The organism is Pelomonas aquatica (genome assembly GCF_026712205.1).
Taxonomy (GTDB): domain Bacteria; phylum Pseudomonadota; class Gammaproteobacteria; order Burkholderiales; family Burkholderiaceae_C; genus Pelomonas; species Pelomonas aquatica.
In genome coordinates, this window is the sequence record NZ_JAPPUW010000024.1 from 1 (window position 1) to 57,671 (window position 57,671).

Here is a 57,671-nt window from a genome sequence, read left to right on the forward strand (position 1 = left end):
CGCCCACACCGGCCCCCACGGCCGCACCGACCCCGGCTCCCACACCGGCACCGACCGCAGCCCCGACGCCTGCGCCCACACCGGCCCCCACGGCCGCACCGACCCCGGCGCCCACGCCGGCACCGACCGCAGCCCCGACGCCTGCGCCCACGCCGGCACCGACCGCAGCCCCGACGCCTGCGCCCACGCCCGCTCCCACCGCACCATCGGCCGGAAACGGCAACGACACCACCCGCACGACGCTGCCCCCCCCTCCGCCCGTCGCCGCGCCGGCGCCCACGCAGGCACCGACCGCAGCCCCGACACCCGCGCCAACGCCAGCGCCAACCGCACCGTCTGCCGGCAACGGCAACAGCACCACTCGCACGACCCTCCCCCCCCCTTCGCCCGCCGCGCCCCCGACTGCGGGGCCGGCCGGCACCGGCGCCTTAGCAAAGGCGGCCGACGCTTCCGCGCCGAGCACCCCGTCCGCGGGAAACGGCAACGACACGACGCGCACGACCTTGCCGCCGGCCCCTCCGCTCGGATCGACCGGGACCGCGCCATCGCCGAGCCCGGCACCCACTCCGATGCCAGCGCCGACGCCTGCGCCCACACCCGCACCGACGCCAGCGCCCACACCGGCGCCCCTCAGCGACCCGCTGCCGGCGCAGCAGCTGGGCATCACGCTGAGCGCACTCAACGCGAACCTGCAGGTCGCTGGGCGCAGCCCCTTCCTGCAGGCGGGCGGCCGGGTCGAGGTGAGCGCCGGGCGCGACCTGCGCGGTGCCGCACTCGGCACGACGCAGCGCGACGTCACGCAATGGTGGTGGCGCGCCGGCGTTCAGGGGAAGGTTCCTGTCGCCTGGTGGTCACGCTACGACCTCTTCAGCCAGGGCATCGCCACCTTCGGCGGTGGTGACATCACGCTCAATGCAGGCCGCGACGCGATCCAGGTGCACGCGTCGGCCGCGAGCAATGGCTGGCGAGGCGTGCCCATCTTGCCCGACGGGTCGACCGTCACGGCCACCACCCGCCCCTTCTCACTTGGCGGCGGCAGCGTCAGCCTGCAGGCCGGCCGCGACGTGCTGGCCGGGCGCCTGTTCGCCAGTCAAGGTGAGCTGGATGTGAGCTCGGGACGTCGCATCGGCAGCGACACGACAGCCAGCGTCACCCCGGAAGATGCACGACTGCAATTGCTGTACGGCAGCACCCAGGTGCAGGTCCGGGCGGCAGCGGACATCGACATCGGCGCGGTGCGCAGCGCGGCGCTGGCGACATCGTCGACGGGGACCGGCTCGAACACGATGGGCCGCCTGGTGCTCGGTGGCCTGGATACCAACGCCTCGCTGCATATGCTCAGCGCGGCTGGCGACGTGCGACTGCGCCCCGAGGCCGGCAGGCGCGACGGGAGTGCTGACGCGCTCGATCTGCAAATGCCCGGCATGGTGCAGATCACTGCAGCAGACGGCAGCATCAATGTCGAACAGCCGCTGACGCAGAACCCCACCAGCGGCGCACGCACGGTACTGCTGGCTCAATACAACATCACCCTCGCCAACGTCTCGGTGGGCTCGCTGGGACCTGCGTTCGACACAGGCGCCTACGCACGCGCGGCCTATCTCCAGGCGATCAGCAATGCCTACCAAGGCTATAGCGCGCCGAGCCGCCTGTCCGATGTCGTGAGTACCGGCCTCCAACCCGGCCCCACTGCGCCAGTGCTCGACGCCAGCGACCGCAATCCGGTGCGCGTGATCGCACTGCAGGGCGATGTTGTCCTGAAGAGCAACTTCTTGTCAGCGCGCCCGGTCGACATCGAGGCTGGCCGGGACATCAATTTCAGCGGCAGTTCGGCCACGATGAATGTGCAGCACCAGGACCGCAGGCTCGACAACCCCGCCGCGCCGACCCCGGTGAGCGAGTTGTCGCTGCTCAAGGCCGGCCGCGACATCAGGGATCTGAGCATCGACGTGGCCGGCCCCGGCGACCTCGTGCTGATGGCGGGCCGCGACGTCGTGCTCGACGCCGGCACGAAGTCCGGCGTGGTCGCCTCGGGCAGCGTCAACAACAGCACCCTGCTGCCCAGCCAGGGCGCCAACATCACCGTGGTGGCCGGGCTGCGGGCCGACGACGCCGACTACCGCAACGCGGAACTGCAGGGCTTCCAGCTGCTGGGCGTGAGCGGCTGGCAAGGCCGGCTCGGCTCGCTCTACCGGGCCGTGGGTGGTTCGGGCGACGCGGCAGGCTTCACGGCGCTGCCGGTGGCGGGCCAGCTCGACGCGGTGCGCAACCTGCTCGGCAGCGCGGCCTACGAGGCCGGCATCGGCAACTATGTCCGCGCCCTGCCCGCACGCGCCGACGCCGTCGACCAGGGCCTGCGCATCGCCGCCCTGCTGGGCAAGCCGGCGGGCGACCCGGCGGTTGCGGCCTATGCCAAGGCGGTCGGCAAGCTCACGCTGCCGGCCTGGAGCGACCTCAGCGTCGCGCAGGCCGCGCAGGCTTTCGCCAACCTGCCCGCGGGGCAGCGGGCCGGCGCCGTCACGGCCCTGCTGCTGCCGCGCCTGGCCGCACTGCCCGCGGCGACCCGCCGGCAGGTGCTGCTCGATGCGGCCCAGCCGCAGCAGCTCAAGGCCTTGGGCGACTACGTCCGCCAGGTGACGTCGCAGCCGCAGCTTTCCGACGCCGATGCGCTGGCGGCCTTCGATGGCCTGCCGCTCGCGCGCCAGGCGCCCTGGCTGAACCGCCAGTTGGTGAACGAGCTGCGCACCGCGGGCCGTGCCGCTGCCGCCCTCGATGGCGACGCGCGCTGGCTGGCCTATGCCAACGGCTATCTGGCGGTGAACACCGTCTTCCCGCTGGACGGCCTGCCGCAGCGCCCGGGCGGCGACCTGCTGCTGCCGGCCAGCCAGATCAAGACCGTGCAGCAGGCCGACATCACGCTGGTCGCCCCGGGCGGCGGCGCCAACGCCGGCGAAGTGGTGGCGAGCGGCATCATGAGGTCTCCGAGCCAGCTGGGCATCGTCACGGTCAACGGCGGCAACATCTCGGCGCTGGTGCGCGACGACTTCGCGGTCAACCAGTCGCGCGTCTTCACGCTGGCCAAGGGCGACCTGCTGCTGTTCTCCGAGGCCGGCAGCATCGACGCCGGCCGCGGCGCCAAGACCGTCGTGGGCGCGCCCGCACCGGTCCTGCGCCTGGACAACCAGGGCCGGCTCGTCTTCGACACGTCGGGCTCGTTCAGCGGGTCCGGCATCGCGGTCCTCAACGCCGCCAGCGACCTCGACCTCTACGCACCGGCCGGCGACATCAATGCCGGCGAGGCGGGCATCCGCTCCAAGGGCAATGCCTTCCTGGCGGCCGAGCGGGTGGTCAACGCCATCGACATCCAGGTCGGCGGCAAGGTGACGGGCGGGGGCAAGGTCGATGCCGCGCCGGCCGCCATCTCGGTACCACCCAATATCCCTCAGGCGCAGACCAGTGCCGGCCCCGGCAGCGGCGATGCCGCCGACGACGACAGGAAGAAGCGCCGCCGTCGCCGCAACCTGCTGCTGGAGTTCCTCGGCTTCGGCAGCTCCTGATTTCTCGAAAGACCACACCATGCGCAAAGCATTCACCGCACTCGTCCTCAGCGGCGCCGCCGCCCTGCTGCCTACCAGCGCCCATGCCTGGTGGAACGCCGACTGGAGCGAGCGCGCGAAGATCACGTTGAACACCTCGGCCCAGGGGCTGGAGACCAGGGAGGCCGTCGGCGGCGTGGCCGTGGCCGTGCGCCTGCACAGCGGCAACTTCGACTTCACGGCCGCCAAGGAGGACGGCAGCGACCTGCGCGTCGTCGCCGGCGACGACAAGACGCCGCTGAAGTTCAGCATCGAGCGCTTCGACGCGGTCAACGAGCTGGCCGTGCTGTGGGTGCAGCTGCCCAGCGTGCTGCCGGGCACGGACAAGAACCAGTTCTACGTCTACGGCGGCAATGCCAAGGCGGCGGCGGAGGGCGATGCGAGCGGCTTCGATGCGGCAACGGTCATCGCGCTGCACTTCAGCGACAAGCCGGCCGGCGGCGACCAGCTCGGCGCCGTGAAGCCGCAGGGCACGCTGGTGACCGAGCCCAACGGCCTGTTGGCCGCGAGCGCCAGGCTGACCGGCGAGCCCGTCGTCTACGCGCTGTCCGACAAGCCCGTGGTGGACGCCGGCAACCAGCTGACGGCGAGCCTGTGGGTCAAGCTCGACGACGTGCAGCGCGCGACGCTGCTGAACTGGGGCGGGCTGACGCTGAGTCTGAACGGCGGCAAGCTCGTCGCCCGCGCGGACAAGGCCGAGGTGTCGGGTGGCGATGTGGCCGTGGCACGCTGGACGCAGGTCGCGCTGCGGCTGGGCCTGGGCAAGGCCACGCTGTTCGTCAACGGCGCCCAGGTGGCGCAGGGCGACCTGGCCACGCCGGCGCTCGGCAGCAGCCTGCGCCTGGGCGAAGGCGCGCGCGGCCTGATGGACGAGGTGCAGGTGGCCGCCGCGCTGCGCAGCGCCGACTGGATCGCGGTGGCCGCCGGCGCCCAGGGCGCCGAGAGCAAGCTGGTGGCCTCCGTGCGCGAGGCCAGGGACAGCGCCGAGGCCGAGGGCGAAAGCCACGGCTATATGGGCATCCTCATCAAGAACCTGACGCCCGATGCCTGGGCCGTGATCCTGGTCCTGGCCGTGATGTTCGCCATCGCGGCCTGGGTGATGGTGGCCAAGGGCCTGCTGGTCAACAAGGTGGCCAAGGCCAACCGCAGCTTCGTGCAGCGCTTCCGCGAGGCCAGCGACGAGCTGCTGAAGCTGGAGCAGCACGCGCCCCACCCCGCGTCGCCGATCTACCGCCTCTACCAGGCCGGCGTGCGCGAGCTGGCCAAGCGCAAGGTCGGCGAGGCCGGCAGCGCGCCGCTGTCCGGCGCGTCGCTGGACGCCGTGAAGGCCTCGGTCGACGCCGACTATGTGCGCGAGAACGCGCAACTCAATTCCGGCATGGTGCTGCTGACCATCGCGATCTCGGGCGGCCCCTTCCTCGGGCTGCTGGGCACGGTGGTGGGCGTGATGATCACCTTCGCGGCCATCGCGGCGGCGGGCGACGTGAACGTCAACGCCATCGCGCCGGGCATCGCGGCGGCGCTGCTCGCGACGGTGGCGGGCCTGGGCGTCGCGATCCCCGCGCTGTTTGGCTACAACTACCTGGCCTCGCAGATCAAGAACGCGACGTCGGACATGCAGATCTTCATCGACGAGTTCATCACTCGCGTTGCAGAGCTGTACGGAGCCCGGTGAGGTAGAGCATGGCCGCCGACATCAAGGGCGAGAACCAGCCCTATGACGACATCAACATCACGCCGATGCTGGACCTCGCCTATGTGCTGCTGGTGACCTTCATCATCCTGACGACCGCGTCGGTGCAGGGCGTGAAGGTGAAGTCGCCCGAGACCCAGGCGGCCAACAACCTCGCCAGGCCGCAGACCCGCGCGATCACGATCACCGCGGATGGCGGCGTCTACCTGGACGCCTATCCGGTGGACATGGACCAGCTGCGCAACTCGCTGGCCCAGTACAAGTCGGCCAACCCGGCCTTGCCCGTCGTGCTGAAGGCGGACGCAAGTGCGCAGTACGAGAAGGTGATGCAGGTGCTGGAGGTGGCGAAGAAGCTGGACATCACCGAGATTGGGTTGGTGACGAAGAGGGCGGTGGCGGAATGAGTTGTTGTGCTCGTCGCTGCTTTGTCTTTCTGGCAAGGCCCAGCGGGGATTTCGCCCCCGCGGGCGACCTACTTTCTGGCCCGCCAGAAAGTAGGCAAAGAGCGGCCCCTGCAAAACCGCCCCTGCGGGGTTCCCTGCGATGCTCGGAACCCGGGGCCGCGCCCAACTCACTTCGCTACGCTCCGTTCAAACAAAGGGGCGCGAAGTCAGGTGTTGAAGCGTGCTGCGCACGCGCCCCGGGTTCCTGCGCTTCTCGGCGGTTTAGAAGGGGAGCCCCCGAACAGCCGAACAACCAACAGCCAAACCCGAAAGCCGGCTGGCGCCGGCTGTTCCTTCACTCCCCCTTTGAGCCCGCCGAGGAACGGAAAGCCTTGAGGCCGCGCGCGCAGCGCGCTTCAACATCTGACTTCGCGCAGTTGTCTGAGCGCAGCGTAGCGAAGCGAGTTCTGCGCGAGGCCTCAAGGCTTGAGTACCGCAGGGCAGCCCGCTGCGAAGCAAAGGGCCGGGCGGTTCGGGGGCGACTTTTTGCCTTCTTTCTGGTCGCTCAAAAAGAAGGTCGCCCGCCGGGGCGACGTCCCGGCATGGGCCTGGCCACCAAGCCAAAGCAGCCCAAGCAACCCAAGCGGAGCGCCTGAACCATGCAAGTCAACCAGGACGCCAAACCCTACGACACCATCAACGTGACGCCGATGCTCGACCTCGCCTACGTGCTGCTCGTCGTCTTCATCCTGATGACCACCGCCTCCGTCCAGGGCCTCAACATCACGATGCCCAAGCCGAGCAACAAGCCCAGCACCGAGAAGCACGATCTGAAGATCGTGCAGGTCATGCCCGACGGCGGCGTGCTGCTCAATGGCGTGGGCGTCAGCCTCCCAGAGCTGGAAACGCAACTGAACGCAGCCAAGCAACGCGACGCGCAGATGTCCGTCGCCATCAAGGGCGATGCGCGCACGCAGTACGCCAGCGTCGTCGCCGTCATCGACCTGTGCAACCGGCTACAGGTCAATATGGGCCTCGTGACGAGCCGGATCGGCAACTGACGATGAAGCCGCTGCACCTCAAGCTCCTCGCCACCGTCGGCTTCGTGCTGCTGGCCCTGGCCGCGTGGTGGGGCGTCACCCACATGAAGGCCACGGCGCCCAAGCGCCAGGTCGCCAAGATTTCCATCCTGCCCGACACGCCGCCCCCGCCCCCTCCGCCCAAGGAGGAGAAGAAGCCCGAACCGCCCAAGGAAGAGCCCAAGCAGGTCATCCGCGAGGAACAGCTCAAGCAGGTCGAGGCGCCCAAGGTCACCGAGGCGCTCAAGATGGAAGGCGCGGCCGGCGACGGCCCGAGCGCCTTCGCCGCGGGCAGCGTGAGCAAGGACTACGCCGGCGGCACGCCCGGTACCGGCGGCCCGGCCGGCACGGCCTCCGACCGTGCGCAGGAGCGCTTCTATGCCAACACGGCCCGCCAGCTGCTGCAGAGCGAGATCGAAAAGCATCTGCGCTCCGATGCCGAGCAGCTGACCGCGACCTTCGCGATCTGGCTGGACCGCGACGGCGTCATCCAGCGCTTCGAACTCAGCCCCAGCGGCAACGACGGCAACGACAGCGCGCTGCGCGCCGCCCTCGACGAAACCCGTCGCCAGCTCAAGCTGCCGCCGCCGCCGGCGCTGGCCCTCTCCCAACCCCTGCGCTTCCGCCTCAGCGTGCGGCCCCAAGCCTGACTTTCTCCCACCCCATGAAACCCATCCTCACGCTGCTGCTCGCCAGCCTCATCGCGACCTCCGCCCAGGCCCAGAACGCGCCGGCCTCGGACAGGGAGGAACTCGCCCGCCTGCGCGCGACGACCCAGGCCCTGATCGACGCCCTGGTCTCCCAGGGCCTGCTGACGCGCGACAAGGCCGAAGCCATCCTGAAGCAGGCCCAGGCCAGTGCCGCGGCGCCGGCCCCTCAGCCGCAGGCGGATGCCGCGGCGCCCAAGGTGCTGCGCATTCCCTATGTGCCCGAGACCGTGCGCCAGCAGATGCGCGACGAGATCAAGGCCGAGGTGCTGGCCCAGGCCAAGGGCGAGCGCTGGGGCCAGCCCGATGCGCTGCCCGAGTGGATAGACCGCGTCAAGGTCGGCGGCGACCTGCGCGTGCGCGCCCAGAGCGAGTTCTTCGACAAGGCCAATGTGCTGGCCGAGGTCTATCGCGCGCAGACGGCCTCGCCGGCCTGGTCGCCCGACCTGGTGAACACGACGACCGACCGCCAGCGCCTGACGCTGCGCGGCCGGCTGGAGGTCGACGCCAAACTCAGCGACCAGGTGCAGGCCGGGCTGCGCATCGCGACCGGCAGCACGGGCAGCAGCGCCACGTCCACGTCGCAGACGCTGGGCAACGACTTCAACCGCTACACGCTGGGCCTGGACCGGGCCTACATCCGCTGGCAGCCCGACGTGCTCGGCAAGGGCCTGTCCGCCGACTTCGGCCGCATGCCCAACCCCTTCCACGGCACCGACCTGGCCTGGCCCGAGGACCTCGCCTTCGACGGCGTGGCCGCCAGGCTCAGCCACCAGTTCAAGCCCGAGCGCTCGCTGTTCGCGACGGCCGGCATCTTCCCGCTGGAGGAACTGCAGCTGAGCACCAAGGACAAGTGGCTGATCGGCGCCCAGGTCGGCGGCGAGATCGACCTCGCCCGCGGCGTGCAGTTCAAGCTGGGCCTGGCGGCCTACGACTTCCGCCACATGGAAGGCCGGCGCGAGACCGACCCGCCGCCCAGCGGCCCGCGTGCCGGCGCGACGAACTACTTCGCGTCGCAGTATTCGAGCGGCCTGCGGCTGAAGGGCAACACGCTGATCAACATCAACGACCCCACCAGCGCGGCCGCGCCGACCTGGGGCCTGGCGTCCAAGTTCCGTCCCATCAACCTGACGCTGGGCCTGCAGCTCGACGGCGTGCTGCCCGTGCCCGTCGGCATGACGCTGGACCTCATCAAGAACACCGGCTTCGACATCGCCGACATCGAAAAGCGCGCCGGCATCTCCTTCAGGGATCCCAGCCATCCCGAGCAGGCAATTGCCGAGAAGACCAACGCGGTGCAGGGCCGTCTGCAGATCGGCAGCCCGAAGCTGACCCGCCACGGCGAGTGGCAGGCCTTCGCCGCCTTCCGCCTGGTGCAGCGCGACGCCTGGATCGACGGCTTCACCGACACGACCTGGCATCTGGGCGGCACCAACTACAAGGGCTGGAGCCTGGGCGGCAGCTACGGCCTGGATCGCAACTTCTGGGTCAGCGGCCGCTGGACCAGTACCCGCAACCTCGACGACGGCGTGCGCTTCCTGGCTGCGCCTGGCGACCCGACCTCGGTCAGCGGCAACCTCAGCAGCGCGCCGCTGAAGATCGAGGTCTTCCAGCTCGACCTGAACGCGAGGTTCTGACGATGAAGCGCCTCGCCCTAGCCCTGCTCGTCGTCGCGAGCCTCACGGCCCATGCCGAAGACGCCAAGCCCTCCAAGGAGCGCGAGGCGCTGCGCCGCGCCCAGGCCGCGCTGCGCGCCGCGCAGGAGCAGCAGTCCACGCTGCAGGCCGACAAGGCCAAGGCCGAGGCCGATGCGGCCACGGCGCACAAGGACGCCGCCGCCGCCAAGGCCCAGACCGCCGGCAGCGCGGCCCGCCTCAAGGCCCGCGAGGCCGAGGTGGATGCGCTGCGCGCCCAGCTGCAGGCCGCCAGGGAGGCCCAGCAACAGGGCGAGGCCCAGGCCGCCGAGCGCGAACAGGCGCTGCAGCGGCAACTGCTCGCCGCCCACCAGGAAAGCGCCTCGCGCCAGCAGGCCAACCAGGCCCTGTCCCAGCTGCTGGAACGCAGCACCCAGGCCCTGTCCGACGCCGAGGCCAAGAACCACAAGCTCTACGCGCTGGGCCAGGAGCTGACGCAGCTCTACATCGGCCGCTCCCGACTGGACACGGCCCTGCAGCAGGACCCCGTGCTCGGCCTGACCGCCGTGCGCTTCGAAGACCAGGCCGAGAAGCTGCGCGCGGAACTCGCGGCGCAGCGGGTTGCCAACCGCTGAGCGGCCGCAATACCCAGAGCGGTGACGCACCGCCGAAATGACAAAACCCGCCGAGTAGCAGCTACTCGGCGGGTTTCTGGATTTGGTTGCGGGGGCGCGCAATTTCTCCCGGAAACGCATCGTGTTGACACTCGGCGAACGCGTCTAGCCGCCGTGATGATTCAGAGCATCGGCCCACGGCCTCGAAGGTGCTCTATGCAGCTCGGCAAGTGGAATATCTGATCGCCTCGATTGGCGTGGCGCCCTTCCAAATCCTGAAGAGTGACAACCTGACCTGAGTTCAGTAAGACGAATTCAGCAAGATCCTCCGATAGGCCGTCCGAGTCGGTCACGACAGTCTGCAAATCACCATAGGCAATCGAACCAACCATGAACCCATGGATGGCCTGGATGCGTGCCTTGTTGAACCTAGCGAGGCGGTCGTAAAGCGCCTTATGCAGCCCTTGCTCGAAGCACTGGCGCAGCAGGCGGCCGAACTCGCGCTGACGCTCTTCCTTGGGGCCACTGTTCTCGAAGTAGGTCCGGAGCCACATGTCCTGGTATTGCAGGCGAAGCGATATCGCCTCGATCCAGCAACCGGCCTTTCGCGCGTGCTCCATTCTTGACGCCAACTCCGACAAATTGCGCATCGCGCCTTCCACGTCAGGGTTCTGTGATGTGGCGACGAAGAGCTTCACTGAGCCCGGGGCTACAGAGAGCGCTTCGACCAAGTCGGCAGGCAAAGACATTAGCGGGCGGGCGCGTTGTAGATGCAACGTCGAATTGTAGAAACCCCGAGCAGACCGATTCAGGGTGCATGTGTAGGCGCGCACGTGCGGCGCGCAGCGGACGGGAGACGGCGCCGCGCACCAATCCCTCAAGACTCGCATTGGGGGCTGGGGGCTTGCCCCCAGGAGAGGCCGAAGGCCGGGCGCTTCGATAGCCACCAGGGTGCGACCTGTCGGTGGGGCAGCAAACCTAGAATCGCTGGAACCCTTCAGGCTATCCATGATCGATACCCCTCAGCCGCAAGGCGGTGATGCCACCTCGGCCGCGCCGGAGAACACCAAGTTCAACCCGCCATCGATGCCCGCCTCGTCGGGGATGCCTCCTGAGTCCATGCTAGGCAGGCGCCTTCACACGGCGAGGAATCACTACAAGCTCAGCGCCGAGGCCCTGTCTCGTCTCTCGAAGCTCGTAGATGTGCCGGAGGGACGCGGAGTGTCACCACCTTCAATTTCGAGATATGAGTCCGGCGAGGCGTTACCAGGCGCTCGGGAACTACGCCTGCTCTGCGAGAGCTTGGAGGTTTCCCCGCACTGGTTGATCTACGGCGAGGTCATGAGCGGTGGGGTCTCGGCTGTTGAGCAGGCCTTGCTCGACGCCCTACGCGTTTTCGTCGCATCCACGAAGGACGACGCCAACGTGGGAGGCGCCCCGCTTTCCACCACCCTCGCGTTCTTTGCCCAGCAAGAACGCGAGCAGCGACTCAAGGAAGCGCGAAGGCCTACGTAGCACATCCCATTTCGCAAGATTCCACCCAATTCGGTTGACACACAGATCAACCGGTGACACAATTACCCCTGAATCGGTTCTTTCTTCCGATTTTGAAAGGCAAATGTGGTCAACAAACCTTCGCTCACCTCTGAGCTTTCCAAACAGGCCCGGCGCCAGCTCGGCCTCTCTCAACGCGATGTCATCGACGGCACCGGCCTCCCGAGCTACAAGCTCAAGCAGTGGGAGGCCCGCGGCCTGGACATCAACGTCGCCGACGTGCAGGCGCTGCGAGCGTTCTACGTCGAGCGGGCCGAAGCCCTCGGCCTGAACTTCGACGACATCGAAGCCCGTTTCAACGCGGGAACCGAGCAGCCCACCGCCGAGGCGACCGCCGCGCGCGGCCTGGAGCGCATGGGCTTCCTGATCTCGGCCAAGACCTCGCCCGAGGTCATCGACCAGCTCATGGCCGACATGGAAGCCTCTGACGACCGCATCGGCGAGATCGTGAAGGCGACGATCCAAACGAGTGTCTTCGGCGACCTGTCGGGCGACACCGAAACCCAGGTGCGCGAGCTGTTCGGCCACCTGGCGGCCAACTACCTGCGCTTCCGCTGCCTGCAGGGCCGCAATCTCGTCGCGCCGACTCGCGACGAAGCGCAGACCGTCGGTGACTACCTGGCGTCCTGGGTGAAGACCACGGGCGTTGCGCACGTCATCGACGAAGAGCCGGCCCTGGCCGACGTGGAGTGAGCGCCATGCAAACACCCGTCTCGATGCTCGCCGGCTTCGCCAGCAAGGGAAACACCGCGCTCGTTCTCGGCCTACTGGCCGGCCTCGTCGTGATCGCCGCGATCAAGGCGACGCCCGCGCCCCAGCCGAGCCAACAGCGCCGGCCGTAGCCAACCTCAATCGGCAGGGGCTGGCGCACCGCAATCGCCGCCCTCGCCGCAACGCCATTGGAAAAGCACATGAACACGATCCACGGTCGCGCCGCCGCATGGGCTGCGCCCCTCCTCGCCCACCTCCACACCGCGCCCATCAGCGGCAAGCAGACCCACAAGCTCCCGCCGATGCTCTGTGTGCTGTGGCTGCCCGACTACCGGGCCTACCTGCTCACCCTGGACCTACTGCGGGCGGCCTTCAAGACCTGCCCCAACGTCGAGGGCGCGATGCGCCTGGAAGAAGACCAGGCAACTGCCCTCGCGCAAGACCTGATCGACGTCACAGGCGTGCGTGTCGAGGTGCGCGCCTTCCACTACGCCAGCGCGCTGGGAGGTCGCCATGTCACCCACTGAAGCCGCGCGCGTGCAACCACTCTTCGGCGCAGCCGAGCTGCGGGTTTACCGCTTCGAGGCCGATCAGCCAGGCGAGACACCCGAGCCCGCCGTGTGGGTCAACCTGTCAGCCGAGTGCGTCTCCGCACGTTGCCAGCTCACGACGGCAGCGGCCCGGCAGGTAGCGGCCGGCCTGCTGAGCGCCGCCGATGCTGCCGACCTCGCCGGAGCCGCAGCATGAGCGCGCCCGCCACAACCCCGCCCAACCTCTGGCGCTTGGCCGAACGCTTCGACCTCGCGGACGCCGACATTCGCGACCAGGCCGAGAAGGCCGCCACCGCCGTGCGGCGCCTGGCCGATCTGTGGGAGCGCAACGGCACCGCCGATGCGGCCGTGCTGCGCAGCCTGCGCGCCATCGCCAAGCGCCACGCCATCCGTATGCCCGACAAGCGCGGCCTGGCCGAGCGCGTCAACCGCATGTGCGATGCCGGCTTCTGGCGCCGCGCGCTGCGCTATCGCTTCAAGGCGGTAGAGCTGACCGCCATCCAGCGCGGCGCCGTGCACGCCCACGCCTCGCCCTACGTGTCCGACAAGGCCCTGCGCCGCCACCAGCGCCACGCCGTGCGCCTGGCCGAGCAGATGGCCGCGCTGGAAGCCGTCAACCAGACCACCGGCGAGGCAGTGCCCATGCCCGAGCTGGTGGAAGCCAGCCTTGCCAACCCGGCCCACCGCCGCAGCGCCCTCATGGCGCGGATCAAGGGCATCGAGACCAGCGCCACCGCCCGCGGCCACGTCGGCCTGTTCCTCACCCTCACCTGTCCGAGCCGCATGCACCCGCGGCTGCGGAAGACGGGCGCGCCGAACCCCGTCTATGACGGTCGCTGGTTCCCGACCCGCGCTCATCGCTACCTGTGCCGCGTGTGGGGCCGTGCACTGCGCGCCGCGGCCCACCAGGGCCTGCACGCCTACGGGCTGCGCGTGGTGGAGCCTCATCACGACGCCTGCCCCCCACTGGCACATGCTGGCCTTCATCGCAGCCGACCAGGCCGAAGCGTTCATCGCGCTCGTGCGGGACTACGCGCTGCGAGACAGCCCGAACGAGAGCGGCGCCCAGCAACGGCGCTTCACCGTCGAGCGCATCGACCCGGCCAAGGGCAGCGCGGCGGGCTACGTCGCAAAGTACGTCTCCAAGAGCATCGACGGCCACGGCGTGGACCGCGACACCGAGACCAACGAAGGCGGCAAGAGCGCCGCAGTCCGGCAGGTCGCCTGGGCGCGCGTCTGGAACATCCGGCAGTTCCAGTTCTTCGGCGTGCCGCCCATCACGCCCGTGCGCGAGTTCTTCCGCGTGGCCGGCGAGACGCTGCCGGGCGAGGCGCTGCCCGTGCTGCACGCGGCCTGCAAAGCCAACGACTACGCCGCCTGGCTGGCAACCACCGAAGCCCACGGCCTGCGCCTGGCCTTGGAGTACAGCCAGCGCCCCAGCACCCGCTATCGCGGCGAGACCACCGAGACCACCAAGGCGGTGCAGGGCCTGCGCATCGACGGCGGCGACCTCGGCGGGTCGCTGCAGATCACGACGCGCTGCGACACCTGGCGCATCGAGCCGCGCCCCAAAACCAGTGCCACGAGCGCGGCCGGGGTGAGCGCAAGCGAGGGGCTTTGCCCCTCTTGGACTCGAATCAATAACTCCGCAGGCCTTGATTTCAAAGGCCTTTTCCCGGACGCACTGCCCGAGGGGATGGATGTGTGGGGGGATGCCGGCGAGGCAGAAGAAGTGTCCCGCACCGGGCACCGCTACCCGGTGCAGGACGTGGCCATTGGAGATCAGCCGGCGCGCAGCGTAGCGCGGCGAGCAGATCACGCAAGAACCGCGACTGCAGCGGAGGCGCCGCGATGAGCTATCTGCACTTCTTGCCGCGTAGTACGCCGGCCATGGCCGTCATGCTGGAAGACCTCGGAAACCCGTCGGCGCGGGCAATCGCCAGGGCGATGGGCGTGCATGAGCGCACCGTCGAGCGCTGGCGCAGCTTGGGCCGAGCACCCAAGCCCGTGATGCTGGCCCTGTTCTTTGCCACCCGCTGGGGCCGGAGCGCCGTGAACTGCCAGGCTGTGAACGACGCCAGGCTGTATTTCGGGTACGCATCGGCGCTGCGGACGGAACTCGACGCGGCTAACGCCAAGCTCGCCCGACTCGGGCAGATCGGCGAATTCGGCTCGGCCAATGACCCTGCCCCCGGAGCGCCTGCCGGCGCACCTCAATCAACCGTCGTCGCCCACGCGGGGCAACCGCTGGCGACCACGGAAGAACCAGTCAAACCGGCCCGGTTGACCCGGGCCAACTGAGCGGAGCAACCATGCACATCCCGTACGTACGGAAAACCAAGGAAAACCGGCGCAGCCGCTGGGTCACAGAGGACGGTTTCAGGCTGATGCGCTGGGCGACGCCCGACGACAACCTGCGCCGCTTCAAGCGCCATGTCGAACGGGCGGTGAAGCTGGACCGGCGCACGGCCAGCGGCCGGCGCTTCGAGATGAAGCTGCGCCGCATCCGCCGGCAGGCCGAAGCCACCTGAGCACCACCACCATGAACCCAACGCCGACCACAGGCAATCAGGCCCACGCTCGCAACCAGTTCATCAAGCTGTTGGCTCAGCGGCTGGTGCAGGATGCGTTGGCCGAGCAGCCCAAACCCGAACGCCATGACCCAGCGCGCCACGCTCTACGCCCGCTACAGCACCGACAAGCAGCGCGAAACGTCGATCACTGACCAGCTCCGCGAGGCCCGTGCACGGGCCGAACGCGAGGGCTGGCCAGTGGTGGCGACACACGCTGACGAAGGCGTCAGCGGTTCCACGCCACTGGCGATGCGCGCCGGCGGCAAGGCGCTGATGGCCGACGCCCTCGCAAAGCGCTTCGAGGTGCTGATCGTCGAAGGCCTGGACCGGCTGAGCCGCGAACTCGGCGAGGCAGAAACCATCGTCAAGCGACTGGAGCACCGTGGCGTGCGCATCATCGGCACGGCCGACGGCTACGACACCGAGGCCCGGGGCCGCAAGGTCATGCGCATCGCCCGCGGCCTGGTCAACGAGCTGTACCTCGATGACCTGCGCGAGAAGACGCACCGCGGCCTGGCCGGCCAGGTCGAACGAGGCTTCCATGCAGGCGGCCGAAGCTACGGCTGCACCAGCGCCATCGCCGAGGATGGCCGGGGCCGGCGCATGGTGATCGACGAGAAAGAAGCTGCGGTCGTCCGCTGGGTCTTCGAGCAGTTCGCCGATGGGCACAGCACGCGCCACATTGCCCACCAGCTCAACGCACGCGGCACGCCCAGCGCTCGCGGCGGCACCTGGGCCGTGAGCGCGCTGCAGGGCAGCAGCGGCAAGGGCCTGGGCATGCTGAACAACGAGCTGTACATCGGCCGCGTGATCTGGAACCGCCGCCAGTGGCTGAAAGACCCCGAGACGGGCGCGAGGCGTTATGTCGAACGCCCGCAGAGCGAGTGGCAGACCCGTGAAGCGCCCGAGCTGCGCATCGTCAGCGCGGAGCTGTGGCAGCGCGTGCAGGACCGCGCGCGCCGCGGCCCAGCGCGCGGCACGCGCACCGGCAAGGGCGCCGTCCCGCGCACGCTGTTCGCGGGCGTGCTGCGCTGCCATGCCTGCGGCGCGGCATTCACGGCCATCAACCCCAAGCGCTACGGCTGCAGCGCCCACCGCGACCGCGGCTCGGCGGTGTGCAGCTCGGCGGTGACGATCAGCCGTGAGGTGCTGGACAAGCGCCTGATGGCCGAGGTGCGCGAAGACCTGCTCAGCCCGGACGCGCTGGACCTACTTCAGCGCGAGGTGACGGCGGCACTCGCCGACATGCAGCGCCAGACCGAGGGCGACGACGCTGCCGCACCGCGGCAGCTCAAGGCACTGGAAGGCGAGATCGGCCGGCTGGTGGAGGCCATCGCAGCGATGGGCATCAGCCCGGCGCTGCAACAGCGGCTGAGCGCGGCGGAGTCCGAACGCGAGCGCCTGACGCACCTGATCGAGCAGGCTGCGGCCAGCCCGGGCCAGGTCATCGGCGATGTGTTGGCGCGATACCGCCGCCAGGTGCTGGAGCTGCAGCGCGTGCTCGATGAAGACACCGACCGCGACCGCACGCGCGCTCTGCTGGCCGACATGCTCGGCACGGTGCTGATTGGCCGCGACGCCGACACGGGTGCAACGTGGGCGGAAATGGAAAAACCCGCTGAGCGACTGGCACTCAACGGGTCTCCGGTATTGGTTGCGGGGGCCGGATTTGAACCGACGACCTTTGGGTTATGAGCCCAACGAGCTACCAGACTGCTCCACCCCGCGACTGAAGCTAGCAGTATACACGTGTTTTCGGTGCGCGCGCAAATTCGTGACGATTGGGCGACTCAGCGCGCCGCGGACGCCCGCGACGACTTGTCGGCGAGGTGCTTGCCGTCGCGACACCAGCTCGTCCTGCCAGAGCGTGCGCAGCCTGGGGCTCACGTCGAGCCGAGTGTTGCCCCGGTTGCCTTCGTTGCAGCCGGCTTGTCTGACGCCGGCAGCATCCACGCAGTATTGCCAGTGCGTGCAGATTTGCTCGGGGTTCAAATTTGGGACTTGCCCCCGAATCCACAGTCGGCTTGAGCGACGCTGGCGCGCACCGGTCATCCCTTGGCAGCTTGCGCGACGTCGGCCATGACCTGTAACTCCGTCACTTGCGACAGGATGTCGAGGTGGGCCTGAGCCTTGAGCTTCTGCAACCGGTCCAGCGATGCTTCGCCCCCTAGCGCCAGAGCAGGCACGAAGCCGTACATCGTGTCGTGCTCGAGCGGGCCGAGTTTGACCAACGCGCGCGCAAACAGGGGCTGGTCGTTGACGTCCTTCAAGTCGTAGGCGTCGCGTGAGCTGCTGGAGAAGAAGAGCTGCAGCTCCTTGTCAGCGCCTCGACGCGCGAAGGTCTCGGCGTCAAACGCGGGGAACGCCCATCCGTACGCCGGAACGATCTTGAGCGACTGCCCGGTGTTCTTTCCCCACAGGATCAATTCCCCGAAAGCCGTGCGGGCGATCACGTGGAACGAGTCGAGCTCCATGAACTTGGTGTCGCCGATCCAGCTGTCGAGCGCATCCTCCCACTCGTCAGGATCCACCGTCCAAAGCAGCCCCTTTGCATAGGCACACCAGCCATGTTCCTGCCAGTATTCAAGCAGCTTGTCAGGCAGCTGGCCGCGGAACTTTTCGATCTTCTCCGCCGGTACGTCTTTGCGCGCAGAAGCAGGCCCGAACTGCTTGTAGCCCAGGAAGTTCTCAAAAAAATTGTCCATACGCCGTCCTAACTTTCGATCACTTGCACCGCTTGAGGCTGGCATTCATCTTGGTGGTGCCGCGGGCGCTTTCCGGCACGGTCTTCGCGGCGTCATCCAGCGCCTGCACGCGACTGCGCCCAAGTTCGTCGGCACCGTTCTTCCACTGGGAACCGATCGATGAGTTGACGCCCTTGTCGCCCATCGACTTCACCACGTCCCTGCCCCCGGCAATCATGTCCGGATTGTGGAGCGCGGCCAGCGTCTTCATGCGCTCAGCGGTCATGGAAGCTGCCTGCTTGGCCGCCTCGTCCCCGAAGATGCCGTCTTCACCCAGCTGCTTTTCGAATTGCGCCTGGAGTTCCTTCGAGTATTTGCCGCGCGCCTCCTTTTGCGCGGCGCCAGTGCCCTCTCGCCCGATCTCGGAGTAGCGCTTGCGACCTTCCAGATACTCCCTGACCGTCAAGTCATTCAGACCCTTTTCCTGGTCCGCGAGTTGACGGTCATATTCCGCCGGGTCGCCCTTGTCGTTCTTCTTGAAGCATTTGACCTTCTTCTGCTTCATGCCGGGTTGGGCCGCTTCCGCGGCCTCCGCCTTGCCGGCCTGCTTCTTGACCTGGCTGGGCGACTGCGCTTCCTGGACCGGGGCCTCGCTCTGCTTGATCTTGGGCTTGGGGCGCAGCCGCGGATCCCTGAGCAGCGCCTCCTGGTTCTTCGCGACCCACTCCGCAAACCCCTCGCCCAGCTTGCTCTTGCGCAACAGCGCAATCGTCTCCTGCGACGACGCCTTGGCCTGCCCCATCGTCAGCCGCGCCACGATGGCCATCAGGATGAGCTTGAACAGCAGCGCAACCGCATAGGCGTATTCATCCCCGGCAGCCTCGACTTCAGCACGAGTTCGCGAGTTGTCTGGCGCGTTCCAGGCCCGCGTGGTGGCGTGGCTCAAGGCGCCGATCAACTCGCCAAAACCCTGCGCGATGCCGACGGCCAAGAAGCCGAGACCGAGCCAGGTCAGGATAGTCATCCCCGCCGACATGCCGAGGTCGGCTCCGATGACTGCACCGGGCGCGGCACCAGCGCCGCCGAAGAAGAAACCAATCACGGCGCCAACAGCGCCACCGATCACGGTGGTAGCCACCAGCGTCACCATCATCATCAGCAAGCCGGGGATCAGCGCCTTGACGAGTTCCTCCAGCGCATGACCTGTCTCGCGCAAGATGGCCGCGCCGGCACGCTGTTGGCCGACCTGAATGGCGTCATACACGGCTTCGATGCGCTCGCCGTTCTTGACGAGCAAGTCCCACGCGCTGGAGTTGCCTGCTGTCGCGCCGTTGATGGTGCCGGGTGTCACGCCCGGCCTGCGCTGCAGCGTGCCGTCGCGCACGTCGTGGTTGCCGCGGCTCGCGTCGAGCGGCCCGGGAATGCGGTAGTCAGCCAATGCAGTCTCGCTCCCGCCTCAGCGCTTCTTGCCCAGGTCGTCCGCGACCTTGTCCTTGAAGGTCTTCAGCGCGTCGGGCTTCTTGGCCTTCTCGGGCTTGCCCGGTTTCTGGGGGCTGGCGCTGCCGCCGCCGCCGCCGCCGCCCGAGTTGACCTTCACCATCGCGCCGGTGATGCTGACCGGGCCGCTGCCCTCGATGTTGATCATGGCGCCCTTGAGCGTCAGCGTGGCGCCGGCCTCGATGACGACGTTGGCGCCGGCCTTGATGTGCAGGTTGCTGGCGACCTTGATGTCGGTGCCCGCGCCGGACTCGACGGAGATGGACGCGCCGCTGGCATAGCTGGCGTCGGACGCGACGTTGACGCCGTGCTTGCCGCCGATGTCGACGCTGGCGTCCTTGCCGATGGTGAGCTGGACGTTCTCGGCGACGGTGTCGGCCAGGCTCTTGCCGATGCTGCGCTCGACGTTCTCGCCGAACTCCTCGGTGAGGTTCTTGGCGACCTTGCGGAACTGGTCGTTGCCGACCTCCAGGTGGGCGTCGTTCTTGACGAGTTCCAGCAGGTCCTTCTCGGCATGCAGGCGGATGTATTCGTCACCCTTCTTGTCCTCGAAGGCCAGCTCGTTGAAGTTGGCGGCGACGCCCTGCTTGCTGGAGCGCGAGCGGAAGGTGGAGACGGTGGCGTGGTCGGGCAGCAGATAGGGCGGGATCTGCTCGGCGTTGTAGACGCTGCCCAGCACGACCGGTCGGTCGGGATCGCCCTCGGAGAACTGCACGACGACTTCCTGGCCGATGCGCGGCAGCGCGATCATGCCCCAGGCCTTGCCGGCGATGGGCGTGGCCACGCGCAGCCAGCAGGAGCTGTTCTCGTCGCTCTTGCCCAGGCGGTCCCAGTGGAACTGCACCTTGATGCGGCCGTGCTGGTCGGTGTAGATCTCCTCGCCCTTGGGGCCGACGACGACGGCCGACTGCGTGCCGCCGACGTGGGGCTTGGGCGTGATGCGCTGGCTGCGGAACACGTCCTTGGCGCGCAGCGCGCTGAAGCTGCAGCTGAAGTGGGAGTCCTTCTGGCCGGCCTCGTAGCCGCTGTAGACGACGTCGATGCGCGTGCCGACGACGAGGTATTTGGCGTTCTCGGCGTCGCGCGGGTGGTCGGTCAGGCTGAAGGTGGCGCCCACGGCGACGCCGCGGATGTTGGTCTTGGCGCTGGCCGAGGCGTAGCGCGCATCGGACTCCTCCATGCGCAGCTTCACATAGCGCTGGCCCTCGGCGGCGCTGAGGTACTCGCCCGGCGGGTCGTAGACCTCCAGCGCGGCCGGCGCGCCGGCGTGCATGGAGCTGCTGTCCTTCAGCAGCGCCGTGCTGGGCGTCAGGTAGTTGTAGTCGTTGATCGTCGTCTTGGCCGACTGCAGCTCGAAGTGGTGGCGCCAGTCGCTGACGACCCCCACATGCTGGCCTTCGCCCAGGCCTTGCCGGAACTGGAACGTGTCGTGCTTGGGGTAGGCCTCGTGCGCACTCATCTTGTCGACGATGACGAGAGTGTGCTTGCTGTCGCTGTGCTTGAAGAAGTAGTACAGGCCTTCCTGCTCCATCAGGCGGCTGACGAAGTTGAAGTCCGACTCGCGGTACTGCACGCAGTATTCGTAGGCCGGGTAGCTGCCCTGCAGCTTGAACTCGATGTCGCCGCCGTAGGGCTGCAGCACCTTCTTGATGAGGGCGTCGATCGCGATGTTCTGGAAGATGCGCGTGTCGGCGCGCAGCGTCGCCAGCCACAGCCAGGGCCGCAGCGTCAGGCGGTAGGCCGCATAGCCGCCGCTCGCGCCTTCCAGGCCCGCGCTGGCCACCAGTCCGTGCAGATGGCGCTGGCTGTCGTCGTCGATCTGGATGCTGACGTAGGCCGGCTTGCCCAGCAGGCCTTCGAGGTCGACATTGGCCTTGGCCTCGGCCAGCGCCAGCACGTTGAACTCGAACAGCCGGCCCAGTTCCTCGGTGGCGCTCAGCGACTGGAACAGCAGCTTCTGGTCGGGCTGGGTGTGGAGGGTGAACGGGGGTGAAGTCATGGGCTCTCCTGGCGAGCGCTGCGGGTGCGGGTCGGCGAAGGCGGCTCGGCAGTGCGCAGACATGGTGTCGCAGCACGGAGCCCGCAGCAATCCCTCGCGCGGAGGACGGCGCGGCTCATGATGCAGGCCGCCGTGCGGCGACCAGCCAGCCATTCACCGGCTCGCCCACCTCCTGGCGCAGGACGACCGGCTCCAGCGCGGACAGCTGCAGCCGCGCGTCGGCCAGGCAGGCCTCGACATAGCCGCGGTCATGAGCGTAGCGGCCGTTGAGCAGCAGCCGGTAGCCCGCCGGTTCGGGCGCGTCGCCGGACAGGGCTTCGACGGTGAAGATGAGCCGCCCCCCCGGCCGCAGGGCCTGCGCGGCCGCGGCGATGGCGGCGTCGATGCGGCCGAAGTAGCACAGCGTGTCGGCGCTGACGACGAGGTCGAAGCGCGCCGGCTGCTGCTGCAGATAGCCCACCAGCTCGGCCTGGACGAGCTCGTGGTAGCCGCCGCGCTCGCGGGCCTTGTCGAGCATGCCGCCGGACAGGTCCACGCCGATCAGCTCGCGGGCATAGGGTGCGAGCAGCGGCGCGCACAAGCCGGTGCCGCAGCCCGCGTCGAGCACGGCGAGGTCGCCGCGGGCATCGGGCACCAGGCGCCGCAGCAGTTCGGCCACGAGGCTGGGCGCACGGTATTGCAGAAAGGCCAGGCGCTCGTCGAAGCTGACCGAGAAGGCGTCGAACAGGCTGGCGACGTAGCCGTCCGGCGCCCGCTCGGGCGCGTTCTTGCCCGTCACCGCCGCGAGGTGATGGCGAGGCTGCGGGTTGTCCGGCTCGGCGGCGATCCAGCGTTCGAAGGCCTGCGCGGCCTTCTCCGGCTGGCCCGTGTTGGCGAAGATGAGGCCCATCATGCGCTGGGCCCGCGCATCGTCGGGCCGCAACTCCAGCGACGTGCCGAAGTGGCGCATGCCCTCCTGCACGCGCCCGCCGTCCACCAGCAGGTTGGCGTAGTTGATGTGGGCATCGGCGAAGCCGGGCTCGCGCGCGAGCGCGTCGCGGAACAGCGCCTCGGCGGCGTCGACCTCGCCGAGCGCGCGCAGCAGGCAGCCGAGGTTGTTGGCGACGGCCGGGTTGCCGGGCTCCAGCTCACGGCAGCGTTCGTAGGCGGCACGGGCCTCGTCGCCGCGCTGCAACAGCAGCAGCACATTGCCGCGGTTGTTGTGCCAGGACGCGACGCCGGCATCCAGCTCGATGGAGCGGTCGATCAGCGCCAGCGCCTCCTCGCTCTTGCCGTCCTGGTGCAGCAGCACGCCCAGGAAATGCAGCGGGTTGGGGTCCTCGGGGCGCACCTCGACGAGCTTGCGGTAGAGCTTCTCGGCGGCCAGCACACGGCGGTCCTGGTGCATCGAGATGGCCAGCTGCAGGGCCTCGTCGTAGCTGAGCTCGGCCGTCCTGGGCTGAGGCGGGTTGGACGGAATGGCCTGGCGGCGGGATTTGGTCTTGGACATCGGCTTCAGGGTCTCGGCACGCACAGTCGGGCCGACGTTAGGGGTCTTCGGCGACCGCTCAATTCAGCAGCGTGACGGCGCGCTCCGCCACGACGCGCACCGACGTGAACAGCAGGTCGAGCACCCAGCGCAGGAAGCCGACGGTGAGGTCGGTGACCGCCTGCGTCACGCGGCCGAGGAAACGGAAGATGGCCTTCATCAGGCCCGTCACCTGGCCCGCCACCTCCTTCGACACCGCCGCGCCCTTGGCGAGCAGCCAGGCCAGTTGGTCGAGCAAGGTGGCCGACACGGCCAGCGTGACACCGACGGCGCCGACCAGCAGTTCCTTGAGCCGGGCCAGCAGCCAGCGCAGGCCCTTGCCGATCATCGTCAGCGCGCTGGCCGAGCCCATCAGGATGCTGCCCTTGCCTTCGGCGGCCTGCTCCAGCCAGGACTTCACGTTCTGCTCCTCGTCGGGGTGGCTCGCGTCCGCGAGGGTCTTCCAGGAATGGTTGTTGACCCCGGGGATATAGCTGCGCTTCATGTTGTGCGCGGCCACGTTGATCAGGCCCGTGCTCTGTATGATGTTGCCGGCGCCGTCGAAGGGCATGTGGCAGAACGGGAACAACGGGATCATCGGCACCGGGTCGGACGTCGCCGACACGCGGTGGATGTTGCCGGCACCGAGGCGACGGGTCATGGCCCGCGAGAAGAACACGTCGCCGGTGCGCGGCGCGCCGAAGGTGTAGAGGCTCACGGGCAGGCCTTGCGCGCTCAGCGCGTCGGCGTTGAGCATGGCCAGCGCGCCGCCTAGGCTGTGGCCCACGCAGTGGATGCGGCCGGGGTTGCGGTTGCGCAGGAATTCGAAGATGTCCTGCCTGAAGCTCTTCCAAACCTCGTGGAAGCCGGCGTGCACGAGATGGCTGCTGGGCCCGAGCTGCATGCCGATGTTGAGGTTGCTGAGCCAGTCGACCGTCTGCGCGGTACCGCGCGTGGCGATCAGGACTTCGCCGGCATAGGCGCCCTCGCCTGCCGCAACATAGCCAAAGCCGCTGATCTTCTTGAACGGGCCGCTGCCGCTCCTGCCGGTGAAGCGGCCGCTGTCCGCCACCGCGAACATGCCTTCGCAACCCAGCGGCGCCTGGATTTCGTGCAGCTCCGCCACGCCCGACTCGCGCAATAGATAGACGCCGGACGCGATCGCCGCGGCCTGGGAAGGGTTCAACACGCCCATGTTTGCCCCTCAGGAAAGCTCGCAGATGCCGAAGACCTCGCCGCGGCGCCGGGGCTCGCTGCCCAGCCTGCAGGTCATGACGATGGGCTTGCCGTCGAGCTCGCCGTTGTCGTCGTAGTCGCGCTTGAAGAGCACCCAGGCCTTGTAGCTCGTGCCGCCGTGGATGATCGTGATCGTCTGCTTGACCAGGGGCTCGTGCGGCATGAACGAGCCCAGGAAGGAACTGCGCACGATGGCCGGCAGCGAGAAGGCGCCCGCCGCGTCCGTCGTCGTGGCGTCCTTGCCCTTCTCGCTCTTCCAGGCCCAGTCGAACTCGCGCTCGACCGTCGCGCCGGCAACCGGCTTGCCGTCCCGCAGGACGGTCCCGCGCACGGCGGAGAACAACACCATCTTTCCCATTGCATGCCCTTCAGAACAGGCGCCCACGCCCAGCATGACGATGAGCGCCATCAATGCCTTGCGCCAGTGGTGGCCGCCAGCAGCGACGCTCATCTGACTCTCCTTGACCGGGTGCCCGAGGTCGCCGCCTTCAGAGCCCTTCGATCGCATGGCCCGACTGCTGCATCAGCTTCTCGAGCATCTCGTTCTTGACGCGGTTCAGGTTGTAGATCGTCACGCAGCGCTGGTAGTCGGCGAAGTCGATCATCACGATGTTGGGCGTGAAGCTCGTCCAGCTGTTCTTGTTGGCCACATACAGGCGGCCGTTGCTGCGGTAGAGGTCGTTGAAGCTCAGTGCGCCCAGCTGGTTCATCATGGCCTTCTTGTAGCCCGCCTCCCAGACGTCGCGCAGGGCCTGCACGTTCACGCCCGACCACATCTTGTCGTTGCGGTCCTTGATGCTGGCCAGCATGCCGGTCGTGGTCCAGTACATCATGCCCATGGCGTTGCGGTCGCAGGTGGTGCCGGCGCCCATCTGCTTGGCCTGCTTCTTGGTGTTCTTCTTGATGTCGTCGGTGCTGCTGAACTTGCCGAAATACTGCAGCCCGTGGAAATCCGCCTGGTACTGGCGCGACGCGCCGGTGTCCTTGTCGAAGAGCTCGCCGAAGCACAGGCAACCGCTGTAGATCTGGCCGTTGATGACGAAGCCCAGCTTCTCCAGCTCCTTGGGGTCGAACAGCGTGATGACCTTGCCCGCCAGGCTGGCGACCGTGCGCGTGTTGAGGTTGATCTTCGCGCCGCCGGAGGTGTTGTGGTTGAACTGCGTGTCGCCCAGCACGCGCACGCAGGTGTCGACCACATCTTTCAGGTTGTAGCACTTGGAGAACTTCAGGATCAGGAACTCCGTCGGGTTTGCGGCAACGTAGCTCTTGGCCTGCGTGAGCATGCCCGTCAGGGAGTCCTGCCCCCATCCGCCGAGGTGGCCCACGTTCTGGTGCGACTGCACCTCGCCGGGCTTGGCGCCCTTGTGCTTGTTGTCGATGACGCCCTTGGCCAGGTGGTAGGACTTCTGGTCGAAGGAGCCATCGCTGCGCTTGACGGTGGCGATGCGCAGGTCGAAGAAGCGCACGCCGGCATTGGCCTGGCCCGCGATGTCCAGGCTCTGCGTGATGACGTTGTCCTTGCCCTGGCCGTAGATGCCGGCGTCATGCGAGCCGGGAAAGACGATCTGGTTGAGCTGCTTGTTCGCGTAGTGGCCGAGGAATGCGGTCATGGTGCTTGCTCCGGTGAAGAGGTTGAGACGCGGCCCCCCACAGCGCCCCGTGGCTGGCGCGCCTATCACCTAAAGATTCGGCTTGACTTCGGTCGGTGGCTTTGGCGTAGCGGTCTGCGGAGGACCGGAGACCTGGATCGATGCACGATTACCGAGATCGACTCGGTAGACAGCGCCGGCTTCGTTCTCGATTTCCAGTTGTGCACCGCCAGGCGACAGCGCCATCACCGAGCACGCCTCGGTCGAGAATGCAAGTGAACGGGCCATTCCGACATCCCTCTCGAATCACGCTTCTCGTTGAGCCAACCTATTGCGCGGCGGTGCTGGTCCTGGCCTTGAGGTCGACGACAAAACGCGCGCGGCGTTCGTTCTCGATCAACAGCGTGCCGTCGGCCTGAAGCGCCATGGACTTGAAGAACACGTCCTGCACGTCACCTTCCTTGCCGGACACGCGCTGGTTGTCATAGACCTTCAGCGTCCACAGTTGTCGGCCCGAGGCCTCGTCGTAGGCAGCCAGGTAGCCGCCCATCTGATCAAACCCGGCCGTCAAACCGTTCTTGACCCGTTCGTAACGGACACCGCCGGTGGACACCGGGGGCACCGCGGGGGCGGGGATGCGGCTGCCAGATTTCTGCATGGCGTTGTGTTCCTGTATTTGCGTAGGGGGCGCGCCGTTGGCGCAGCCCGAAATGGCGGCCAGCACCGCCAACAGAAAGTTGCGACTAGCGGGCCGACGCATTCTTGATGACCCCGTCGGTCAGGGCTCCCGCGCAATCCGCGCAGAACCAGGCCCAGCTGCCGGCGTTCTCCAGCGCCTTGTCGGCGCCCAGCTTGCGGGGATTGATCCCTTGGTGCTCATAGGCGTGATCCTTCGTCTTCACTTCACGGTGGGTGAGCTCATGCACCACGATGCGCGCCCAGTTGGTCTGACCGGGCACGTGTGATGAAAGCCTGCCACTCCTTGTCGCTCGAGAATTTCTTGCTTGCAAGGCCGGTCAGGATCTCGGTGTACGCCTCTGAAAATCGGGTCGCCATCGTGGCGTCTCCTCGCTCGAAGTCCGTCAGGCAAATTCGTAGCTGAACCCGCCGTCCGCCACACCCACGCTCACGCCGGCGATGGACTCGCCGCGCATCATCCGGTTGAGAAACTCGCGGCTGACGTCCGGCAGCATGGTGTTGGTCAGGATGGCATCGATCATGCGGCCGCCCGACTCGCTCTCGGTGCAGCGCGACACGACCAGCTTGACGACGTCCTCGCCGAAGTTGAACGGAATCTGGTAGCGCGCCTCGACGCGCCTCTTGATGCGGCCCAGTTGCAGCTTGACGATGCGGCCCAGCATCTCGTCGGACAGCGGGTAGTACGGAATCGTCACCAGCCGGCCCAGCAGCGCCGGCGGGAAGATCTTCAGCAGCGGTTCGCGCAGCGCCTTGGCCATGCCGTCGGGGTCGGGCATCAGGTCGGGGTCCTTGCAGAGGCTGGCGATCAGGTCGGTGCCGGCGTTGGTCGTCAGCAGGATCAGCGTGTTCTTGAAGTCGATGAAGCGGCCCTCGCCGTCTTCCATGAAACCCTTGTCGAAGACCTGGAAGAACATCTCGTGCACGTCCGGGTGGGCCTTCTCGACCTCGTCCAGCAGCACGACGCTGTAGGGCTTGCGGCGCACGGCCTCGGTCAGCACGCCGCCTTCGCCGTAGCCGATGTAGCCCGGAGGCGCGCCCTTGAGCGTGGAGACGGTGTGCGCCTCCTGGTATTCGCTCATGTTGATGGTGATGAGGTTCTGCTCGCCGCCGTACAGCGCCTCGGCCAGCGCCAGCGCCGTCTCGGTCTTGCCGACGCCGGAGGTGCCGGCCAGCATGAAGACGCCGATCGGCTTGCTGGGGTTGTCCAGGCCCGCGCGCGAGGTCTGGATGCGCTTGGCGATCATCTCCATCGCGTGGTCCTGGCCGATGACGCGCTGGCCCAGGTGGTCGGCGATCTTCAGGATGGTCTCGATCTCGTTGCGCGCCATGCGGCCGACGGGGATGCCGGTCCAGTCGCCGACGACGGCGGCGACGGCCTGGTAGTCCACGGTCGGCAGGATCAGCGGCGACTCGCCCTGCAGTTCGGCGAGCTTCTTCTGCGCCTCCTGCAGCTGGGCCAGCCAGGCGGCGCGGTCTTCGGCCGACGGCGCATCGGCGGGTGCCGCGGCATCGGTCTTGGCCTCGGCCTCCAGCGCACTGCCCGTGCCTTCGACCGGCTGCGACGCGGCGCGCAGCTTGGCGCGCAGGCCCAGCACCTCGTCGACGAGCTTGCGCTCGGCGGCCCAGCGGGCGTCCAGCGCCTCCAGGCGAGCCTTCTCGGCGCTCAGGTGATCGCGCGCCACGGCCCCGCGCGAGCCGACGTCGATGCCCACGGCGGCCTCGCGGCCGATGATGCCCAGCTCCACTTCCAGCGCCTCGATGCGCTTGCGCGAGTCGTCCACCTCGGCCGGCGTCGCATGCAGGCTCACGGCCACCCGCGCGCAGGCGGTGTCGAGCAGGCTGACGCTCTTGTCGGGCAGCTGGCGCGCCGGGATGTAGCGGTGGCTCAGCTTGACGGCGGCTTCCAGCGCCTCGTCGAGGATCTGCACCTGGTGGTGCTTCTCCATCGTGCCGGCCACGCCGCGCATCATCAGCACGGCGCGCACTTCGTCGGGCTCGTCGACCTGCACGGTCTGGAAGCGGCGCGTCAGCGCCGGGTCCTTCTCGATGTGCTTCTTGTACTCGGCGAAGGTGGTCGCGCCGATGGTGCGCAGCGTGCCGCGGGCCAGCGCCGGCTTCAGCAGGTTGGCCGCGTCGCCGGTGCCGGCCGCGCCGCCGGCGCCGACCAGCGTGTGCGTCTCGTCGATGAACAGGATGATGGGCCTGGCGCTGGCCTGCACCTCGTCGATGACGCTGCGCAGGCGCTGCTCGAACTCGCCCTTCATGCTGGCGCCGGCCTGCAGCAGGCCCACGTCCAGCGCGCGCAGCTCGACGTCCTTCAGGCTGGGCGGCACGTCGCCGCGTGCGATGCGCTGGGCGAAGCCTTCGACGACGGCCGTCTTGCCCACGCCGGCCTCGCCGACCAGGATGGGGTTGTTCTGGCGCCGGCGCATCAGGATGTCGACGACCTGGCGGATCTCGTCGTCGCGGCCGACGATGGGGTCCATCTTGCCGCTGCGGGCCTGCTCGGTCAGGTCGACGGTGAACTTCCTCAGCGCCTCCTGCTTGCCCATCGCGGCCGGCGCGATGGCGCCGCTGGCCTCGCCGGGCGCGGCGGCGCCGGAGCCGTCGCTGGCGGCCTGGCCGTCTTCCGGCGAGCCGGCGACGATCTTGGCCATGCCCTCGGCCAGGTCGTCGGCCTTGATGCGCTCGAACTGGCGCGAGATCGCGAACAGCGCGTTGCGCAGGAAGCTCGTCTTCAGCATGCCCAGCAGCACATAGCCGCTGCGCACGGCCGTGTCGCCATACATCAGCGAGCCGTAGACCCAGCCGCGCTCGATGGCGTTGGTGATGTTCTCGGCGATGTCGGAGATGGCCGTCGCGCCGCGCGGCAGGCGGTCCAGCGCGGTCGTGAGGTCCTTGGCCAGCACGGCGTCGTCGATGTCGAAGTGGCGCAGGATGCGATGCCAGTCGGAATCGGGGTTCTGGACGATCTGGGCGATCCAGTGCTCCAGCTCCACATAGGGGTTGCCGCGCAATTTGCAGAACACAGTTGCGCCTTCGACCGCCTTGTAGGTCAGGGCGTTGAGCTTGCCGAAGACGGCGACGCGACTGATTTCAGCCATGGTTTCTCTCCTCTGAGCTAGTTCGCTGATTCGGATGTGCCGCTCCCACCCGAGCGGCGCTTCTTCAACAGACGCTGCATGGCAGGTCCGGGCGTCAAGACGAGGTGAGCGTCCTGCTGGCGCTCACCGCGCTGGCCGAGCCAGCTGGTCCAGCCCAGCCGGCCGGCCATGCCGGGCCGCGTGGCGGGCACCTGGTCGCGGTCCAGCACGAGGCGCAGGTCCCAGTGCAGTTCCTCGCCGACGTAGTGCAGGACCAGCGGCACGATGCGCGGCAGCGCGTCGCCGTCGGGCAGCAGCGCCGCGAAGGCCTTCGCGTCCAGCGGGCCGACGTGGATGCGAAAGCCGTGCTGGCGGTCCCACACGGCGCCGCCCAGCACGGCGCCGCCGCCGACGCAGTTGCCGCTGTGCTGGCGCTCGCCCAGCGCGTTGCGGCCGATGCGGGTGCGCTCCGACTCGGGCAGAGGCATCCAGCTGCCGACGAACTGCTCCACCTGCACCGGGCGCTGCAGCACGCCGCTCAGCATCTTGGCCAGGCCCTCGGCGCTGCGCACCGGCGAGGACAGGATGCCGGCGAAGTGCAGGCGGGCATGGTCGTCGGCGCTGTCGCGGTTGCGCAGCGCCGGCGTGCCGATGCCCACCAGCGAGCCGATGAAGGCCGAGATGCGGTCATCGCTGCCACGGTCCAGGCTGACGGTGGGCTGGGCCTGCGCCCAGGCGCGGTAGAACAGCAGCAGCAGCCGGTGGTGGAACAGGTCGGCGAAGCGCGTGAAGCCGGCGTCGCCCGCGTGCAGCAGCCGCTCGCGCGCGTACTCGGTCAGGTGCAGCGGCAGCGGGCCGTTGGGGCCGAACAGGCCGAAGAAGCGCACGTCGATGCGGCCCGCCGAACCGGCCGTCGGGCCGGTCGCGGAATGCAGCGCGGCCGGCGCGAACGACAGCTCGGGCGACTGGCCCAGCCGCAGCGCCTCGTCCTGCGGGCGCCGCGCCGTGCCCAGGCGCGGGCGGTCGGGGTTGAGGTTCTCCAGGCGCCGCAGCGCATGGAAGAAGTCGTGCTCCCACGGCGCCTCGTGCAGCTCGCGCCAGAAATCCGCGATGGCTGCCGGGGATGTGCTCATAGGAGTGGCCGAGATCCGTCCTGCGGCTTGCCCGCGAAGATGACGCCGCGCGACGGCGCGCTCAGCTGCAGCTCGGTGAAGCCGTTCATCGACACATGCCGGCCGAAGAAGCGCTCCAGCACGCAGCCCAGCAGGAAGGCCGAGCCGCCCTGGAAGGCGAGTTCGTCGACGGTCAGCGCGATCTGCACGCCGCGGCCGAAGGCGATGGGGCCGGGCTTGCGCAGCCGGCGCACGACGGACTCGGTCTTCACGGAGCGCAGGCCGTCGATCTGGCGCTGCGCCGCCTCGTCGCCCTCACGGGCGTACAGGCGCAGCATCTCGCGCAGCGCGGCGGCGCCCTGCTGCTCGTCGGTGTCCGACAGGCTGAGGTGGTTCAGCGACAGCTGGTTGATGAAGCGCCAGGCCAGGTTGGACTCGCGCAGCGCCGACTGCGGCCGCGACGGCCCCTTGACGACGCGGATGCCCTTGATCGGCGCGCTGCCCTCCAGGCCGAGGTCGTCGTCGGTGCCGGTGGTCATCAGCAGCGGCAGGTCGCGGTTGGAGCACAGCGCCTTCACGCTGAGCTGCTGCAGGTCGGCGCTGAACGGCGCCTCCTTCGTGTCGACGATGGAGACGAAGACCTCGCTGCCGATGTAGCTGGAGCGCGGGCCGGCGCCGCGCAAGTCCTTCTGGCGCGCCGACAGCAGGCGCGGCTCGCGCTGCATCGTGTAGTAGGCGCCGCGCTCCTCGTCCTCGTGGTGGAAGGCCGCGTACAGCGGCGAGAAGCGGCGCTCGCGCGCGAGGTCGTTGCCGTGGCCGGTCACTTCCAGCAGGTCGATGATCTCGAAGTCCATCGGCCGCGCGCGGTCCACGACGACGTGGTAGTCGTGCCCCTGCGGACCGATCTGCACGCGGTCGCAGCGGCTCTGGAACAGGTTGATGGCCGGCACGCAGTTCAGCGCCAGCGAGCTGGCGTCGACCGACTGCGCCAGCGCGCCGTTGGCGCGCGAGAACAGCAGCACGATCTCGGCCTCCTGGCCGCCGACGCGGCGCAGCGCGTCGCCGATGCCGGCCAGGTCGAAGAACATGAAGCGGCTCGGGAAGGCGAAATACTCCTGCAGCAGCCGGTAGCCGCCGAAGCCGCGCGGGCTGACGGGCAGCAGCGCCTGGTCTTCCTCGAAGCCCACGGTGCGCACGCAGCCCGGTGCGACGGTCTCGTGCTTGCCGCCGCCACTGACGATGACGCCCAGCGTGTGGCCGCAGACCAGCTCGTGCAGCGCATAGCCCAGCTCGCCGCTGGCCGCGCAGTGCAGGCGCAGCTCGTCCAGCGTCAGCTGGGACAGGTCGGCGCCGCCCGTCGTGCGCAGCCTGATGCGCAGGCCGGACGAGAACTTGCGCCAGCCGTCCTGGCCGTTCAGCGGCAGGTTGGACGCGTGGCTGAAGTATTCGGCCGACGCCAGCTCCAGCGGCCACATGACCAGCTCGTGCGCGGTGCGGAAGCGGCAGTCGGTCAGCCCCGCGCGCGCCGACTGGCCGCGCAGCATGCTGCCGCGCGGCAGCGTCACGCCGGTCAGCAGGCCGGCATCGCCCGGATCGGGCTGGACCTGGGCGATCAGCATGGACGGCAGCGGCGCGAGGAACTGCGGGTAGAGGATCTCGACGAGGTGCTGCGTGAAGCGCGGGAACTCGGCGTCCAGCTTGAGCTGCACGCGCGCCGCAAGGAAGGCGAAGCCCTCCAGCAGCCGCTCGACATAGGGGTCGGCAACCTCCACGTCCTTGCCCAGGCGCAGCCGCGCGGCCAGCTTGGGGAATTGCTCGGCGAACTCCTTCCCCATGTCCTGGAGATGCTGGAGCTCCTGCTCGTAATAGCCGATGAGGCGTGGGTCCATGACGCTCAACGAGCCAGTTCGCGGATCTGCACGCGCCCGGTCTCGAGGTCGAAGTCGGTGTGCAGCAGCAGCTCCAGCGGCACGGGCTGGGCCCACATCTGGCCGCTGATGCGGATGCTGATCTGGTTGCGGTGGCCGATCTGCAGGTCGGACAGCAGCGCCTCCACGCGCAGGCTGTCGGCCAGGATGCGCGGCTCGTGGTCGAGGATGGCGCGCTTCACCTGGGCCTCCAGCCACGGCGGGTCGATGGACGAGGCCGTCGTGCCCGACAGCGCCGGCAGGCCGAATCCCAGCACGGAACGCGCGGCGCGCGGGAAATCGCCCAGCCCTTCGACGGCAGCCGGCGCCGTCGCGTTGAACAGCCACTCCAGGTCGCGCAGCACGGCCTCGCGCAGGCGCTGGCGGCTCATGACGCGCGCCTCGGCCGGCTCGACGCGCTGCTCCGGATGGTCGTCGCGCAGCCGGTCCAGCAGCGCCGGCTGCAGCCGGTCGATGCCCTTGTTCGTCGTCATGCGCGGCTCACGGCTTGGGAACGGATCACGCCGGCTCGCTGTCGCAGAACGTGATCTCGCGCAGATCCAGCAGCGCCAGATCGCCCGCCTCGGTGGTCAGCAGGCGCTGGCCCTGGCCGGTGAAGAAGCCCGGCCGCGGCTCGCGCCACTCGGTGCGGCGCGCCAGCGCCAGCTCGGGCACGGCGAGGTCGGTGTCGGCATAGCGCGTCGGCACCAGGGCCACGGTCTCACCGCCGTTCCTGAACTGCAGCTGCGCCGGCACCCAGACCTTGTCGCGCAGGTCAACGGGCGCTTCCAGCCGCAGCTGGCTCAGGTGCGAGAACGGCACCCAGTAGTAGCGGCCGTTGATGACGGCTTCCAGCAGCGGGCCCAGGCGCATGTCGGCGTCGGCCAGCCAGTCGAAGGCCTGGCCGTCGGCCATGCCGGCGCAGGCCGGCGCCTGCTCGAAGGCCTGGGCGCGCAGCGTCTGCGCCGCCTCGGCCTCGCCGCTGCCTTCGCGCAGCAGAGCTTCGAGCAGCAGCGCCGTCCACGGCTCGGGCTCGCCGAACAGCATGGGCAGCTTTTTGCCGCCGAAGACCTGGGCACGCAGGCGCTCGCACTGCAGCGCCTCGCGGTAGGTCTGCACCATCGCCAGCGTGGACGCGTCCAGCTCGCCGGCGACATTGAGTTGATTCAGCGCTCGGTCCCAGCGGCCCAGCACGCACAGCAGCTGGAACAGGAAGACGCGCAGCTTGGCGTCGGCGGGGTTGGCGCGGACCTGCTCCGTCAGCAGGCGCAGCGCCAGCTCGGGGTCGCCGTCGCGGAGGGCTTGTTCGGCTTGGCTCATCCCGGTGTCACCTCGTCCTGGAAGGTCGATGCGCCTTTCATCGCGCCGGTGGCGCTCTGGGCCTTGTATTGCACCTCGATCTTGTTGAAGGTCAGCGACAGGCGTTCGGTCAGCAGCGGGTGATCGCCCTCGGAGCTCACTTCCAGCGACGTGATGCGCCCGCCCTGGATCACGATGGAGAAGTAGTCCTCCTGCTTGCCGCCGGCCTTGCGCACGGTCAGCACCGCCTTCTTGATCTCGTCGTTGGTCTTCATGACCGACATCAGGCCGGTGGAGGCGGTGTCCACGTTCTTCGTGATGCGCAGCTCCAGCTGCGCCGGCTTGGTCTCCTTGCCGGAAAAGCCGGTGCTGACGACGCTGGTCATGCCCCAGCTGAAGTCCAGCACGACCATCTCGGCAGGGTGGGCAGGATCCTCGCTCTCGCCCTTCACGGCGCCGCCGCGCTTGCTTTCGAGCTTCAAGAACATGTCTTTCTTCGACATCTCAACCTCACCGGTTTGCGACCCCGCGATGGGATCGGTGATGGCCATGCCCGGGCGACAGCCAGGCAGGGGCACCGAAGCAGCGCGGCCACCGCGAACGGTGGCCGCCATTCAGCCGGCAGGGCCTGCGCCCGACGACTGCGGAGCCCGCGAGACTCGGCAACCACCCCAGCCCCAGCCCAACTGCCAGTGTTCGCGGACAGCTCCCGCCGCGAGCGGGAGTCGCCGCGGAGGACGCTCAGATGACCGCGTTCTTCGCGATGTCGAACTTCGAGAACACCTGGCCGCCTTCGGCGCCGCCCGTCTTGGCCTGCTGCTGGTAGGCCACTTCGTACGAAGCGAAGTTGATGCTGACGTTTTCCGTCAGGCGGTCTTCGCCGCCGCTGCCGCCGGTGCTGACGCTGGAGATCAGCAGGTCCTTCAGCGTGATGACCAGGTATTCCAGGGGCTTGTCGCCCGCCTTGCGCACGGTCAGCACGGCCTTGGCGATGTGCTTGCCGGTCGCGCAGTGCGTCATCAGCACGGTGGACGACTTGTCGATGTACTTGGTCACGCTCAGGTCCTGGACGTTGACCTTGCCGGCGCCGCCGCCCGTGGACGTGTGCGTCGTGCCGGACTGGCTCATGCCCCAGCTCCAGGCCAGCACGTCGATCGACTTGGGGTGCTTCGAATCGACGGATTCGCCGTCGATGCCATCGAACTTGATGAACATGTCTACAGCCATGATCCCTTCTCCTTCAGTTATCGATTACCGAACAAAAAACCGCTGCAGGTTGCGCCGGACGGCGGCATGCCCTGGCGGCAACGCCGCTCAGCCGGCTTTCCCGGAGGGAAGCTTGGACACGAGACGCAGCGAAACCGTCAGCCCTTCGAGCTGATAGTGAGGCCTCAGGAAGAACTTGGACGAGTAGTAGCCGGGGTTGCCCTCGATCTCCTCCACGACGACCTCGGCCGCGGCCAGCGGCTTGGTGGCCTTGGTGGACTCGCTGGAGTGCGCCGGATCGCCGTCGACGTACTGCATGATCCAGTCCTGCAGCCAGCGGTTCATCTCGTCGCGCTCCTTGAAGGAGCCGACCTTGTCGCGCACGATGCACTTCAGGTAGTGGGCGAAGCGGCAGGTCGCGAACAGATAGGGCAGGCGCGCCGCCAGGTTGGCGTTGGCCGTCGCGTCCGGGTCGTCGTACTCGGCCGGCTGGTGCAGCGATTGCGCGCCGATGAAGGCGGCGAAGTCGCTGTTCTTGCGGTGCACCAGCGGCATGAAGCCGGCCTTGGCCAGCTCGGCCTCGCGGCGGTCCGAGATGGCGATCTCGGTCGGGCACTTCATGTCCACGCCGCCGTCGTCGGTCGGGAAGCTGTGCGTCGGCAGGCCTTCGACGGCGCCGCCGGACTCGATGCCGCGGATGCGCGAGCACCAGCCGTATTCCTTGAAGGAGCGGTTGATGTTGACGGCCATCGCGTAGGCCGCATTTGCCCAGGTGTACTTGCCATGGTCGGCGGCGCCGGTGTCTTCCTCGAAGTTGAATTCCTCGACCGGGGCACTGCGGGCGCCATAGGGCTGGCGGGCCAGGAAGCGCGGCATGGCCAGGCCGAGATAGCGCGCGTCTTCGGACTCGCGCAGCGAGCGCCAGGCGGCGTACTCGGGCGTCGTGAAGATCTTGGTCAGGTCGCGCGGGTTGGCCAGCTCCTGCCAGGACTCCATCTGCATCACGGTCGGCGACACGCCGGTGATGAAGGGCGAGTGCGCCGCGGCGGCCACCTTGGACATCTCGCCCAGCAGTTCCACGTCGGGCGCGCTCTGGTCGAAGTGGTAGTCGCCCACCAGGCAGCCGAAGGGCTCGCCGCCGAACTGGCCGTATTCCTCTTCGTAGACCTTCTTGAACAGGGGGCTCTGGTCCCAGTTCGTGCCCTTGTAGCGCTTCAGCGTCTTGCCCAGCTCCGCCTTGGAGATGTTCATGACGCGGATCTTCAGCTGCTCGTCGGTCTCGGTGTTGTTCACCAGATGATGCAGCCCGCGCCAGGCGCCTTCGAGCTTCTGGAAGTCGGCGTGGTGCAGGATCTGGTTGATCTGCTCCGACAGCTTGCGGTCGATGGCCGCGATCATGCTCTCGATGGACTTGACCGTGTCGCCGCTGATCAGCTGCGTCTGGGCCAGCGCCTGCTGGGCCAGCGTCTGCACGGCCAGTTCGACGGCGCTGCGCGCCTCTTCGGTCTTGGGCTTGAATTCTTTGTTCAGCAGCGAAGCGAGGTCGCTGCCTTCGAAGTTGACCGACGCCAGCGGCGACGTCGTCTGCAGTTCAGCCATTCGGGATCTCCTTGCGTGGGGCGTCTGGTGCGCCGGTCGTTATTCGGTCGGCTTGGCGGTGCTGGCGAGCGAGCCCAGCAGCGCGGGGTCGGCCAGCACCTTGGACACCAGTTCCTCGGCACCGGTCTTGCCATCCATGTAGGTGACCAGGTTCTGCAGCTGGTTGCGCGCTTCCAGCAACTTGTTGAGCGAATCGACCTTGCGCGCAATCGCGCCCGGGGTGAAGTCTTCCATGCTGTCGAAGGTGATGTCGACGCTGAGATTGCCCTCGCCGGTCAGCGTGTTGGGCACCTGGAAGGCCACGCGCGGCTTCATCGCCTTCATGCGCGAGTCGAAGTTGTCGACGTCGACCTCCAGGAACTTGCGGTCCGCCAAGGGCGCGAGCGGGTCCACGGGCTTGCCCGACAGGTCGGACAGCACGCCCATGACGAAAGGCAGCTGGACCTTCTTCTGAGCGCCGTAGAGCTCGACGTCGTACTCGATCTGGACGCGCGGGGCGCGGTTGCGGGCAATGAATTTTTGGCTGCTGGTGGCCATGTGGATCTCCGTGGAGCCTAGGAGTGGAAAGCGTACAGCTTGGCGATGTCAATCACTCGAATCGGTTTCAACCGTCGATCTCGACCGTCGACGGATCGACGCCCATGATGCGTGCGACCTCGCTCAGCGCATCCGGGGCCAGTTCCTTCATCAACTGCAGGAAGTTGTGGCCAAGCAGGCGCCCCGCGCGACGCAGGAGCAGCTGCGCTGGATTGGTCGGTTCGGCGCGCTCGAGATAGTCACACACCATTTCAATGGCGCGCAGCGCCTCGGCGCGGGAATTGATGCGTCCGCTCAAGGCCTGAGCACCACTCCCCGAACCTACAGACGCTTCTGCGCCCGCATGTGCGACATCCCCGGCTTCGGCGCCGGCATCGCCGGCCTGGGGCAGCATGCCGGCGATGGCGCTCAGCGTCTGGCGCAGCGGCTTCAGGTCGGGCACCTGCGAATGTTCCAGGCGCTCGCCGAGCAGCGTCGACAGGGCCGCCAGTTCGGCCTGCGCGTCGGCGATATCGGACACGAGGCTGGCGCCCTGCGCGATGGCATCGGCGAACAGCTGCTCGACCTGGCCACGGCTCCAGGACGTCTCGTCGTCGCGCGCGACGATATTGCCCAGCACGATGTCCACCGCGCGGACCCTGACCTCACCGACACCGCGCAGGCTGATGATGTTGGCCTCACGCAGATCGGCCAGCACCGCATCCGCATCCACGAGCAGCGCCAGCACATTGGCCCGGGCGTAGAGATCGCCATCCTCCGGGTCCGGTTGCGGATGCAGGCCTGCCCAGAAATTGCTCATCAGGCCCGTCAACAGACGAAGGCTCGGCGCCAGGCTTGCCACCCCTTCCAGGCGCAGCAGCGCCCGCGTCCACAGCATCGCGACGCGCAGGTCGCGGCTGGCGTCGAACAGCTTCTCGCAGCGGCGGCGCACGTCGCGCCAGTCCGCCGGCACGGCGGCTTCGAACTGCGATTCGGGCTTACCCTGGGCCGCCTGCGTCAGCTCAAGAAAGGCGTTGTCGTACTCCAGGTCGGGCCCGCAGGGCGCGGATTCATCCGCTAAGGGCTGCAACCAGCTCTCGACCTGCGCGGACAGCTCAGACGAAACGCTCAAGCTCAAACTCCCACCTGTTGACGACAAGCCGCGATCAGATCACGGCCAGCAATACGATAGCCTCAAAGCATGTCCCTCCGACTGGGGTCAACGCTAGGAAACCGCCAGCTTTGAGGGACGCCGACGTCATGCACTTCGGATAGCCTGTTCACCCATCACGACGGAGGGGTGTGAATCCATGAAGGCGGTTCGGGAGATCAGGAAGGCGCTGTTCACGATCGGGCTGCTGACGCCCCTCTCCATGGCGATGGCACAGGCGACGCCGCCCGCCGGCAGCGTGCCCACGCCCGGGGAACTGGCTCCCAAACCGCAACCCCGGCGCGACGTCGACGTGCCGCGCCCAGCCCCGCCGCGCGAACTCGGCAAGCCGGCGGACGACCTGCGCATCGACATCGAGTCCTTCAGCGTTGCTGACGACGCCCCCCCCGAACTGAGGGCCTCGCTGGCCCGGCTGACGGCGCCGTTTGTCGGCAGGGGCCGCAGCTTCGAGGACCTGGCCAACGCCGCGGCGGAGGTGACGCGCTTCCTGCAGAGCGAACTCGGCTACTACCTGGGCTATGCCTATATTCCGGAGCAGAAGACCAGCGGCGGCGGCGTGCGCATCGCGGTGCTGGAGGGCCGGCTGGACGAAGTGCGGCTGAACTGGACCGAGGGCCTGCCCGTTCGGCGCGAAGTCGTGCAGGCCTACCTGGACGAGCTGGTGCCCGGCAGCATCCTCAAGGTGCGCGACGTGGAGCGCGTCGTCTTCCTCGTCAACGACCTGCGCGGCATCACGGCCCAGGTCGAGGTGCAGGCGGGCAGCAAGCCCGGCACGGCCACGCTGGCCGTCACGCCGCGCGCCGACGCCAGCTGGACGTCCCGCGCCGACCTGGACGCCAACGGCTCGCGTTTCCTCGGCCGCTTCCGGCTGACCGGCCTGGCCACGATGAACAGCCCCTTCGGGCGCGGCGACGGCCTGACGGGCAACGTGCTCGCGTCCACGACGGGAGGCCTGTTCTTCGGCCTCGCGAACTACACGACGCCCGTCGGCAGCAGCGGCTTCAAGCTCGGCGCCTCGGTGTCGGCCGTGCACTACCGGCTGGACAGGGAGGCGTTCCCGCTCGATCTCTCCGGCGACGCCGTGACCCTGTCCGGCTTCGGCCTCTACCCCGTCATCCGCTCGCGCAACCTGAACCTCTTTTCGCTGCTGTCGGTGGAGCACAAGCAGTTCAGCGACAAGAGCGCCGCGACGCTGCCCGTCAAGAAGCGCTCGGACACGCTGGCCCTGGGCGGCAACGGCGACTTCCGCGACAGCCTGCTGAGCGGCGGCGTCAACACCTACGAGTTCTCGGCCATCGCCGGCCGCCTCAAGTTCGACGTCGTGCAGCCCGGCCAGGACCCGGCCAACTTCAGCAAGCTGACCGCCGGCTTCACGCGGCTGCAGAACATCGTCACCAACCGCCTGCTCGCCTACCTGGCCGTGCGCGGCCAGCTCGGCCTGAAAAACCTCGACACCACCGAGCAGTTCCGCCTCGGCGGCCCCGACGGCGTGCGCGCCTTTGCGCCGGGCGAGGGCACCGGCGACAGCGGCGTCATCGGCAGCCTGGAGCTGCGCATGCTGCCGCCCGAATCCGTCTTCGGGCGCATCGGCCGCGAGTCCGTCGTCAGCCTGTTCTACGACGTCGGCCGCGTCAAATACCGCAAGGATCCGTCCGCCCAGATCCTGCAGGACGAGACCTTCGTGAACACGGCCATGCTGGGCGGCGCCGGCGTGGCGGCGACCTGGGTGCGCCCGGGCGAGTTCGCGCTGCGCCTCAGCGTGGCCGGCCGCACCCAGGGCACGCCCAAGAGCGACACCAAGGGCGGCCGCACCCGCGCCTACGCCCAGCTCACCTACTTCATCAAGTAGCCGCACCCGCCCGCCGGCAGCAACGGCCGCCCTGCACCGAATTCAGGAGATCGACATGCCTTTTGACCGCAGCTCGCATCGAGGCTCCAGCCGGCGACATCCCCGCATCCGTCCGCTCGCCTGGGCCATCGCCGCGGCGCTCGCCCCCATCGCGGCCGGCGCGCTGCCGCAGGACGGCGTCGTCAAGCAGGGCGCGGCCACCATCCAGACGCCGCAGACCGGGCTGATGCTGATCAACCAGTCCACCCAGACTGCGGCCGTCGACTGGCGCAGCTTCTCGGTCGGCAAGGGCGAGACCGTCAACATCGTCCAGCCCAACTCGCAGGCGCTGCTGATCAACCGCGTCATCGGCTACGACCCGACGCGCATCCTGGGCCGGATCAACGCCAGCGGCCGCGTCGTGCTCAGCAACCCGCGCGGCGTCTACTTCTCGGCCGACTCGCAGATCGACGTCGGCAGCCTCGTCGCGACGACGCTCGGCATCGGCGATGCCGAGCTGCAAAGCGGCGTGCTGCGCCTGGGCGCATCGACAGGCGGCGCCGGCGAACTGCGCGCCGAGGGCCGCATCCGCGCCGCCGACACCGTGGCCCTCGTCGCGCCTCAGCTCACGGCCAGCGGCAGCATCGAGGCCCGCCGCGTGGCGCTGGCCGCGGCCAGCCAGGTCAGCGTCGACGTCGAGGGCGACGGCCTCGTGCTGTTCAAGGTCAGCAACGACGACAAGCTGCAGACGCGGCTGGGCGCGCTCGGCACCGTCAACGCCACGCAGAGCGCCGAACTGCGCGCCGCGGCCCGCGCCGGCTTCGCCGACACCGTGCTCAACATGGAAGGCATCGTGCGCGCCCGCTCGCTGGAAGGCGTGGCCGGCCGCATCGCCGTGGATGGCGGACCGCAGGGCGTGACCTGGATCAACGGCCGGCTCGACGCCAGCGGCGGCACCGGCCAGGCCGGCGGCGACGTGCTGGTGCAGGGCCAGCGCGTCATGCTCGACGCCCATGCGCAGCTCGACGCCTCGGGCGACACGGGCGGTGGCCGCATCCGCGTCGGCGGCGACTTCCACGGCGCCAACCCCGAGGTGCGCAACGCCGAGATGCTGATCGCGCGGCCGGGCGCGAGCCTCGATGCCGACGCCGTCGCGGGGGGCGATGGCGGCCGGGTCGTGCTGTGGTCGGAGCAGAACACCCTGTTTCTGGGCAGCCTCAGCGCCCGGGCCGGCGCATTGGGAGGCAACGGCGGGCAGGCCGAAATCTCGGGCCGCCACGGGCTGAGCTTCGATGGCATGTCCGACCTCAGCGCACCGCGTGGCCGAGTCGGCCGGTTGCTGCTCGATCCGAACAACATCACCATCGCCTCCAGCGGCTCCGGCCCGATCTCGGGCAACATCAATTTCGATGTCGGCGCCCCAGCGGCCGACCGCACCATCCGCGACAACAACCTTCAGACCCTGTTGGGATCTCAGGACGTGGTCCTGCAAGCCAACAGCAGCATCACCGTCAACAACGGCGTGAGCATCAGCGCCGCGAAGCAGCTCACGCTGCAGGCGGGCGGGAACATCACGGTCAACGGCGCCTCGCTGAGCACCAACGGGCTGAGCCTGTCCGCCAACGACCCGGGCGGCACGCAGACCGGCAGCGGTGCCGTCACCATCGCCAGCACGGCCGCCATCAACGCCGGCAGCGGCGCGCTGAGCATCAGCAACAACGGCGGCACCGGCGTCCACGCGCTCAACACCGACCTGGCCGCCGCCACGCTGAACATCGCGGGCGACTTCACGACCAATGGCGCCGTCCAGCTGACGACATCGGGCACGTCGACGCTGACCAGCAACATCACGCTGGGCGGCAGCCTCACCGTCGCCGGCGCCGGCAGCCTGAGCCTGAACGGCGGCATCGGCGAGTCCTCGGCCAGCGGCATCAGCAAGTCGGGCAGCGGCACGCTCACGCTGGGCGGCACCAACAACTACAGCGGGCTGACCCAGGTCAGTGCCGGCAAGCTCGTGGCGGCCAACGCCGGCGCCCTCGGCAGCACGGCGGCCGGCACCACCGTCGCCAGCGGCGCCGCACTGGAGATCGCCAACGTCAACATCGGCACCGAAGCGCTGACGCTGAGCGGCACCGGCATCAGCAGCGGCGGCGCGCTGGTGGGCAGCGGCACCGCCGCCAGCGGCGGCGCCGTCACGATGGCGGCCAATGCCGGCGTCGGCGTGGCCAGCGGCGGCAGCCTGGCGCTGACCGGCGTCATCGGCGAGAGCGGCGGCGCACGCACCCTGACCAAGGTCGGCAGCGGCACGCTGACCCTGGGTGGCGCGTCGGCCAACACCTACACGGGCATCACCACCGTCAGCGCGGGCACGCTGGTCGCGGCCAAGGCCGCGGCGCTCGGCACGTCCGCCGCCGGCACCACGGTGTCCAGCGGCGCCACGCTGGAGATCAACAACGTCGACATCGGCGCCGAAGCCGTGACCCTGTCCGGCACCGGCGTCGGCGCGGCCGGCGCGCTGGTGGGCACGGGCGCCGGCGCGGCCGTGGCCGCGCTCACACTCGCGGCCGATGCCAGCATCGGCGGCACGGGCACGCTGACCGTGGGCAGCATCGGTGAATCCTCGTCCAGAAGCCTGACCAAGGTCGGCAGCGGCAACCTGGCGCTCACGGCCGGCACCTACACCGGCACGACCACCATCTCGGGCGGAACGCTCACGCTGTCGGCCAGCAATGCGCTGCCCAACACGGCCGTGACGGTCGGCAGCGGCGGCACGCTGGCGATGGGCACGTTCAGCAACACCGTGGCCGGGCTGTCGCTGCAGGGCGGCACCGTCAGCGGCAGCGGCACGCTGACCAGCACCACGGACTTCGACATCCAGGGCGGGTCGGTGGGCGCCAACCTCGCCGGCGCGGTCGGACTGAGCAAAACCACGACGGCCTCGGCCACGCTGTCGGGCAACAACGGCTACACCGGCACCACCGCCATCAGCGGCGGCACGCTGGTGGCCGGCAGCACCACCGCGCTGGGCACGCCCGGCAGCGGCACGACCGTGGCCGGCGGCGCAGCGCTGGAGATCGCCAACGTGAATATCGGTGCCGAGGCGCTGAGCCTGGCCGGCACCGGCGTGAGCGGTGCCGGCGCGCTGGTCGGCACCGGCGCCGGTGCGGCGGCCGGCGGCGCCATCACGCTGACCGCGAACGCCAGCATCGGCGGCTCCGGCACACTGGCGCTGAGCGGCGCCATCGGCGAATCGGTCGGCCCGTTCGCGCTGACCAAGGTCGGCGCCGGCAGCCTGAGCCTGGCCACGGCCGCCACCTACAGCGGCGCCACCGCCATCAGCGCGGGCACGCTGGCCCTGGGCGCCAGCGGCGTGCTGCCGAGCGGCACCAACCTCAGCATCGCCGCCGGCGGCACGCTGGCCATGGGCGCGTTCAACAACACCGTGGCCGGCCTGTCGCTGCAGGGCGGCACGGTCAGCGGCAGCGGCACGCTGACCAGCAGCACGGACTTCGACATCCGCAGCGGCAGCATCAATGCCGTGCTGGCCGGCTCGGTCGGCGTGAACAAGACCACCACCGGCACCGCGACGCTGAGCACGGCGGCGGCCTACACCGGCGCGACATCGATCAACAGCGGCACGCTGGCCCTGGGCGCCAGCGGCGTGCTGCCCAGCGGCACCAGCCTCAGCATCGCCACCGGCGGCACGCTGGCCATGGGCGCGTTCAACAACACCGTGGCCGGCCTGTCGCTGCAGGGCGGCACGGTCAGCGGCAGCGGCACGCTGACCAGCACCACGGGCTTCGACATCCGCAGCGGCAGCGTGAACGCGGTGCTGGCCGGCGGCGTGGGCCTGAACAAGACCACCACCGGCACGGCCACGCTGGCCGGCCTCAACAGCTACACCGGCACCACCGCGGTGTCGGCCGGCACGCTGGCCGCCGGCGTGTCCAACGCCCTGCCCGGCGGCAGCACCGTCACGGTGGGCAGCGGCGCCACGCTGGACCTGGGCGTCTTCAACAGCAACGTGGCGGGGCTCTCGCTGCAGGGCGGCACGGTGAACGGCAGCGGTGCGCTGAACAGCACGACGGCCTTCGACATCCAGGCCGGCACGGTGAACGCCGCGCTGTCCGGCGGTGTGGGGGTGAACAAGACCACCTCAGGCACGGCCACGCTGGCGGGCAACAACACCTACACCGGCAGCACCGCCATCACGGCCGGCACGCTGGTGGCCGCCCATGCCAACGCGCTGGGCGCCAGCACCACCGGCACCACGGTCAGCGCGGGCGCGTCGCTGCAGATTGCCAACGTCGGCATCCTGGCGGAGCCGATCACCATCCAAGGCAACGGCGTGGCCGGGGCCGGCGCCCTGATCGGCACCGGCATCTTCGCGGCGGCCGGCGGCCCCATCACGATGACCGGCAACGCCAGCGTCGGCGGCACCGGCACGCTGACGCTCAATGGCGCCATCGGCGAAGCCGTCGGCCCGTTCTCGCTGACCAAGGTCGGCAGCGGCACCGTCGTTCTCGGCGCGGCCGGCAGCTACACCGGCAGCACCACCATCTCGGCCGGCACGCTGACGCTGGCGGCGGCCAATGTGCTGCCCGCCGGCACCAGCGTCACCGTCAACGCCGCCGGCACGCTGAACCTCGGCGCCGTCAACCAGAATGTCGCGGCCCTGTCGCTGCAGGGCGGCACGGTGGGCGGCACCGGCACCATCACCAGCAGCAGTGCCTACGACATCCAGAGCGGCACGGTCGGCGCCAACCTGGCCGGCAGCGCCGCGCTGAACAAGACCACGGCGGCCACGGCCACGCTGACCGGCAGCAACAGCTACACCGGCACCACCACCATCAGCGCCGGCACGCTGGCCATCGGCAACGGCGGCAGCACCGGCACGCTGGGCACGGGCGCCGTGGTCGGCGCGGGCACGCTGGCCTTCAACCGCAACGATGCCATCACGGTCGCCAACGCCATCGGCGGCGGCCTGAGCCTGAGCCAGCAGGGGCTCAACACCCTCGCGCTGACGGGCGCCAACACCTACACCGGCAGCACCACCACCGCGGTCGGCTCGACGCTGGCCGTCGGCAACGGCGGCACCACCGGCACGCTGGGTTCGGGCGCGGTGACGGGCTCGGGCCTGCTGGCGTTCAACCGGGCCGACAACGTCGTGGTGGCCAACGCCATCGGCGACAACCTGCGTCTGAGCCAGACCGGCACCGGCACGCTGACGCTGACCGGCGCCAACACCTACGGCGGCACCACCACGATCGCCTCGGGCAGCACGCTGGTGGTGGGCAGCGGCGGCACGACCGGCACCCTCGGCGCCGGCGCCATCACCACCAACGGCACGCTGGCCTTCAACCGCAGCGACGCCGTCACGGTCGCCAACGCCATCGACGGCAGCGGCGGCCTGCAGGCCCTGGGCACCGGCACGGTGGCCCTGACCGCCACCAACAGCTACACCGGCACGACCACCATCGCGTCCGGCAGCACGCTGTCGATGGGCAATGGCGGCGGCACCGGCACGCTGGGCAGCGGCGCGGTGACCGACAACGGCACGCTGCTGCTCAACACCACCGCCGCGCGCACCCTCGCCAACGCGATCAGCGGCAGCGGCGCGCTGGTCAAGCAGGCCGGCGGCTACATCACGCTGACCGGCAACAACAGCTACACCGGCACCACCACCATCAGCGTCGGCGGTCTGCAGCTGGGTGCCGGCGGCATCACCGGCACGCTGGGCAGCGGCGCAGTCGTGAACAACGACACCCTGGATTTCAACCGCAGCGACACGCCGACCCTGCCCAACGCCATCAGCGGCACCGGCGTGCTGAACCAGCGCGGCAGCGGCACGCTGGTCGTGACCGGCAACAACAGCTACGGCGGCCAGACCACCATCTTTGCCGGCGGCACGGTGGACGTCGGCGGCGGCGGCGGCAGCGGCTCGCTGGGCACCGGCCTCATCGCCAATGACGGCCTGCTGCGCTTCACCCGCAATGACCCGCTGCTGCTGCTGAGCCAGAGCGTCGCGGGCTCGGGCACGCTGGTGCAGGCCGGCACGGGCGTGCTCAAGGTGGACATCCCGCGCACGGTGGTCCAGAGCAACGTCCAGGTCCTGTCCGGCCAGCTGACCCAGGCCGGACCGGGCACCTTCTCGGGCGGCGGTGCGGCGCTGCTGGTGGACGGCGCGGCCTCGGTGTTCAACGCCGGCACGGCGGCTGCCGGCTTCGGCAGCGTCACGGCGCGCAATGGCGGCAGCGTGAGCGGCACCGGCATCGTGACGGCCGCCAGCTACGCGCTGCAGAACGCCAGCATCGCCGGCGCGCTGGGCGCGGGCAGCCTGAGCGTGACCGGCGCCACGACGCTGTCCGGCACCAGCGGGGCGCAGCAGGTCAACGTGAACACGGGCGGTGCGCTGACCCTCAGCGGCAGCGGCGGCCGCCTGACCGGCACGCCCGTCGTCAACGTGGCCAGCGGCGCCACGCTGACCCTGGCCGGCAACGAAACGGCCGCCACGTTGGCCGTCGCCGGCACGCTGGCCAAGGCCGGCGCGACCGGCACGCTGACCGCCGCCACCTACGCCCTCAACGGCGGCGCCAGCATCAGCGCCGATCTCGGCACCGGCACGCTGACGAGCAACGGCGGCGCCACGCTCTCCGGCGTCTCCAGCGCCACGGCGGTCAACGTGGCCGGCGGCACGCTGAGCCTGGGCACGGCCTACCGCTTTGCCAACGCCCCGGCCATCACCGTGGCCGGCGGCGCCACGCTGAAGCTCAACGGCAACGAGAACATCTCGACCGGCAGCCTGGACCTGAGCGGCACGCTGGACGTGACCCACCCCGGCGACACGCTGGTGGCCGGCAGCTATGCGCTGCACAACGGCGCTCTCGTGAACGCCTCGCTGGGCATCGGCACCGTCAACAGCGACGGCGCCGCCGTCACGGTCAACGCCGCGATGACGGCGGCCACCGTCAACGTGCTGTCCGGCCGCCTGATCCTCGGCGGCGCCAACCTGCTGGCCGCCGGCGCGACGCTGAACGTCGGCGCGCCGGCCGCCCTCAGGCTCGGTGGCGACGCCACCATCACCCAGCTCAACCTGTCCGGCCAGCTCGAAGCCGCCACACCGTCCACGCTGACCGCGACGGCGGGCTATGCGCTCAACGGCGGCACCACGCTCGCCAACGCCAATCTGGGCGGCCAGGGCGCGCTGACGGCCTCCGGCACCAGCACGCTCAACGGCACCCTCGGCACGCCGACGCTGACCGTTGCCAGCCACGGCACGCTGATCCTCGCCGCGCCGGACAACCGGCTGACGGGTGCCCCCGCCATCACCGTCAGCAGCCATGGCACGCTGACGCTGCAGGGCAACAACTCGGCGACCTCCATCAGCCTCGGCGCCAGCGCCGTCGTCAACGGCAGCGGCTCCCTCAGCGCCACCAACTACGTGCTGGACAACGCCACCTACGACGGCAATCTGACCGGCGGCTCGCTGATCAGCCGCAACACCAGCGTGCTCAACGGCCAGTCCTCCGCCACCAGCGTCACGGTGGAGACCGGCTCGCTCACGCTGGGCGCGGCCGACCGCTTCACGCTGCTGCCCAATGTCGTCATCAACAGCGGCGCCAGCCTGACCCTCGGCGGCCGCCAGCACTTCGGCTCGCTCGCGGGCGGGGGCCATCTGGAGCTGGCCGACTACACGCTGACGACCGGCTCCACGCAGTCGACGCTGTTCAGCGGCTGGGTCAGCGGCAGCGACAGCGCAGCGCTGGTGAAGGACGGCGCGAGCACCACCTTCACGCTGCCGGGCGGCAGCATCACCAGCGGCCTGACCCGGGTGCAGGCGGGCACGCTGCAGCTGGCGGGCAACGACGGGCTGCTGGCGAACACCAACATGGTCGTCGACGGCGGGGCCACACTGCTGGTCAACGGCAAGGAGGCCCTCAAGAGCCTCACGGCATCCGGCACGCTGGACCGGACCGGCGCGACCGACGCCCTCATCGTCAACACCGCCGTGCTCAACGACGGCGCCCTGGTCCGCGCCAACCTGAGCAGCGCGGCGGGCACGACCAGCAACGGCCACGTGACGCTCAGCGGCACGTCCTCCGGCAGCCTCACGGTGGCGTCCGGGACGTTCACGCTGAGCAGCGCCGACCGGCTGGACGACCACAGCGCCGTCACCGTGGCCTCCGGCGCCACGCTGCAGCTCAACGGCAGCGACACCGTCGGCAGCCTGACCAGCGCGGGCACCATCGCCAGGACGGCTGCCACCGACACCCTCACCGGCCTGGGAGGCTACGTCCTCAACGACGGCGCCGTCGTCAACGCCAACCTCGGCACCGGCACCCTGAGCAGCCATGGCGCCGCCACGCTGAACGGCACATCGGGCGCCGGCCTGGTCGTCGTGATCGACGGCCAGCTCCGCCTGGGCGCGGCCAACCTGCTCGCCAATACGGCGACGGTGAGCGTGAATGCCGGCGCCACGCTGCTGCTCAACGGCAGCGAAACCGTCGGCGGCCTGAGCAACAGCGGCGCCCTGGCGCGAACCCAAGCCAGCGACACTCTCACCGCGACGTCCTACGGCCTGGGCGGCGGCTCGGTCACCGACGCCAACCTGGGCACCGGCACATTGAACGTCTTCGGCACGGCCTCGCTCAACGGCACGGCCGCGGCCGCCACCGTCAGGATCGTCGGCGGCACGCTCAACCTGGGCTCGGCCGACCGCCTCGCCAATACCGCGGACCTGAGCATCGCCAGCGGCGCGGCGCTGCACCTCAACGGCAGCAACACGGTGGCCAGCCTGACCAGCGCGGGCGGCGTGGCCGGCACCGCCGCCACCGACACCCTCACCGCCGCCACCTACGCGCTCAACGACGGCAGCCTCGTCAATGCCAAGCTCGGCACCGGCAGCCTCAGCAGCAATGGCCAGGTCGTGCTGAACGGCCAGTCGGCGGCCGGCACGGTCAACGTCGCCAGCGGCCAGTTGGCCCTGGGCGGCGCCGACCGGCTGAGCAGCACCGCGGCCGTCACGATCGCCGGCGGCGCCACGCTGCGCCTCAACGGCGGCAACGCCGTCGCCAGCCTCAGCAGCGCCGGCACGCTGGCCGGCACCGGCGCGGCCGACACGCTGAGCGCCGCCACCTACGCCCTCAACGACGGCGCCGTCGTCAACGCCAACCTCGGCAACGGCAGCCTCACGAGCAAGGGCGCCGTGGCACTGAACGGCACGGCGGCGGCCACCGCGGTCAACGTCGCCAGCGGCATGCTGAGCCTGGGTGCCGCCAACCGCCTGGCCGCCGCAGCCGCCGTCGGCATCGCCGGCGGCGCCACGCTCAAGCTCAACGGCAGCGACAGCATCGGCACGCTGACCAGCGCCGGCACGGTCGCCGGCACCGGCGCCGGCGACACGCTCACCGCCACCGGCTATGCGCTGAACGACGGCGCCGTCGTCAACGCCAACCTCGGCGCCGGCACGCTGGCCAGCAACGGCGCCGTCGCCCTCAACGGCACGTCCACCGCCACGACGGTCAATGTCGCGACCGGCACGCTGACGCTGGGTGCGGCTGACCGCCTGGCCGGCAACGCCGCCGTCACGGTGGCGAGCGGCAGCACGCTCAAGCTCAATGGCAACGACACCGTCGGCAGCCTCGTCAGCACCGGCACGCTGGCCAGGAGCGGCGCCAACGACACGCTCACGGCCACCGGCTACGCGCTCGGCGACGGCGCCGTCGTCAACGCCAACCTCGGTGCCGGCGCGCTGAGCAGCAACGGCCATGTCGCGCTGAACGGCACGTCCGCCGCCACCGGCGTCACCATCGCCACCGGCACGCTGACGCTGGGCGCCGCCGACCGCCTGGGCGGCGGCGGCGCCATCACCATCGCCAGCGGCGCCACGCTGAAGCTCAACGGCAACGACAGCGTCGGCAGCCTCACGTCCGCCGGCCTGCTGGACAAGACCGGCGCCGGCGACACGCTGACCGCCGCCAGCTATGCACTGAACGACGGCGCCGTCGTCGCCGCCAACCTCGGTGCCGGCGCGTTGACCAGCAGCGGTGCCGTCGCCCTCAACGGCAGCGCGGGCGCCAACGTCAACGTCGCCAGCGGCACGCTGACGCTGGGCGCCGCCGACCGCCTGGCCGGCAGCGCCGCGGTGAGCGTCGCCAACGGCGCCACGCTGAAGCTCAACGGCAACGACACCGTCGGCACGCTGACCAGCGCCGGCACGATCGCAGGCAGCGGCGCGGGCGACACGCTCAGCGCGTCCAGCTACATGCTGAACGATGGCGCGGCCGTCACCGCCAAGCTCGGCGCCGGCACGCTGACAAGCCACGGCGCCGTCGCCCTCGGCGGCACGTCCGCCGCCACGACGGTCAACGTCGCCACCGGCACGCTGAGCCTGGGCGCGGCCGACCGCCTGGCCGACACCGCCGCCGTCACCATCGCCAACGGCGCCACGCTCAAGCTGAGCGGCAACGACACGGTCGGCACGCTGGCCGTCGCCGGCACGCTGGACCGGACCGGCGCCGCCGACACGCTGAGCGCCGCCACGACGACGGCCGGCAACGGCGCCCGGCTGCTCGCCAGCCTCGGCGGCGGCAGCCTGGCCACCAGCGGCGCCGTCTACATCTCCGGCAACGCCGGCGTGCAGACGCTCAAGGTCAACGGCGGCACGCTGCAGCTGGACGGCAGCAACCAGCTCGGCGCCGCCCCGGCGACGACGCTGGCCGCCGGCGCCACGCTGGCGCTGAACGGCAGCCAGACGCTGGGCAGCCTCGGCGGCACCGGCGCGATCACGTCCAGCGGCGGCACGCTGGCCATCGGCAGCCGCGGCGACAGCCAGTACGACGGCGCCTACAGCGGCGCCGGCACGCTGCGCAAGGAAGGCGCCGGCACGCTGATCCTGACCGGCAACAACAGCTACACCGGCAGCACGCAGATCGCCGCCGGCACGCTGCAGGTCGGCGCGGACGGCAGCAGCGGCTCGCTGGGCAGCGGCGCGGTCGACGACGCCGGCCTGCTGCGCCTGCAGCGCAGCGACGCGGTCACGCTGAACCAGGCCGTCTCCGGCAGCGGCAGCGTCGAGCAGGCCGGCATCGGCTCGCTGACGCTGGCCACCGCGCTGCAGACCACCGGCACCACCAAGGTCAGCAAGGGCGGCCTCGTCACCACGGGCGACGAGCGCATCGCCAACACCAGCGATGTCGTCGTCGACGCCGGCGCGCAGCTCCGGCTGGGCGGCAACGAGACCCTGGGCTCCCTCACCAGCGCGGGCCATGTGGTGCTGCAGGGCAACCTCGGCAGCGCCGGCGACGTGAAGGTCGGCGGCATCCTCAGCCTGACCGGCAGCGGCCCGCAGACGCTCAGCGTCGCCCACCTGGACGCGCAGAACACCGCCAATGCGCTGGGCAGCCAGCCGCTGTCGCTGACCGCGCAGTCCGTGCGGCTCAAGACCGCCGACAACGCCGCGCTCAAGCTCGGCGCCGTCAGCCTCGCGGCGGACTCCGCGATCTCTGCCGGCACCATCGAGCTGACCGGCAACGTCGCGCTGACCGGCGGCACCACCACCCTGATGGCCGCTGCCGCGCCCGCCGCCTACGCGGCCGAGGCCGGCAAGCAGGCCGCCAACGCGCAGCAGCTCGCCGTCGCCGGCGCCACCATCAGCCAGACCGGCGGCCTCATCCATGCCAGCTCGGGCGCGCTGGCCCTGCAGGCCAAGGGCGGCGGCTCCATCACGCTGCTGGACGGCGCGGCCAACGACCTCAGCGGCGGCATCTCCGCCGTCAGCGGCAGCGCCGGCGCGGCGTGGAGCGCCAACTCCAGCGCCGACCAGGCGGCGGCGCAGCAGAGCCGCATCAGCCTCGGCGGCGACGCGCTGCGCGTCAACGGCGCGGGCATCGACGGCGACCTCGTCGTCATCGACGCCGCCAAGCTCGGCGCCGCGGCCGGCAGCGTCATCCGCGCCCGCCTGCCCTACAGCTCGGCGCTGGGCTTTGCCGTGCAGCTGCCGGGCCTGACGCTGAAGCTGCGCGACCCGGCGTTCACGCAGACCTACAGCTTCGGCGCCCCCGGCGACGGCAATGCGCTGGGCATCGACGTCGGCAGCAGCGTCGCGACCATCCCGGCCGGCTTCATGACCATCCTGCCCAAGAAGCCGACCAACCTCGGCGCCACGGCGGTCTATGCCAACGGGCCGGCGGTCGGCACCAACGGCTACCAGTTCTTCTACGACGGCGCCCGCCGCAGCACCGAGGTGCCGGTGGTGTACAACGGCATCGCGCCGTCCACGCCGGAGGCCCAGGGCTCCATCTCCGCCACCGTCGCGGTGTCGGAGGGGGCCCGCAAGGACCGTTTCGAGGAAGCGGTCCGGACCGAGAACGTCGCCATCCGCCTGCGCGCCGGCGTCATCGCGGAAGTCGGCGCCGGCCGCCCGGCCACCGTCGGCAAGGAAGGCATCCGCCCGCCCGAGGGCTGCACGCCGGCCGCGACGCTCGGCTGCGAGCCATGAGTCCCAACCCAGGCCCACCGATCATGACCCCCGACAGCCCCGCGGATCTCCGCCGCCGCACCGTGCTCGAAGCCCTGCCGGCCCTGATCGCCGGCACGCCGGCGCTGAGCCAAGCCCAGCCGGGCGAGGACGATCTGTTGCCCACGACCCGCCTCGCGCTGCTCGTCGGCAACCGCGACTACCCCGAGCCCGACGACCTGCCGCCCACGCACAAGAACGTGCACGACCTGCGCGCCGCGCTGGAGCAGCGCGGCTTCAGCGTCACCGACGCGCTGGACATCGACGCCGCCAGGACCCGCCAGGCCATCGCGGCCTTCGCGGCCAGCGTCAGGTCCGGCCCGCCGGACACGGTCGCCTTCTTCTATTTCACCGGCCACGGCCTGCAGCTGGACGCCGAGAGCCTGCTCGTCGGCGCCGGCACCAGCCCCAAGGCCAGGGCCGAAGTGCTGGGCCACAGCAGCATCAGCGTCATCAAGGACGTCGTCGAGCGCATGCCTGCACGCCCCAACGCGCTGACCATCGCCGTCATCGACGCCTGCCGCACCAATATCCGCGCGGCCGTGCAGGCCAGCGACGGCCTGAACCAGATCGAGGTGCCGCCGGGCTTCCTGGTGGCCTTCTCCACCGGCGCCGGCAAGCCCGCCATCGCGCCCGCCTCGGCCAACCTGAGCACCTTCTACACCGCCTCGCTGGTCAAGATGCTCAACGTCGCCGACGAGGAGGCGACCTGGTCGGACTTCTTCTCCATCGTGCGGCTGGACGTGCTCAACACGATGCGCCACCACCCGGTCGAGGCGGTGCGCGCGCTGGCGCAGGACTCCTTCATCGCCAAGGACGTGCGCCGCCCGGTGACGCTGGCGCTGCCGGCCCGGCCCGACAGCGCCCCGCCGCCGGCACCGCCGCGCGCACCCGACGACCTGGAGGACTGGGCCGCCGTCGACCGGAACCTCTGGCCGCAGGAGGTCTCGCAGCTCGCGGACGGCTATCTGCAACGCCACCCCCAGGGCCGCCGCGCCACCGCCGCGCTGGCCGCCCGCGAAGGCGCCAGGGAGGCCAGCCAGGTGCTCAAGCGCGCCGACGTGCGCCTGTACCGGACCGCCTTCAACGTCGCCGAAGGCATGCCCGGGGAGCTGCGCGCCGACATCCACAAGTCGGCCCGCGGCGACAAGGACGCCGCCGCCCGCGTGGCCCGCAGCTACCGCGACGCCAACACGCCGTCCGCGCCGGGCCGCTACGAAGGCTGGCTGCAGTACGCGGCCGGCCTGGGCAACGGCATCGCCGCCTACGAACTCGCGCTGCACTACCGCCGCAGCGCCCAGCCGCTGCTGGCCTCCCAATTCGAGTCGCGCGCCCGCGAACTGGGGTATACACCGCCGCCAACGCTGGATCACTATCGCAAATGATCCCGGGCGGCACGAATGCCCCCTGACCATGTCCGACACCCTCGCAGGCCCACTCGACCCCGCCCTCGTCGCCCTCATCGAAGCCGGCTGGCCCGACATGGCGGCGCGGCTGGGCGAGCGCCGCGAGGCCTTCGTCGAGCGCGTCGGCGAGCAGGCGCGCTCGCAAGGGCTGCTGGACGTCGACAGCGCCGCGCGCTACCTGAACCTGTGCTTCGCCTTCGGCCCGGCCTTCGAGACGCGGCCCGAGAACGAATGGGCGCTGGCGCTGCTGGTGGACGAGCGCCTGGGCAACTGGGTCAAGCTGCACCAGCTGGTGCGCGCCGGTGCCGAGGAACTGGCGCGCCGCGGCGGCGAGGCGCAGCTGCTGCTCGCCAACGACGCGCGCCTCGTCGATGCGCTCGACCGGCGCGCCCGGGTCGACGACGACACGCCGCCGCTGCCGCGCAAGGCCTGCGACATCGAGGCGCTGGAGTTCCGCGCGCTGGACCTCGACTGGCGCCGCGAATACCGCCTCGAAGGCGGCGCCTGGCAACACCTGCCCGGTCCGCCCGCGCCGCCGGCGCTGCGCGTCGGCGCCGGCGAACCCACGGTGGAGCGCCTGTGCCTGCTGAGCCAGGCCGCCAGCGAAGGCCCGCAGACGCGGCTGCAGGTCCGCCAGGCGCAGCACGGCCAGTGCGGCCTGCCGGTGCCACATCCGCAGCTGCGCTGGCTGGGCGGCCACGGGCTGATGGCCTGCCAGGGCCATGCCGCGCAGACCACCAGCTGGAGCGTTGCTGCGCTGCCGCCGCCCGCCGCGCCGCCGGGCTGGGGCGCGCTGCTGCTGCAGGAGCCCGCCCCCGAGCTGACGCTGCTGGAGCTGAACAGCTGCGGCCTGCGCGACCGCGGCGTGCCGCTGGGCTCGCAGCATCTGCAGGTCTGGTCGTGGCCGGCCCAGCAGTGGCTGCTGACCTGGCAGCGTGACCGCCTGCTGGAGCAGACCTGGCCGCGCCAGACCTCCGCGCCGCCGCTGCCGCCCGCGTCGCAGGGCCTGCGCGTGCGGCTCGCGCGCGACGGTGCGCCGCGTGCCGCGCCCAGGTGGGGCGAAGGCCTGGGCCCCGGCATCGAGGCCGCGCTGATGGCGGGTGCCGAGAAGCTGTTCGGCGCCTGGTCGGCCAGTGCGCAGTCGCCGCGCATGAGCCTGCGCGCCGGGCTGTTCAACGGCCACGCCGCGATGAGCTGGGGCCTGCGCGAGAGCCCTGCCGGCCTGAACGCCGACCCGCTGCTGCGCGTCGTCGGCGACTTCAAGCTGGGCATGACGCTGGACCTCGTGCTGACCGGCGAGATCGAGCAGGCCGGCACGCGCACCCAGCTGAGCCTGCGCATCGCGCTGTCCACCGAGCTGGCGCTGCAGCTGAACCGCGACAGCGCCGAGCCGCCGCTGGCCGAGGTGCTGGAGCCGGTGCAGCAGCGCATCCGCTGCCCGGTCACGCTGGAGTTCACGCCGCTGGCCAGCGAGACCGGCCTGCTGTGGAGCGAGTTCGGCCCGCCCACCGGCGCGCTGGTCGGCGCCTTCGGGCTGCGGCAGAGCCCGCAGGGCGGCGGCGCCTGGCAATGGTTCCTGCAGCTGGCGCTGGAGCCCGTCGTCGCGCCGATGGCCGTGCAGGATCCGCTGCTGGGCCGCAGCGGCCAGCATGTCGCGCTGCTCGGCTCCGTGCCGTTGCTGGACTGGAGCCTGGGCTGATGGAACGCCTGCTCATCCTGCGACTCCAGGCCCGGGGCGTGGCCGCCCAGGCGCGCCTGAACGGCTTCACGCTGGCCGAGGTCGGCGCCGCCGGCGGCGTGCAGGCGCTGGCCGTCCACGAGTTCACGCTGGCCGGCGCCAACCGGCTGGAGCTGGTCATCGAGCCCGCCGCGCCGGCGCCCGAGCCCCGGCTGTCCGACGGCCCGCGCGCCGCCCGCGTGCAGCTGCTGCTGCCGCGCGTGGGCCAGGCCGCCGGCGACGAGCAGTCGCGCTGCCTCGCGACGCTGGACTGGGCCGTGCAGGACGGCGAGCTCTACCGCGCCCACGCCGTCGTGCAGCAGGAGGTCGACATCCCGGTCAAGTTCCCGCGCTGGCGCTGGCAGGACGCGCCGCCGCTGCCCGAGCTGGGCACGCTGACCGCGCCGGTGCTGGCCTTCGCGCAGGAGCAGGCGCTGGCGCTGGCCCAGGGCGACCCGGAACCCTGGCTCGTGGCCGCGCGGCTGCGCTTCGAGGAACTGGCCGCCGCCTACCAGCGCAAGCCGGCCGACGACCTGGCCCGCTGGCGCGCCCGCGTGCAGCTGCTGCACGCGCAGAAGGCGCTGCGCGGCTCGCTGCCCTCGGCGGCGACGCTGAAGCTGCGCGCCACGGCCGACGGCCGCCTCGTCGAATGCCTATCGACCGAAGGCGGCCCGCTGCTGCAGTTCGACCGGCCCGACGGCGGCAAGGTCTCGATGCCGATGCGCATCGCCGTCGTCGACGGCCGGCTCTACGTGCTGCGCTGACGCTGTCGTATGCTCTTTCCGGCTCGTCCAGAACCCCAGGAAAACAAGGGAACCCGCGAATGATCGTGCTGTCCGTCAGCAGCTACAACGGCGCGCCGACCGAGCCGCGCGAAGCCAGCTTCGACGAACTGGGCGGCACCATCGGCCGCGCCACCACCAACCAGTTGGTGCTGCCCGACCCCGACCGCACCATCTCGCGCGTGCATGCCCAGGTGGTGCTGCGCAACGGCGCCTTCGCCGTCGTCGACCGCGGCAGCAACGCCATCAGCGTCAATGGCGCGCCGCTGGGCAACGGCCGCGAGGCGCCGCTGAAGCCGGGCGACACGCTCAATGTCGGCGGCTATGTGATCCGGGTGCGCGCCGGCCACCAGACCGTCGCCAAGGATCCGTTCGGCGACCTGTTCGGCAGCCCCACGACCCGTGCGCCCTCGCCGCCTCCGCCTGCGGCGGCGCCGGCATTCTTCGCACCGCCGCCACCGGCGCCCGCGCCCGCCGCGTCGATGGGCGCCATCCCTGCCGACTGGGACCCCTTCGCGCCGGAGATGCCCACCAGCGGCGTCACCATCGGCCACATCATCTCCACGCCCAGCGACCCGCTCGGGCTGGGTGCGCCGGCCCAGGCGCCGCTGTCGGCCGGCCCGTCGCTGGACGATCTGTTCGGCCTCGGGCCGATGGGCGCCGCACCGGCGGACCCGCTGGGCGTGCTGAGCGCAGCGCCGCCAGCGGCCAACACCGCCGCCGACGCCGACCCGCTGCGCGCGCTGATGCAGCCCGCGCGCGCGCCCCAGCTGCTGCCGGCCGACACCGTCTCCGACCTCCAGCTGCCCTGGCAAGCCGCGCTGACGCCGCCGTCCGTGACCACGCCGGCCACGCCCGCCGGCGCCGTGCTGTCCTGGGACGAATCCATGCAGGACAACAAGGTCATCACGCTGCCCGATGTCCGCCATTTGGAAGGCAACAACAACGCGCCGCCGCCCAGCGGCCCGGTCCAGGCCCCAGCGCCGGTCGCCGCCCCGACCGGCGACACGACTGCGCTGCTGGATGCGCTGCTGACCGGCCTGGGCCTGCCGACGCGGCCGCTGCAGACGCTGACGCCGGCCACGATGCGGCTCATCGGCGAGCTGCTGCGCGAATCGACCCGCGGCGCCGTGGAGCTGCTGCGCGCGCGCGCCGCGCTGAAGCAGGAGGTGCGTGCCCAGGTGACGATGATCGTCACGCGGGACAACAACCCGCTGAAGTT

At 70.0% G+C, this 57,671-nt stretch carries 42 protein-coding genes, 1 tRNA gene and 1 pseudogene (1 of these 44 running past the window's edge); 22 read left to right on the plus strand and 22 right to left on the minus strand.

The window, feature by feature from the left end; all coding sequences use genetic code 11:
* Positions 1-569 precede the first annotated feature (569 nt).
* The 7 genes from NYP07_RS20165 (at position 570) to NYP07_RS20195 (ending at position 9,727) form a co-directional block, all read left to right on the plus strand.
* The gene (locus NYP07_RS20165) at positions 570-3,557 is read left to right on the plus strand and encodes a filamentous haemagglutinin family protein (RefSeq protein ID WP_268153532.1); all 2,988 of its coding nucleotides are present in this window, start codon (positions 570-572) and stop codon (positions 3,555-3,557) included.
* A 19-nt stretch (positions 3,558-3,576) separates the two neighbouring features.
* A complete protein-coding gene (locus NYP07_RS20170; protein ID WP_268153533.1) occupies positions 3,577-5,271 on the plus strand; it encodes a DUF2341 domain-containing protein in 1,695 nt (564 codons plus the stop codon).
* 8 nt (positions 5,272-5,279) lie between these two features.
* On the plus strand, positions 5,280-5,693 hold the full coding sequence (locus NYP07_RS20175; RefSeq protein ID WP_268153534.1) for an ExbD/TolR family protein: 414 nt from the start codon (positions 5,280-5,282) through the stop codon (positions 5,691-5,693).
* Positions 5,694-6,331: 638 nt separating this feature from the next.
* A complete protein-coding gene (locus tag NYP07_RS20180) occupies positions 6,332-6,733 on the plus strand; it encodes an ExbD/TolR family protein (protein WP_268153535.1) in 402 nt (133 codons plus the stop codon).
* Between the two features lie 2 nt (positions 6,734-6,735).
* Entirely contained in the window at positions 6,736-7,401 is a 666-nt protein-coding gene (locus tag NYP07_RS20185) for a TonB C-terminal domain-containing protein (RefSeq protein WP_268153536.1), read from the plus strand.
* 14 nt (positions 7,402-7,415) lie between these two features.
* Complete coding sequence (locus NYP07_RS20190; protein ID WP_268153537.1) at positions 7,416-9,095, plus strand: putative porin; 1,680 nt, start codon at positions 7,416-7,418, stop codon at positions 9,093-9,095.
* 2 nt (positions 9,096-9,097) lie between these two features.
* Positions 9,098-9,727 (plus strand): hypothetical protein, encoded by a 630-nt coding sequence (locus NYP07_RS20195; protein WP_268153538.1) that lies wholly within the window; start codon positions 9,098-9,100, stop codon positions 9,725-9,727.
* 161 nt (positions 9,728-9,888) lie between these two features.
* Here NYP07_RS20195 and NYP07_RS20200 read toward each other — a convergent pair whose 3' ends face one another.
* Positions 9,889-10,404, minus strand: a complete 516-nt coding sequence (locus NYP07_RS20200) for a hypothetical protein (protein WP_268153539.1) — start codon at positions 10,402-10,404, stop codon at positions 9,889-9,891.
* A gap of 310 nt (positions 10,405-10,714) precedes the next feature.
* On the opposite strand from NYP07_RS20200, the gene NYP07_RS20205 reads away from it, so the two are divergent.
* The 9 genes and pseudogenes from NYP07_RS20205 (at position 10,715) to NYP07_RS20245 (ending at position 16,790) form a co-directional block, all read left to right on the plus strand.
* Positions 10,715-11,221 carry a helix-turn-helix domain-containing protein gene (locus tag NYP07_RS20205; protein ID WP_268153540.1) on the plus strand — a complete coding sequence of 169 codons (507 nt, stop codon included), beginning with the start codon at positions 10,715-10,717 and terminating at the stop codon, positions 11,219-11,221.
* Between the two features lie 105 nt (positions 11,222-11,326).
* Positions 11,327-11,953, plus strand: coding sequence for a helix-turn-helix domain-containing protein (locus NYP07_RS20210; protein ID WP_268153541.1), 627 nt, complete (start codon positions 11,327-11,329; stop codon positions 11,951-11,953).
* 5 nt (positions 11,954-11,958) lie between these two features.
* Positions 11,959-12,102, plus strand: coding sequence for a hypothetical protein (locus tag NYP07_RS20215; protein ID WP_268153542.1), 144 nt, complete (start codon positions 11,959-11,961; stop codon positions 12,100-12,102).
* Positions 12,103-12,171: 69 nt separating this feature from the next.
* Entirely contained in the window at positions 12,172-12,498 is a 327-nt protein-coding gene (locus tag NYP07_RS20220) for a hypothetical protein (RefSeq protein WP_268153543.1), read from the plus strand.
* Between the two features lie 216 nt (positions 12,499-12,714).
* Positions 12,715-13,422: pseudogene (locus NYP07_RS24170) on the plus strand (replication endonuclease); the annotation flags it as partial.
* 73 nt (positions 13,423-13,495) lie between these two features.
* Entirely contained in the window at positions 13,496-14,377 is an 882-nt protein-coding gene (locus NYP07_RS20230; protein ID WP_268153545.1) for a replication endonuclease, read from the plus strand.
* On the plus strand, positions 14,374-14,823 hold the full coding sequence (locus NYP07_RS20235) for a helix-turn-helix domain-containing protein (protein WP_268153546.1): 450 nt from the start codon (positions 14,374-14,376) through the stop codon (positions 14,821-14,823). Before NYP07_RS20230 ends, NYP07_RS20235 begins: the two co-directional genes overlap by 4 nt.
* A gap of 11 nt (positions 14,824-14,834) precedes the next feature.
* Complete coding sequence (locus tag NYP07_RS20240; protein ID WP_268153547.1) at positions 14,835-15,053, plus strand: hypothetical protein; 219 nt, start codon at positions 14,835-14,837, stop codon at positions 15,051-15,053.
* 126 nt (positions 15,054-15,179) lie between these two features.
* Positions 15,180-16,790, plus strand: coding sequence for a recombinase family protein (locus tag NYP07_RS20245; RefSeq protein ID WP_268153581.1), 1,611 nt, complete (start codon positions 15,180-15,182; stop codon positions 16,788-16,790).
* On the opposite strand, the gene NYP07_RS20250 is transcribed toward NYP07_RS20245, so the two are convergent.
* From NYP07_RS20250 to tssA, 21 genes are all read right to left on the minus strand, one after another.
* Positions 16,747-16,823: transfer RNA gene (locus NYP07_RS20250), tRNA-Met, on the minus strand. The two genes, NYP07_RS20245 and NYP07_RS20250, sit on opposite strands and share 44 nt — an antisense overlap.
* Before the next feature lie 320 nt (positions 16,824-17,143).
* Positions 17,144-17,800 carry a GAD-like domain-containing protein gene (locus NYP07_RS20255; RefSeq protein WP_268153548.1) on the minus strand — a complete coding sequence of 219 codons (657 nt, stop codon included), beginning with the start codon at positions 17,798-17,800 and terminating at the stop codon, positions 17,144-17,146.
* Between the two features lie 19 nt (positions 17,801-17,819).
* Positions 17,820-19,217 carry a polymorphic toxin type 15 domain-containing protein gene (locus NYP07_RS20260; RefSeq protein ID WP_268153549.1) on the minus strand — a complete coding sequence of 466 codons (1,398 nt, stop codon included), beginning with the start codon at positions 19,215-19,217 and terminating at the stop codon, positions 17,820-17,822.
* Between the two features lie 18 nt (positions 19,218-19,235).
* A complete protein-coding gene (locus tag NYP07_RS20265; RefSeq protein WP_268153550.1) occupies positions 19,236-21,275 on the minus strand; it encodes a type VI secretion system Vgr family protein in 2,040 nt (679 codons plus the stop codon).
* A 115-nt stretch (positions 21,276-21,390) separates the two neighbouring features.
* Positions 21,391-22,764, minus strand: a complete 1,374-nt coding sequence (locus NYP07_RS20270) for a tetratricopeptide repeat protein (protein WP_268153551.1) — start codon at positions 22,762-22,764, stop codon at positions 21,391-21,393.
* 58 nt (positions 22,765-22,822) lie between these two features.
* On the minus strand, positions 22,823-23,971 hold the full coding sequence (locus tag NYP07_RS20275) for a lipase family protein (RefSeq protein WP_268153552.1): 1,149 nt from the start codon (positions 23,969-23,971) through the stop codon (positions 22,823-22,825).
* A 15-nt stretch (positions 23,972-23,986) separates the two neighbouring features.
* Positions 23,987-24,469 (minus strand): DUF6795 domain-containing protein, encoded by a 483-nt coding sequence (locus tag NYP07_RS20280; protein ID WP_268153553.1) that lies wholly within the window; start codon positions 24,467-24,469, stop codon positions 23,987-23,989.
* Between the two features lie 37 nt (positions 24,470-24,506).
* Positions 24,507-25,628: a PI-PLC domain-containing protein gene (locus tag NYP07_RS20285; protein WP_268153554.1), complete on the minus strand. Its 1,122-nt coding sequence runs from the start codon at positions 25,626-25,628 to the stop codon at positions 24,507-24,509.
* Positions 25,629-25,697: 69 nt separating this feature from the next.
* Complete coding sequence (locus tag NYP07_RS20290; protein WP_268153555.1) at positions 25,698-25,895, minus strand: hypothetical protein; 198 nt, start codon at positions 25,893-25,895, stop codon at positions 25,698-25,700.
* Positions 25,896-25,935: 40 nt separating this feature from the next.
* Positions 25,936-26,337, minus strand: a complete 402-nt coding sequence (locus NYP07_RS20295; protein ID WP_268153556.1) for a hypothetical protein — start codon at positions 26,335-26,337, stop codon at positions 25,936-25,938.
* A 13-nt stretch (positions 26,338-26,350) separates the two neighbouring features.
* Positions 26,351-26,566 carry a M35 family metallo-endopeptidase gene (locus NYP07_RS20300; RefSeq protein ID WP_268153557.1) on the minus strand — a complete coding sequence of 72 codons (216 nt, stop codon included), beginning with the start codon at positions 26,564-26,566 and terminating at the stop codon, positions 26,351-26,353.
* Between the two features lie 123 nt (positions 26,567-26,689).
* Positions 26,690-29,410, minus strand: coding sequence for a type VI secretion system ATPase TssH (gene tssH, locus NYP07_RS20305; RefSeq protein WP_268153558.1), 2,721 nt, complete (start codon positions 29,408-29,410; stop codon positions 26,690-26,692).
* A gap of 17 nt (positions 29,411-29,427) precedes the next feature.
* Positions 29,428-30,522 carry a type VI secretion system baseplate subunit TssG gene (gene tssG / locus NYP07_RS20310; RefSeq protein WP_268153559.1) on the minus strand — a complete coding sequence of 365 codons (1,095 nt, stop codon included), beginning with the start codon at positions 30,520-30,522 and terminating at the stop codon, positions 29,428-29,430.
* Positions 30,519-32,390: a type VI secretion system baseplate subunit TssF gene (tssF, locus tag NYP07_RS20315; RefSeq protein ID WP_268153560.1), complete on the minus strand. Its 1,872-nt coding sequence runs from the start codon at positions 32,388-32,390 to the stop codon at positions 30,519-30,521. Before tssF ends, tssG begins: the two co-directional genes overlap by 4 nt.
* A gap of 5 nt (positions 32,391-32,395) precedes the next feature.
* Positions 32,396-32,902: a type VI secretion system baseplate subunit TssE gene (gene tssE, locus NYP07_RS20320; protein WP_268153561.1), complete on the minus strand. Its 507-nt coding sequence runs from the start codon at positions 32,900-32,902 to the stop codon at positions 32,396-32,398.
* A gap of 25 nt (positions 32,903-32,927) precedes the next feature.
* A complete protein-coding gene (locus NYP07_RS20325) occupies positions 32,928-33,728 on the minus strand; it encodes a type VI secretion system accessory protein TagJ (RefSeq protein ID WP_268153562.1) in 801 nt (266 codons plus the stop codon).
* Positions 33,725-34,210 (minus strand): Hcp family type VI secretion system effector, encoded by a 486-nt coding sequence (locus tag NYP07_RS20330; protein ID WP_268153563.1) that lies wholly within the window; start codon positions 34,208-34,210, stop codon positions 33,725-33,727. The genes NYP07_RS20325 and NYP07_RS20330 overlap by 4 nt, the downstream gene beginning before the upstream one ends.
* A gap of 238 nt (positions 34,211-34,448) precedes the next feature.
* A complete protein-coding gene (locus NYP07_RS20335; RefSeq protein WP_268153564.1) occupies positions 34,449-34,934 on the minus strand; it encodes an Hcp family type VI secretion system effector in 486 nt (161 codons plus the stop codon).
* Positions 34,935-35,021: 87 nt separating this feature from the next.
* Entirely contained in the window at positions 35,022-36,512 is a 1,491-nt protein-coding gene (tssC, locus tag NYP07_RS20340; RefSeq protein ID WP_268153565.1) for a type VI secretion system contractile sheath large subunit, read from the minus strand.
* 39 nt (positions 36,513-36,551) lie between these two features.
* Positions 36,552-37,049 (minus strand): type VI secretion system contractile sheath small subunit, encoded by a 498-nt coding sequence (gene tssB, locus NYP07_RS20345; protein WP_268153566.1) that lies wholly within the window; start codon positions 37,047-37,049, stop codon positions 36,552-36,554.
* A 67-nt stretch (positions 37,050-37,116) separates the two neighbouring features.
* Positions 37,117-38,160: a type VI secretion system protein TssA gene (gene tssA, locus NYP07_RS20350; protein ID WP_268153567.1), complete on the minus strand. Its 1,044-nt coding sequence runs from the start codon at positions 38,158-38,160 to the stop codon at positions 37,117-37,119.
* Between the two features lie 178 nt (positions 38,161-38,338).
* Here tssA and NYP07_RS20355 point away from each other — a divergent pair, with 178 nt between their 5' ends.
* The 6 genes in view from NYP07_RS20355 to tagH are tightly spaced (at most 59 nt apart) and all read left to right on the plus strand, a layout consistent with a single transcriptional unit that may run on beyond the window.
* Positions 38,339-40,048: a ShlB/FhaC/HecB family hemolysin secretion/activation protein gene (locus NYP07_RS20355; protein ID WP_268153568.1), complete on the plus strand. Its 1,710-nt coding sequence runs from the start codon at positions 38,339-38,341 to the stop codon at positions 40,046-40,048.
* A gap of 55 nt (positions 40,049-40,103) precedes the next feature.
* Positions 40,104-52,526: an autotransporter-associated beta strand repeat-containing protein gene (locus NYP07_RS20360; RefSeq protein WP_268153569.1), complete on the plus strand. Its 12,423-nt coding sequence runs from the start codon at positions 40,104-40,106 to the stop codon at positions 52,524-52,526.
* Between the two features lie 23 nt (positions 52,527-52,549).
* Positions 52,550-53,929, plus strand: coding sequence for a caspase family protein (locus NYP07_RS20365; protein WP_268153570.1), 1,380 nt, complete (start codon positions 52,550-52,552; stop codon positions 53,927-53,929).
* 28 nt (positions 53,930-53,957) lie between these two features.
* On the plus strand, positions 53,958-55,649 hold the full coding sequence (locus tag NYP07_RS20370; RefSeq protein WP_268153571.1) for a hypothetical protein: 1,692 nt from the start codon (positions 53,958-53,960) through the stop codon (positions 55,647-55,649).
* Complete coding sequence (locus tag NYP07_RS20375; RefSeq protein ID WP_268153572.1) at positions 55,649-56,431, plus strand: hypothetical protein; 783 nt, start codon at positions 55,649-55,651, stop codon at positions 56,429-56,431. The genes NYP07_RS20370 and NYP07_RS20375 overlap by 1 nt, the downstream gene beginning before the upstream one ends.
* Positions 56,432-56,490: 59 nt before the next feature.
* Positions 56,491-57,671 carry the 5' portion of a type VI secretion system-associated FHA domain protein TagH gene (tagH, locus tag NYP07_RS20380; protein ID WP_268153573.1) on the plus strand. Its footprint extends 400 nt past the window's final position, so 1,181 of the gene's 1,581 nt are visible here — the first part of the coding sequence; it begins with the start codon at positions 56,491-56,493; its stop codon lies beyond the right edge, outside the window.

Bases quoted from the DNA above. Each gene is read 5' to 3' on its own strand.
- NYP07_RS20335 (WP_268153564.1), bottom strand. From the start codon at position 34,934: ATGGCTGTAGACATGTTCATCAAGTTCGATGGCATCGACGGCGAATCC.
- NYP07_RS20360 (WP_268153569.1), top strand. From the start codon at position 40,104: ATGCCTTTTGACCGCAGCTCGCATCGAGGCTCCAGCCGGCGACATCCC.
- NYP07_RS20290 (WP_268153555.1), bottom strand. From the start codon at position 25,895: ATGGCCCGTTCACTTGCATTCTCGACCGAGGCGTGCTCGGTGATGGCG.
- NYP07_RS20190 (WP_268153537.1), top strand. From the start codon at position 7,416: ATGAAACCCATCCTCACGCTGCTGCTCGCCAGCCTCATCGCGACCTCC.
- NYP07_RS20330 (WP_268153563.1), bottom strand. From the start codon at position 34,210: ATGTCGAAGAAAGACATGTTCTTGAAGCTCGAAAGCAAGCGCGGCGGC.
- NYP07_RS20175 (WP_268153534.1), top strand. From the start codon at position 5,280: ATGGCCGCCGACATCAAGGGCGAGAACCAGCCCTATGACGACATCAAC.
- NYP07_RS20280 (WP_268153553.1), bottom strand. From the start codon at position 24,469: ATGAGCGTCGCTGCTGGCGGCCACCACTGGCGCAAGGCATTGATGGCG.
- NYP07_RS20375 (WP_268153572.1), top strand. From the start codon at position 55,649: ATGGAACGCCTGCTCATCCTGCGACTCCAGGCCCGGGGCGTGGCCGCC.
- NYP07_RS20165 (WP_268153532.1), top strand. From the start codon at position 570: ATGCCAGCGCCGACGCCTGCGCCCACACCCGCACCGACGCCAGCGCCC.
- NYP07_RS20285 (WP_268153554.1), bottom strand. From the start codon at position 25,628: ATGACCGCATTCCTCGGCCACTACGCGAACAAGCAGCTCAACCAGATC.
- tssG (WP_268153559.1), bottom strand. From the start codon at position 30,522: ATGAGCACATCCCCGGCAGCCATCGCGGATTTCTGGCGCGAGCTGCAC.
- NYP07_RS20245 (WP_268153581.1), top strand. From the start codon at position 15,180: ATGACCCAGCGCGCCACGCTCTACGCCCGCTACAGCACCGACAAGCAG.
- tssH (WP_268153558.1), bottom strand. From the start codon at position 29,410: ATGGCTGAAATCAGTCGCGTCGCCGTCTTCGGCAAGCTCAACGCCCTG.
- NYP07_RS20355 (WP_268153568.1), top strand. From the start codon at position 38,339: ATGAAGGCGGTTCGGGAGATCAGGAAGGCGCTGTTCACGATCGGGCTG.
- NYP07_RS20265 (WP_268153550.1), bottom strand. From the start codon at position 21,275: ATGACTTCACCCCCGTTCACCCTCCACACCCAGCCCGACCAGAAGCTG.
- NYP07_RS20240 (WP_268153547.1), top strand. From the start codon at position 14,835: ATGCACATCCCGTACGTACGGAAAACCAAGGAAAACCGGCGCAGCCGC.
- NYP07_RS20270 (WP_268153551.1), bottom strand. From the start codon at position 22,764: ATGTCCAAGACCAAATCCCGCCGCCAGGCCATTCCGTCCAACCCGCCT.
- tssC (WP_268153565.1), bottom strand. From the start codon at position 36,512: ATGGCTGAACTGCAGACGACGTCGCCGCTGGCGTCGGTCAACTTCGAA.
- NYP07_RS20195 (WP_268153538.1), top strand. From the start codon at position 9,098: ATGAAGCGCCTCGCCCTAGCCCTGCTCGTCGTCGCGAGCCTCACGGCC.
- NYP07_RS20230 (WP_268153545.1), top strand. From the start codon at position 13,496: ATGCTGGCCTTCATCGCAGCCGACCAGGCCGAAGCGTTCATCGCGCTC.
- tssF (WP_268153560.1), bottom strand. From the start codon at position 32,390: ATGGACCCACGCCTCATCGGCTATTACGAGCAGGAGCTCCAGCATCTC.
- NYP07_RS20185 (WP_268153536.1), top strand. From the start codon at position 6,736: ATGAAGCCGCTGCACCTCAAGCTCCTCGCCACCGTCGGCTTCGTGCTG.
- NYP07_RS20325 (WP_268153562.1), bottom strand. From the start codon at position 33,728: ATGAGCCAAGCCGAACAAGCCCTCCGCGACGGCGACCCCGAGCTGGCG.
- NYP07_RS20365 (WP_268153570.1), top strand. From the start codon at position 52,550: ATGACCCCCGACAGCCCCGCGGATCTCCGCCGCCGCACCGTGCTCGAA.
- NYP07_RS20205 (WP_268153540.1), top strand. From the start codon at position 10,715: ATGATCGATACCCCTCAGCCGCAAGGCGGTGATGCCACCTCGGCCGCG.
- NYP07_RS20180 (WP_268153535.1), top strand. From the start codon at position 6,332: ATGCAAGTCAACCAGGACGCCAAACCCTACGACACCATCAACGTGACG.
- tssE (WP_268153561.1), bottom strand. From the start codon at position 32,902: ATGACGACGAACAAGGGCATCGACCGGCTGCAGCCGGCGCTGCTGGAC.
- NYP07_RS20370 (WP_268153571.1), top strand. From the start codon at position 53,958: ATGTCCGACACCCTCGCAGGCCCACTCGACCCCGCCCTCGTCGCCCTC.
- NYP07_RS20235 (WP_268153546.1), top strand. From the start codon at position 14,374: ATGAGCTATCTGCACTTCTTGCCGCGTAGTACGCCGGCCATGGCCGTC.
- tssB (WP_268153566.1), bottom strand. From the start codon at position 37,049: ATGGCCACCAGCAGCCAAAAATTCATTGCCCGCAACCGCGCCCCGCGC.
- NYP07_RS20215 (WP_268153542.1), top strand. From the start codon at position 11,959: ATGCAAACACCCGTCTCGATGCTCGCCGGCTTCGCCAGCAAGGGAAAC.
- NYP07_RS20220 (WP_268153543.1), top strand. From the start codon at position 12,172: ATGAACACGATCCACGGTCGCGCCGCCGCATGGGCTGCGCCCCTCCTC.
- NYP07_RS20255 (WP_268153548.1), bottom strand. From the start codon at position 17,800: ATGGACAATTTTTTTGAGAACTTCCTGGGCTACAAGCAGTTCGGGCCT.
- NYP07_RS20170 (WP_268153533.1), top strand. From the start codon at position 3,577: ATGCGCAAAGCATTCACCGCACTCGTCCTCAGCGGCGCCGCCGCCCTG.